We start from the raw sequence: 41,350 nt of genomic DNA on the forward strand, positions 1-41,350 counted from the left end.
GAAGTTGCTTAGCCATAATTTAAACCTCCTTTATCGAAAGAAGGTTTAAATCATAGCGTGTCCAAAAAGTCCACTTTTAAACTTTAAATCATTGAATAATAGTCCATTTTTAATTTTTAGTTGACAATTTGGATGAAGATATTTGACAAAAGTATTAATTGTAATTATATATATAGTGTAACTAAATATAAGGGTTTATGAGATTCTTAAGGGAAATAAAAAGAGGGTCAACAAAGTTTTTGATTCTATCTCTTCTTAAAGAAAAGGAAATGTATGGGTATGAGCTCTTAAAAGAGATCGAGAAAAAATCAGGAGGATATTTTAAATTGGATGAAGGTACTCTTTACCCAGCTCTTCACAGCCTTGAAAAAGATGGATTTATTGTGAGTTCATGGAGGAAAAGCCAAAAAGAAGGCCTTCCTGACAGAAAATATTACTCGATAACAAAAAAGGGAATTAAATTTTTTGAGGAAACATCAAAGGAATGGAATCAGTTCGCTAAAAATCTTTCCCAGTTTTTGTTTACCAGAACCGTTTCAAATAAAATTATAGATCATAAATATATCCATGAAATGAAAACTTTTAAGGTGATGAGTTTGTAACTGGACTTGAAATAAGAAGGATGAACAATGTATGAAAAAATAGATAAATTTCTTAAAGAATTTTTCTCTGATGTAAATCTTGAAAATAATAAGGCTTCTGAGATTCTTTTTGAATTCAAATCCCATCTTTATGAATCTTCAAAAAATCTGGAAGAGGAAGGATGGGGTCATGAGGAATCCCAGATAGAATCAATAAAGAAGCTTGGTAATTTAAAGAAATTGAAAAGGAGATTACTCTGGATTCATGGGTTTGGGAGGCTTTCTGGGAATATTTTCAAGGATGTTTTCCTTGCAATTTTACCTTTTTTCCTATTTTCAGTCTTATTTTTAATCGACTTAATAGGGATTTCAATTTCATTTTTACCACGTAAAACTCTATGGGATTCGTATCATTCTTTTCTATTACTTTTAGTTATATTTGTAAGCTTTTATGCCTATAAAAATGGAGCACCTTTGTGGACGATTCCGTGGCTGGGTTTTTTAAATGTTTTGTGGATATTGATTGGAAGTGTGCTTTTTGTTCTGTTTTTCAAAATCGCGATTTTTTACTGGCTTGTCTTGATAATTTTGTCTTTTATATTTATTTTCTCCATTTATTTTGTTTCTAAAAGAAATTTTTATCTGCTTCCCCTTTATCTTCTTCCACTCGCGTTTCCTTGGATAGCCTCTGCTTCAGATGAAATAGTTCCTCCAGTTAGATTTACCCTCCAACTCTCTGTTTCTTTATTTTGCATTTTTGCAAGCGGAATTTACATAATTTCAAGATTAAAATATTTAAAAACAGTATTAGTTTCAGGGTTTATATTTTACTCTATTTTATATTACTATATTCTATTTGAAGCACCTTTAACTTTCACAACGGGAACAAACTTTATTGGAATCATTCCAGCTGCAATGGGGTATATTTTACCTTGCTTGATTATATCTATCTCTCCCATGTACATATTGATAAAGAAAAAGTTCTCCATCCTTTAACTAATAAACCAGAACTTTTAAGAAGGCACAGACTCTATGGAGGATTAAATCTTCGATTTTAAAATAATTTATTTATTCTTTTATCTTCTTCTATCTCTTTCAATTTAATAGGTTCCTCAGGAAAAGCCTCCAATTTCAGAATAATTCCTTTGCTTTGGAAATAAGGAAATTTTTTTCGATATTTTAAAAAATAATTAGTTCAATATAAAAAAGATTCAATGGAAAATAAAAAAATTTTAAATGAAGAAATAATGTTTAAAGACATGTTTGAAGTAAAAAATATAACCCCCAATATAAATGAATTTATCAGAATTAGAATGAATTTTTGTTTATAAAATTCTATAATAATTTATAAGGAAATATAATTTAAAACTCATTGGACAAAATGGAAGAAGCGATTCTTTATACAAAGCTTTCTGATGGCAAAGTTCAGTGCAATGTTTGCATAAAAAGATGCGTCATCAAGGAAAAAAATACAGGACATTGTGGAACGAGAATTTATAGAGATGGAAAACTTTATTCTTTAATATATGGAGTTGTAGCCTCATGGGCTATATCTCCCATTGAGAAAAAGCCCATGTATCATTTCTATCCTGGAAGTTTATGGCTTTCGCTTGGCTCTTACGGCTGCAATTTCCGATGTCCTGGTTGCCAGAACTGGGACATTTCTCATGTTCAAATCGGAAAAAATAAAAATCCAGAAAAAAAATTATCTTTTGGAGAATATGTTTCACCTGAAGAACTTATCAAAAACGCAATTAAACATAATTGCAAAGGAATTTCCTGGACTTACAATGAACCTTCCATCTGGATAGAATACATCCTTGATGGAGCAAGATTGGCAAAAGAATCTGGCCTGTTAACTAACCTTGTTACAAATGGCTCAATGACAGAGGAAGCTCTTGAGATTATATCGCCTTATTTAGACTCAATGAGAATTGATTTAAAAGGTTTCAGTCAAAATACCTACAAAAAAATTGCTCATATAAAAGAATTTTATCCAATATTAAATCTTATAAAAAAAGCAAAAAATGAGAAAGGAATTTTTGTTGAGATAATAACAAATGTGATTCCAGAATATAATGATAAAGAAAATGAGTTAAGAGAAATTGCAAAATGGATAAAGGAGAATTTAGGCGAAGAAACCCCATGGCATGTAACACGTTTTTTCCCTTATCTAAAGCTTTCTCATTTAACTGAAACCCCTATAATTAACCTTGAAAAAGCAAGAGAAATTGGGAGAGAAGCAGGATTAAAATATGTTTATCTTGGAAATGTACCTGGCCATCCAGGAGAAAATACTTACTGTCCAGAGTGCGGAAGAATGATCATTCAAAGGTTTTCCCTTTCATTATTCGAAATTAATTTGAATGGAAATAAATGTTATTTTTGCGGTAATGAAATCCACGGAAAATTTTAAAATAAGAAGAAAATAAGAATTTATTCTTGATTTCTTGCTTTTTTAATATTAATATTTAACTGGAGGAAGAAATGAAAAGGAAAATAGGCACATTGATAGATGATACAATATTTTCTGCTTTAAAAATCCTTGCGGCAAAGGATAAGAAAAAAATATCAGAAGTTATTGAGGAAGCTATTATTTTATATTTAAAAAAAAGAAAAAAAGGGGTAGTTGAAAAATCAGAAGGAGCAATTAAGCTACCTCTTGATATAGTAAGAGAAGTTCTTGAGGAAGAGAACTTCTATGAAACTTGATGATATCAAATCTGGCGAAAAAATTTTTATCGACTCGAACATTTTTATCTATCATTTCTCTGGTGTCTCAAAAAGCTGTAAAGAGTTTTTAATTCGTTGTGAAACCGGCGAAGTTTATGGTTTTGTTTCTATAAATATTTTACTTGAGGTTATGCACAAACTAATGCTTGCTGAAGCTTTATATAAAAAATTAATTACGCCTGGAAATTTAGTCCATAAATTGAGAGAAAATCCTGATATTGGAAAAAAGCTTTCTGAATATCAAAAAAATACGATGAATATTTTAGAAATGGGAGTAGAAGTCATTCTATTCCATGAGGAGATTTTAGAGATGAGCTTTGAATTTCGCAGGGATTATGGCCTTTTAGTAAATGACTCGATTACTTCTGCCATGATGAAAAACTCAGGGATTTTAAATATCGCTTCTTCTGACAAAGATTTTGAAAGAGTTAAAACTTTCAAAGTTTACCCCCCTTCAGATGTTTAATTAAATTGAAAGCGAACCTATGGAAGATATAATTATAATTATGATAAAGATTTAAAATTTTATTTTTTAATAGAGGGAGGGATAGGTGAAAAAAATCTTTTTTGTTATTTTTTCTATGTTTTATTTATTGTTTGTAAGTTTACTATTTTATGGCCAGGAAAGACCTCTAAATTCAATTCCTCCTGTGAGTACCTATTCAATTGTTGCTTATGACCCAGCCACAGGAGAACTTGGAGTTGCAGTTCAATCACATTGGTTTTCAGTTGGTCCTATTGTTCCATGGGTTGAGGCTGGCGTTGGAGCTGTAGCAACCCAGTCCTTTGCTGAGGTTTCTTATGGTCCCCTTGGTCTTGAATTAATGAAAGCAGGAAAATCACCTGAGGAAGCTCTGAAAGCTCTTGTCTCAGCTGATAAGAGGGAGGATGTGAGGCAGGTTGCGATGGTGGATGCCAAAGGAAGAATAGCAGTTCATACTGGAAAAAATTGCATTCCTGAGGCAGGTCATTACACAGGAAAAGGGTTTTCATGCCAAGCAAATCTAATGTTAAAGAATACAGTGTGGGAGGCAATGGCAAAAGCATTTGAAAATACAAAAGGAGAATTAGTTGATAGGCTTATGACAGCTTTGGAAGCTGCAGAGGCAGAAGGAGGAGATATCAGGGGTAAGCAATCAGCTGCTATAGTGGTTGTAAAAGGAAAACCAAGTGGATTGTGGTATAAAGATAGATTGTATGATTTAAGGGTTGAAGACCATCCTTACCCTTTACCTGAGCTTCGAAGACTTATAAATTTAAGTAAAGCATATTCCCATATGGACAAAGGAGATGTTTTCCTGACTCAAAATAATATAAAATCTGCGATGGAGGAGTATAAAAAAGCAATGGAAATGTATCCTGAAAATTTAGAGATGGCTTTCTGGCCAGCAGTCACAATGGCAAATCTCGGCAAGATACAGGAAGCCCTTCCTCTTTTTAAATATGTATTTGAAAAAGATTCAAACTGGGTTATCCTTGTTAAAAGGCTTCCAGGATGTGGCCAGCTGCCAGATGACCCTGAAATTATGAAAAAAATTCTTTCAGCTGCCCCTAAAAAATAAACAAAGTTATTAGCTTTATTATTGACTTTAATTCATTTAAATTTTTCCCATTGTAATTTGGCAATAGCAGAAGGAACATGGACCAGATGGCATTTATGACAACTCTCCATTCCAATGCCCATAGCTAATTCTTCAACTACTTTTGGGTCAACAGAAGGTGCACTAAGTGCCTGACCAAGTTTATCTATCATATCCTGAACGCTCTCATCAGTATAATATTTTCTCTCTGTATTATGGCAATTCAGACAGGTTTCCTTGAGTGTCTGAAACCTTGCGTTAACTCCTTGAAATTGCTTTCGGGCGTTTTCCTTCTGGTTCTGCTGAATGTCTAAGAGAATTCCTACAAAGCTTGTATCGAGGTATTGCATGAATCTGGTAAAGTTAACTTCTTCATTAGTTAGGGGGTCTTTAACTTTTATCCCAGAGAAATCCTGCCAGTGGTACTTCCATTGAACCTTGGGCATATTAACAATATGACAGTCAGTACATATATTTCCTACCCTTTCATATGCTAGCATTACTTTTCCTTGGTCTCCAGTCTTTAAAGCTGCTCCGAGTTCCTCAACCGGTTCTATGGGAAAGTATTTTTCCCATTCAGGCACCAATTTTGAATTCTCAATGTATTGAGCTTTAAAATTTTCAAAATTGACCATAACATTCTGAAAGTCATTCTCAGTTAAATCTGAAATAATTCCAGAAAAGAAAGTTCCCATCTCTTGCATCTTTAACGTAAATATAGGTTGTTCAGCTTTAGGAGGGAAAAGATTGTCAAGGGAACCTGGTGGTGGAGAAGCGATTGCCAAGAGTTCTTCTTTTTCTTGTTTAGACTTTTCTGTTTTCGTAGCTTTTTCTCCTGTAAATCCCAGAAAAATAGTCAAAAGCAAAACAGCCCCTAAAGCCAATACTAACGATGATTTTTTCATAATTTACCTCCTTTTATTTAGAATCCTTCTCATAACGCCCTTCTCGGCGTTTACATAAAAAACATTATTTCACCCTTTGCTTAACCTCACTTACTTATAATCCCCTTATGATTAATCAGGGAGATTAAATAAGTGCATTCATTATGAGAAGTATGGAAAACTCTATGAAATTAAGGATTAATATGAGGTCTCCTTTTTCTATTTATTTCGATTTGTTATTATTATTAATTTTAGGAAAAGTAAATTCAATAAATCCTAATTTCATTATTGGGGTAATAATAAGATAAAAAATAAAATTTGTCAATAAAAATGTTTAGACACTTTAAAAAATAATTTTCTGGAATTTAAAAGTTTATAAAAACATTTTATAAAAAATACTGTTGAAAAATAGAAATTAGAAGAATAGAATTTTTAAAATGGGCTGTTTGAGCTGGATATTTGTTCTGTTTGCTATTGGAGCAATTTTTATAGGTTTTCTGTTTCACATATTCTGGGTATTGGCTATCATTTTTCTTCTTTTGGCTATTGTGTTTAAGAAGAAATGAAGATTCATTAAATTTATGTTTTTATGAAAATTTGATTAAAAATAATTTTAAAATCTCTAAAAATATTTAAGATTTAAATGAGGGCGATTAAATTAGCTTGAGTTAATTAATATTTTGAAAGGGAGGTTAAAATGAAAAGAGAAAACTTTTTAAGATTCTCACTTATTTTTAATCTTGTGTTATTCTTTTGGTTAAATTTAGCTGTTTTATTTTCACAAAATGAAGAAGAAATTTCCAAAAAACTCATCAAAGAATACACAACAGATCCATCATTTCTAAATTCATGGGTTGACTATATTCCCTTCTCTAAAACAGTTCCCACTCCCTATAAAGTTTTAGGCTACATAAATGGAACTCCAGGAAAGCTCACTTATTATGATGACATTTACAAATATTTTAAAATCCTTGCGGATAAATCAGATAATGTAGAATTTTTTCTCATTGGAAAAACAGATGAGGGAAATGAAATGTTTGTTGTTGCGATTGCAGATAGCAAGACGATAAAAAGTTTAAAAATTTATAGAGATTACTCTTATCAACTTTCAGATCCAAGAAAAACAGATGAAGTAAGAGCCAAGCAGATTATAAAAAAAGCAAAGCCAATATATTACCTGACAGGAGGTCTTCATTCTGCAGAAACAGGTAGCCCTGAGATGCTCACTGAATTAGCATACAGGTTAGCAGTCTCAGATGATGAGAAAATAAAGAAGATAAGAGAGAATATAATTACACTGATTACCCCTGTTCTTGAAATTGATGGATGGCAGAGACAGGTTGACTGGTATTATCGCCATACAAAAAAAATTGAAAAAATTGAGGATATTCCAATGATAACTTCTCCTTTCTGGGGAAAATATGTATTTCATGATAATAACAGGGATGGAATCCAGATATCTCAGAAGTTGACTAAAAATCTTTATAAAGCATTTTTTAACTGGTATCCGCAGGTAACCCATGACCTTCACGAATCCCTTCCTCTCCTCTATGTTTCAACAGGATATGGTCCATACAACCCAAATTTAGACCCAATTTCAACTCAAGAATGGCAGTGGATTGCCCAGTATGAAGTTACTGAGCTTACAAAGCTTGGGATGCCAGGGGTGTGGACATGGGCATTTTTTGATGGATGGTATCCAGGGTATCTGCTATGGCTTGGAAATAATTACAATGCGATTGGAAGGTTCTATGAGACTTTTGGAAATGCAGGTGCCAACACCTATGAAAGAGAGCTTAAAGAAAAATTCATGGGAAAGCCAGTTACAACAAAAGAGTGGTACAGAGCCTATCCTCCTCCAAAAAAGGTTAAGTGGTCTCTCAGAAATAACATTAATTACATGCAGAGTGGAGTTATCGCAGCTTTATATCTGACTGCCCTAAACAAAGAAACAATCCTGTATAATTTCTGGAAAAAAGGGTTTAACTCATATATGAAGGGAAAAACTGAACCCCCTTATGCCTGGGTAATTCCTTCAGGACAGAAAAATATAAATGCAGTGTATGACCTTTTGAATTTATTGCTTGAGCATCGTATCGAAGTTCATAAAGCGAATGAAAAGATTAAATTAAAAGATAAAGAGTTTCCAGAGGGAAGTTTTGTCGTAAGGATGGATCAGCCTTATAGAAACCATGCAAAAAATTTGCTTGAAATTCAAGAGTTTCCAAAAGATGCAGCTACAATTCCCTATGATGATACAGGATGGACTTTGGGATTTCTGTATGGAGTTGCAACAGAAAAAATCGATGATCCAGATATTCAGAAGATCTCAATGTCTCCTGTGGAAGAGCCTCTTATGTATAGAGGAAAATTTATTAAAGTAGATAATCCAAATTTTTACATAGTGAAAAATAATGGGTCAAACACAATGATATCTGCCAGGTATGGATTGAAAAAATACAAAATTTTTGTAGCTGAAAAAGAATTCACGATAAAGAATGAAAATTACCTTGCAGGAACATGGATAATTCCAGTAAAAAATAATCCTCCTGAGTTAGAAAATGAACTTAAAGAAGCTTCAGAAAAATTTGGCCTTGAAGTTTCGAGTTTAGAGAATAAATTAGAAGTTCCTCATCATGAACTGGACTTACCAAGGATAGGGGTTTATCATACCTGGCTCTATCCCCAGGATGCAGGTTGGGTTCATTTTACATTTGATAAAGCAGGTATTCCATATAATTTAATAAATGATGAGAGATTAAGAGAGGGGAATCTAAAAAAGGATTTTGATGTTATCATCCTTCCAAATCAATGGGGAAATTTAACATCATTTCTCAGAGGAATTTCCTCAAAATATTCTCCAATTGCATATAATAAAACGAAAGAGTTTAAACATTTAGGAGAAGTTGATAGTTCAGATGATATAACTGGAGGTATGAAATTAGAGGGTTTTTTAACTTTGGAGAAATTTATAGTTGAAGGAGGTGTTCTTATTGCTTTAGATAATGCCTCAAGGTTGCCCATTGAACTGGGTTTTGTGGATGATATATCTCTTGTTCCTTCACCAAAGCTCCAGTTAAAAGGTGCAATTGTAAAAGGAGAAACTTTTAAGAAGGAACATCCAATTCTTTATGGCTGTCCTGAGGAAATATCTATATTTAAAGGTTCAAATTCAATGTTTAAAGTTAGCAAGAAAGCTCTTAAATACATCGTGCTTCAATATGGGACTAAGGAACCTATTGGATACGAAGAACAGGAAGACTATTACTCTCGATTATATTATGGAGATTTCGGAAGTAATATGGAGGATGGTTTAGATATATCTGAGCCTCAAGAAGAGATTAAAAAGCCAGAGCAAAAGTCTCCTGTCTGGTTGAGCGGTCTTGTTAAAAATGAGCAGGAACTTGATGGAAAAGTAGCCATTATGGATGTTCCTTTTGGAAATGGACATGTAGTTTTATTCAATTTCAATCCCCTTTATCGGTATATGAATCAGTGTAATTTTAATTTTGTTTATAATGCTATATTGAATTACAACGATATGAAAAATTAGATTCCTAAAATTTTAACATTGAGATAATAAAGGAGCCTATTTCAATCTTTTTTCAACTTTTTCCCAGTCGATGTTTTTAAAAAATGAGGAAATGTAATCTGCCCGCTTTAGTCCATAATCAATCATAAAAGCATGTTCAAAGACATCCATCACAAGAATGGGTTGACAGCCAGCCATATGACCTGTTTCATGTTCATTTATCCATTGATTGAATAGCTTTCCTGTTTTATCATCCTGGTATAGAATAACCCAGCCAATCCCCCTCATCGCTCCAGTTGCTTTAAAATCATTTTCCCACAACTCATAGCTTCCAAAATCTTCTTCGAGTTTCTTTGCTAATTTACTGTTTTTTTCAATTAGCTTTTCCCCTCCTAAATTTTCAAAATAATACTCATGGAGTCTCATACCATTGAATTCAAATCCATATCTTCTTTTCAATTCTGCATATTCAGGTATTGCAGTTTTTCCTTCTTTTAACATCTGGGAAAGAATGTCACTGAGTTTATTTGTGTTTATTACATATCCCTGGTAAAGAGTGAAATGATTCTTTAATAAAGTTTCGCTAAAACCTTCCATTCCGATTAAATTTGAATAATCTTTTGCTTCGTATGTCATTCTTCCTCCTTTTATCTTTTTATATACTCGATTAAATTTACTTTTTCCAATAAATTGAAGAAATCTTCAAAATATTTTAAATTCTGCTCTCCGTATTCTGCACTAACTGCATTGTAAATTTCTAAAATAGATCTTTTTCCGTCCATAAAATTTGAGGCTTCGTAAATCGCATGTCCGGATAATTTTATTTTTTCTCTTACGTTAACTTCCTTCAATTTATCCTCTAAAAAACTGATATTTAACGGGCCCTTCCACCATTCTGTTCTTTTTGGAATAATCATAGAAGCCTTTTTCTCTTCAGGCGTTAGTGAAATAATAGGGGGTTTTATGTTTAATTTCTTACAACAAATTTGATATAGATTTTCAATTTCTTTTTTAAAAATTGTTTCATTAGAACTGAGATTCTCGATAAGATTTTTAATTATATTTTTTGATTCAACATTTTTTGTAAATTGAACAGTTGACAGAATTGAACTTTTTTCCCGAAGAAAAGAGTGGTCAAGAATATTATAGAGCTGCTTATAATATAAGAAAAGCTCATCAGAGTTTTTACTTAAATATAATTTTCTAATTCCATCGTTCAAATTTTCTCTTATCCTGAGCAATCCATTTTTGAATATCTGATGACTCATCCATATTGCTTCGTCATCTTCTGCATTTGCAATCGTCCAGATTGAGAGGGCTGTTATAAGGCAGACTCTTTTCAGTTCTGTGGGGTCAGTTACATCAGGAGTATCCTGACTTGTATGATGGAATGGATCAGGCCAGTGTCCAAACATAACAGAAGGAATACTTATTGATCCTTCGGTTAAAATATAATGGTCACTTCCTCCACTATAAGGAAGAATTCTGAAATTAAAAGGGCTGTTATTTCCTCTCAATGATGTTATGTTTAGCTTATCCGTGAGTAAAGTGTAATATTCCACAAGGTCATTTAAAAATGTGGGCATAGAATCAGGGGTTTTTGTAACGTTGAAAGTGGAATCTGTAATTTCTAAATTTTCACCAATCATATCAAGGTTTATAGATGCAATTGTATTCTTTTGGAATTCAGGATGGGCTTTTATGTAAGCAATTGTGCCGCTCATCTCTGGGACCCACATAAAACGGATTGTTCTTTTTGGATAATTAATCTTTTTTTCATCGATAAGTTTCTTTATCGTTCTTGCAATTTCTAAAGTTCCAGCACTTCCAGAAGCATTGTCATTTGCGCTTGGCTTTGGATGGCATAGGTGTGCAATTATTAAAACTTCTTTTTCTGGATAAACATTTCCTGGAATTGTTGCTGTAAGAACTTCAACCTCTCCTCTATAAATTTCAGCGTCAACTTTAGCATGTAAGACTACCTTTTTCCCGCTCTGAAGAAGATTTTTGAGCATTGCTCCCTGACTTTTACTTACATTAAATGCAAACCTGGTTTTGTCTTTTTCACTCAGTCTGACACGCAAAGAAGTATATCTGACAAGTTCAGGATGTTCTTTTCTTACTTCCATTGGATAATAAGTTACTATACCAGTGGCTCCTCTTTTCATTACTGCTTCTCTGTGAACATCTCCTGAGTATCCTGTTGCTAAAACAATTTTTCCTTTTACATCTTTTCCTTCATATTCTTCAGGATTTAGACCTGTTCCCACGTCGATCAATTCAGACTTTACATTAGCGCTTCTGCTCAATGTTGCAAGTACATTTGGATTTTCTTCATAATCACATAATTTTTGTTGAAATGGTTCTACTAACCAGAGTTCTGCACTTTTTGCTTCCCAGCCAGGAGGTGTCTGCAAAGTGAAATAATAAGTATCTCCATCAGATGGCCATCCTTCTAAAGATATATTTTCAATTCCATATCTTTTTAATTCATTCTGAATGTAAATAGCAGCGTCATGCCATCCTCTTGAAGCTTGGATTCTGTGAAACCTTGAAATCATTATAACCTCATCTTTAGCTCTCTCTCCTGAAAGTTCATTGATGAATTCATCGATTATCTTTTTCGAAATGATTTCCTGTGCGGTTAGAAATGGAAATGAAGAAGAAAAAAGAAAAATAATGACAAATAGAAATGAAAATAGATTTTTTCTCATTTTTACTCCTTAAATTTAATTTTTAACTTAATTATTTTCCTCAATATTTAAAAAATCATCAAGGAAAAACTTATTCTATAAAATCAACTCGAGAAATAGTATATTTAAAAAAAATCAAATTTCAATTATATTATTTAGGATTTTAAAAAATATAGCGATTTTGTTGGTATATGGAGTTAGGATTGAAATGAAATTTAGAAATGGAAAAATTCTGATACTCATTTTTCTTATTATTTTTGTCCAAATTCCTGTTAGATCTGTTAATACTAATTTCAAATTTTTTTGCCCTTTATCTCATTCCCATTCATTGATCATAGAGGGGATATTCAATATGTTATTTTTTATTTCTGAAGATCTGAGTAACTCTATCGTATTAGCAGATGAAAGATTAAAGTTGGGAACCACAACCAGTGTGGAAAATTCAGGGCTTCTTGATGTAATTATTCCTCCTTTTGAAAAGAAAAATAAAATAAAGATAAGTGTTATTGCAGGTGGTTCTGGACAGGCTTTAAAACTTGGAGAGAGTGGTGATGTGGATATTATCATTTCCCATGCTCCTGAATTAGAAAAAGAGTTTATCAAGAAAGGCTTCGGAATTAAAAGAAAGATTTTTATGAAAAACGATTTTGTGATTGTCGGTCCTTCAAATGACAGAGCAGATGTTAAAAGAGCAAAGAATGCAGTAGAAGCCTTTAAAAAAATCCTGTTAAATAAATCTAATTTTATTTCGAGAGGAGATAAATCGGGAACTCACATGAAAGAAATTTCCATATGGAAAAAACTCAGGATTTCTAAGCCCTATGGAAGCTGGTATCAAGAAGCAGGGAGGGGAATGGGAGAGACTTTGATAATTTCTAATGAAAAAAATGCCTACACGATTACTGATAGAGGAACTTATCTTGCTTTAAAAAATAAAATTTCATTGCAAATACTTTTTGAAGGTGATGCTTCCCTTGATAATCTATATAGTGTTATCACTGTTAATCCAAAAAAATTTAAGTATGTTAAATATGAGATTTCATGTAAATTCATTGATTGGCTGATATCCAATGAATGCCAGAAGACCATTGCTAATTTTAAAGATAAAAATGGGAATCAACTTTTTGTTCCATTATTTTTTAAAAAATAAGAATGAAAAGATACTTGTCAAATATTTTGATTTATGTTGGAACAAGTAATTTAATACAAACGCATTATATATTTTGTAGGGCAACCCTTCAGGGTTGCTTAAGGCAAGGCTAAAGCTTTGCCCTACGTGTCAATTTATCTATTGTGTTTGTATTAATTTTTATGATTTATCAGGAGGAAAAATGGAATTTATATGGGAAGGAATTTCAACTGCATTCAGACTTATAATTTCATTGGATAGAGAAGTATTTGAAATAGTAATTTTTACATTATATATAGGCTTAATCGGAATTCTAATTTCTTCATTGATGGGAATACCCATCGGTTTATTTTTGTTTCAGAAAAAATTTCCTGGAAGACAGTTTTTCTTAGTGATATTGAATACATTAATGGCATTGCCAACAGTCGTTGTGGGTTTAACTCTTTTTTCAATTTTGTCAAAAAAAGGTCCTTTAGGTAATCTTGGATTGTTGTTTAGTCCCGGGGCTATTATTTTAGGCCAGGTATTGTTAGTGACGCCATTAATTACAGGTATTTCATTCAATGCTTTTCAATCAATAGATAAAAGGGCAATATGGACTGCCAAGAGTTTAGGAGCGAATGGTTTCCAAGTTTCTTTAATTATATTGAAAGAGGCAAAGAGCATGTTACTTTTATCTGTAGTAGCTGGATTTGGAAGGGTAATCTCTGAGGTGGGAGCAGCGATGATGCTTGGCGGTAACATAAAGGGATACACAAGAACGATAACAACAGCAATAGCCCTTGAAACAGGAAAGGGAAATTTTTCTCTGGGCATTGCCCTTGGAATAATTTTAATGTTTCTTGCATTTTTAGTTAATTCTTTTCTTACAAATCTTCAAAAGCAGAGATATTAATGGGTAGGATATTTCTTCAAATCAAAAATCTGATTAAAGTTTTTAACGATAAAAAAGTTCTTGAGATTGAAGAGATATATTTTGAGAAGGGAAAGATTCATATTATAACGGGACCCAATGGAGCAGGGAAGACAACCCTTATGAACATTCTTAGTTTTTTAAATGAACCTGATTCTGGTGAAATAATTTTTGAGGGGGGATCTTTTAATTATTTAAGATTAAAAAAAAGAGAAATTATGCAGAGAATGGCATTTGTTTCCCAGAATCCATATATTTTTAAAACCTCTGTTAAAAAAAACATTGAATATGGATTGCGTTGGAGAAATTTTCCTGAAGAAGAGATAGAAAAGAAAGTTAAATCTATAATGGATAAATTAGAAATTACCCATCTTGAAAAAAGAAAACCTAAGGAACTTTCAGGTGGAGAAATACAGATGATTGCCCTGGCAAGGGCACTGGTTTTAGAGCCTGACATTTTATTTCTCGATGAACCAACCGCAAACATGGACAAGAAAAATGAAAGATTGGTGGAATCCATAGTAAAAGAAACAAATTTGGAGAGAAATATCACTGTATTCTTTGCAACCAACAATCTACACCAGGCTTATCGAATTGGAGACACGGTCATTACGCTTATCAATGGAAGAGTTATCTCTAAGCTGTTAGAAAATCTTTATAAAGGAATACTCATAAAAGAAAATGAAAATTACTTCTTTAAAACAAAAAAATTAAAAATTTCAGTCCCTCCCCGAGTTGAAGAATCTCAATTCACAAAGCACATCTCAATTGCACCAGAGGATATATTAGTCTCGCGCACACCAATAGAGTCAAGCGCGAGGAATTCTTTTAAAGGTAGAATAGTAAAAATTGAAGAAGAAAAGGATGCTTCAGTAAAGCTTTTAATAGATGGAGGAGAAGAATTCATAGTTAAAATAACAAGACTATCTTTTAATGAAATGAGATTAAACTTAGGAGAGGAAGTTTATTTAACTTTTAAAACCTCTTCAGTAAGATTTATTTGAATCTTAATTACCTAAATTTTTACTTATTTTTACACACTACATAAAATAAAGGATAAAATAGTTAAATAAAAAATAGTAGTAGGGCAAGCCTTTAGGCTTGCATATTTTTTGAATTAAGCAAAGCTAAAGCTTTGCCCTACAAGGGGTGTTATCATCAATACTATGTGTTTATTATCGTTAACTCTAAGTTGTTGTATGTATTTTATACAATAAAATCAAAAATATACTATAAACACTACAACTGAGAGCTGAAGAATTCTTGTGGAGTGTATAAAAATTAATAAAAATTTGGGTAATTAGAAAAATAATTTATTTAATAAACCCCGAGATATGCTTACAAAATGTTTTTCTCTATTTTAAATCCAATATATTTCTATAAGCTTCCATATCCATAAAGCCATGACCTGAAATATTTACTCCTATTACTTTTTTTTCTCCGGATTCTTTGCATTTCAAGGCTTCATCTATTGCGCACGTAATTCCATAGGAGGATTCAGGGGCTGGAAGAAATCCCTCAGATTCAATGAAAATTTTAGCTCTTTCAAATACATATCTCTCATCCTGAGGATAAGCTATACTTTCTATAAGTCCTAAATGTCTAAGTAAACTTATTATTGGAGCAGAGCCATGGTATCTCAACCCATCAGCTCTTATGGGCTGCATTTCTGCCCTATGGCCAAGGGTATACATTTTAAGAAGAGGAGTAAGCTCTCCATGGTCAGCAAAATCATATTTATACTCTCCCTGAAGATTCGGTGCAGCCTGGCTCTGGGCTGCGATGAATCTAATCTTTTTTCCTTTTTTGAAGACATCTTTGAAAAATGGTAAAACAAAACCTCCAAAATTAGACCCTCCACCAAGGCACGAAGTTAAAATATCCGGGTAATCTTCAAATTTCTCAAACTGTTTTTTTGTCTCCAATCCTATAATTGTTTGATGTAATAGAACATGGTTAAGGACTGAACCCAGACAGTAAATTGTGTCAGGATTTTTCTGAGCATCTTCAACTCCCTCAGAAATTGCTATCCCTAAGGAACCAGGGTGATTTTGATTTTTTTCATAAAGTTCTCTTCCTATATCTGTCTTTGGGCTCGGTGATGCATAAACCTCTGCTCCCAATAATCTCATGAATGTTCTTCTGTCCTGTTTCCAGTTGTATACAGCTCTTACCCAGTAGATTGTGCATTTCAATCCAACAACGCTTGCAGCATATGCAAGGGCTGTTCCCCATTGCCCTGCACCTGTTTCAGTTGTTACTCTTTTGTACCCTTCTTTTTTTGCATAATAGCATTGGGCTAAGGCTGTGTTTACTTTATGGCTTCCTGTAGGACTGTAGAATTCAGCCTTGTAATAAATTCGTGCTGGCGTATCAAGTCTCTTTTCAAGATTTTTCGCCCTGAACAGCGGCCTTGGTCTTCCTGCTTGCTGATAGAGTTGTAATAATTCTTCAGGGATGTCTATACCTCCTTCCTGGGCAAATTCCTGGTTTAAACATTCTGAAAGTAAGATATTTGGAAGATTCTTTATCCTTGATTCTCCTTCATCAGGATCTTTTGGGGGTGGAAGAGATTCTGGTAGATCAGGGAGTACGTTATACCATTGCTTTGGCATTTCATCTACAGCTAAATTAACCTGTCTTAATTCTTTCATCAATCCCTCCAGCCCTGCATTATAATGGCATATATTTTTGTTTTCAAGGAATATTATATTTTGGAAATGTAAGGTTTTATAGTGGTCAAAAATTTTTAGATGCTTAAATGTTAAACAGATATGTAAATTTCAACATAAGGGCACGATTGTTAGTTTTAAATGCCTTCCCATTCTTGCTCAATTCTTCATTATACACAAGAAAGAAGTCACTTCCTGGTGTATGGATAAAACTCAAAAGAAAGTTCCCGATAATAGCATTCTTGTCACTATTCCACTGGATGAATGCTTTAGCAAAGAGTTTAGGAGAGAATGTGTAAAGAATCCTCGTTCCGATAATTTCTGTCTTAAAATTGCCTGATTTAAGTTTCACATCATTATGATCGTAGAGAAGATTAATTGTAAGATGAGCTCCCAATTTTAAATTAGTACCAAATCCATATCCAGTAATATTTCCATCATAAAAATTGCCCTTGGTGAACTTTATCTTCCCTGAAATTGCTTTACTTTTATCAGATTCAAACTCACTGTAAAAATTGTTAAAACGGTAACTTCCAGATTGAATGAATATACCCTCATGGATTTCGAACCTTTCCTTCAGGAATTCATAGTTCTGGACAAAAATCCCTAAAAAGGTGGCGCCATTTTGGAACAAAGAGTAAAAGCCTGTGAAATTGGTTCTGGTTTCCAATTTACCTTGTTAATTGGCAAAATAGTTGAAATCGTTAAAAAAAGAAACCTGTCTAATATTTAATATTTTAGGACGGGGTGAAATGCCAAAGTTAATCTGGGTTTTACGAATGCCTGTTCTCGGCATAAATCCCATCTCAGGGTTGAAATTATCCTGGATTGTATTTTGTGATAGAAAGATTGTCCATAAATCATCGTTATAGAAAAAATCTCCGTAAGCTGCAAAATCGTTTCTGTTTTTTTCTAAAGAAAATGTTTTTGCCAAAAATCCACTTATTTGTGCATTTCTACTCAGAAAAATATTTGCATCAATACCCACACCACGATTGAAGTCTTTGCCATCCAAGGAGTCTTTATTTAAACCAATGAATCCCATAAATGAATTAGTCAGAATATCCTTTTTAACCCTGAGCACGCTAAAATTTGTTCTGGGGATAGCTATGTACTCATCATTGTCATTCGTATAACTTGTACGTTTTGCAGTAATATTCAGAAAACCGAGATTAAAGCCTCCTGTTTTTCCTGTCATCTTTAAACCGCCGAGAAGCGGAATAGGTCTGTTATCCTCTGAGAGGCCAATCCGTCGGCTAAAAAAAAGAACGCTTGCCGGTATAACAGGTGAAAAGGTTCTCTCACCAAAGCGAAAAATGCTTGCTCCCTCAAGAAAAAAATCTCTTTTCTCAGGAAAAAAGAGTTCAAATCGGGTGAGGTTGACTTGTTCCTGATCAGCCTCCACCTGAGCAAAATCAGTGTTCCAAGAAATGTCCATTGTAAGGTTGGAAGTGAGATGATACTTAAGGTCAATTCCAAAATTGAGTCTTCTATCATAATTATGACTTTCAATAAAATCACTCTGGACACCAGTAAGAGTATATGGCTTAAGTTCCAATTTTTTCGGCTGTCGGAGATCTCGAATACCCGTTAAATGACCGTAAGCAGAAACACGATACTTACCCCAGTAACCATAGTCCCTTAAAATTGGAGAGAAGAAGGCCTCCTCACGTTTGCGTGGTATGTAGCGACTGAGGTTAATTCCCCAGATTATATCTTCGCTCTTGTGAAATCTCAGGGTTTTGAAAGGAATGGAAATTTCTGCTGTCCATCCTGCGTTGTCGATACTTGAGGCATTTTCCCAGACTCCGTTCCAATCCCAATTTTGACCCTCATCTGGAACATCAGCCATTATAATTCCATCCCTTTGTGCACCTAAAGGATTTGTACAAAAGTAGAAAGCACTGCGATGGTCATGATAAGTGTCAAGGTATATCTCAATGCAATCATTATTCAACAGATCTATATCTCGGCGCATTTCATTGGCAACAATCTTACTCACCTCTCTATCCAAACACCGAAATCCAATGTAAAGATTATCATCGTCATACATAATGCAAACTTCTGTTCTCTCAGAAACTGGTTCTCCTTCTCTTGGCTCTCGCTGAATGAAGCGATCAACTACCACAGCTTTTTCCCACTCTTTTTCATCGAGTCGTCCGTCAATATGAATTGCGCTCTCAATCTTAATTGACATGGTGGATAAAGGTACAATTGTAGGAGTGTTTTTTTTATTCTGTGCATAACCCATTTTCACTGGCATAGAAAAACCTATCAACACCAGGGGAATAAAGAAAATAAGCCTTATCCTTATTCCTTGCATTCTATCATTTCTTGATTTCGTTCTCACCCATCTCCAAAATAAAACAAATATGATAAGGTTTAAAAACGACCCCAGAATCCCTCTTTCTGGATCAAAGAGGTGAGGAGAAGCAATATCAAGTGCTCCAGTTTTCTCACCATAACCATAAAATGTATACGAAAGAGAGTTCCATAATGCATGGGAAACTGAGGGAGGAAGTAATGATCCAGAGATATAACGAAGCAACCCAAAGATCAAACCAATAAGAAACATGTTTCCAAGATATACTGGAACAACAGCTTTTGGAAGAGAAAACACCATGATGGTCGTAGCATAATGCCACAAAGAAAAAACTACACTCGTCCATACCAATCTAACCCAGAGTTTAGGACTGTTTTTTTCTAAAATTCCCCATAGCCAGCCACGAAAGAATCCCTCCTCTGTTAGCAATGCACCAACAACGGTAATCGGATTAAACAAAACCAAAATACGTGTGACAATAGTAGTAACTGAAATATTATTTGCCTGAATGCTTCCAGTTAGCCAAACGATTAAACCAGTCACTCCCATTACCGCAATAGGATAGAAGAAAGACAATATATAAGCATGAAGATTTCCCAATCTAGTGCCTATGTCCTGAGCCGATAACCGCGTTATAACCCATAACAACAAAGTTAACGGGAGCAAAGCTAATGCATAAAAAATTTGTTTTCTGGTAAGAATAGTGATAATAGGGGATATGGCTAAAGCTGCGATACTACCTACTATTGGCCATACCCAGCTGCTTCGTTTCTCACTCATTATGTGTTACCTCCGTTTAAAATGGCTATTAATGTCTCCAGACTTTAAAGAACAGTTGAAAGGAGAGAGAGCCGCAAAGCTTGGGTTATTTCCTATACAATTCACTATGAGACCTTATTGGATTTTAGGGATCAAGGCTAATGAATTCAGTAGGGCATGTAACAAGATACTGGTATAAACACTCCCTGTCCACAGAACCACTCCTGCAAAGATGAATCCCATGAGAGTTCCATAGAGAATCATCCAGGGTTCCCAGTGGAAAACACCCGTAAGGATGGCAGAAACAATCAGGGCTGGTAGTGGACCAAAGCGTTCTAAGAAGCTCCGAAAGACAAAACCCCTAAATAGGAGTTCATCGGCAACAGGGGCCGTGGCCACTGAAAGTAAGACCACCAAAATGAACTCAGAAACATTCTCGAACCGCACAAGATCAGCCATCTCAGCTAATAGATCAGGTGGCAGCGGAACAACTCGCTGTAAAACCATAGCACTCACCAGAGCAACACCAAAGCCGAGAGCAACAACAGGCAATGCTTTTTTCCAAGAGGGGCGATAGAATCCAAGGGTAGATTGAGGGGATAATCTGAGAATTCGAAGAGTAACCCAGAGGGGAAGGAGGATCGACACCAAAAGTGTAAGAATCTTAGCAATCTTCAGAGTGACACCTGTAAGATAAAAAGCCTTGATGCTCAGGTCCAACCCTTTATGTAAGACCAATGCGATAAGTACTATGATTATCGCTATCAACGGTAATACTCTTTCATATTTTAAACTCATGTTAACCTTTCCAAGTTATGTTAAAGCCCATTAAAAAATTATAAGTTGAGACACTTTCGAAAATCCTCCAATGGGTAAAGGCGTGGGTCAAGGCCAAGAGTTGCCAAACTGATGATTTTTCCTTTTAACCTTAAACTCTTTGGCCTCTCGGGAGAATAACGTAAAAAAGTTTCATACAGTTTCTTGGCTTCGGAAGATGATGCTTTTTCCCAGGAAATAACACTTTGTTTTTTTGGGTTATAGGCAACTTCCTTATGCCGTTTTTGGACGATATTGTAAGAGCCTGGCTTGCTCTGGAGATACCCCTGGGCTTGCAATTTGGCATAAGTCTGGTATACCGTTGAGCGATTGACTCCAAGTTTTTGGGCAAGACTTCGGGATGAAGGTAAGGATTTTCCCGCATCGAGGGTTCCCTGGTTGATGAGGTTTTTTATTTCTTCAATAATTTGCTTGTACAGGGGAGTGGAGCTGAATTTATCAATTCTTAAGATCATTGTAGTCTCGTTAATTTCTGTTCCACGCTGAATATACGCCTTGAATTGGTGGTCATCAACAGCCAATTTTATAAAAAAATAAACCGGCCAATCTCAACTTTTTAAATCAAGATCAATGGATTACTTGCAAAAATATTGATTAATCTATAAGGAAGGGGATTCTGAGCTTAACCATTTAGTTAAAAGATAGGGTTTATTTTTTTCAAAAATTTCTGCATCCTGATGGACAATTTCCTCCGCTTCAATATCATTCATATCTTTTGTCCTGTTTACAAAAGATGCTACCTTTGCATAGTAAAGAGGGCTCATTATCTCAACAAGTTTATATCTGTCTTTTTTCCACGTATGAAATGTTACTAAGAAATCGTACAATATTTTTGCCCAGATTTCTGTTTCTATATAGAAAGTAGAATTCTGAGTGTTATGTAATTTTTTAAGATATTTAAAACTTTCAGGGTTAACAATTTTTTCCCATAAGACTCCGAAATGGTCAAACCCTTCTTTGTAATTATCTATCAATTTTTCTAAATTAATCGAAAAAGGAGAAGGTTCTATCTGCTCCATCTCTCCAAATACAGGAACTGATTCACTTTTTTCAATCTTTGACCAGTAATTATAATATTGCTCGATTAGATTGAAAAGAGTGTGAACAACCTGCCTAAACATAGCAGCCAATGTATCACTCGGATCTTTTACATCATGGATTTTAACTCCAAGGTATGACTGACAAATTGAAAAATTGTTTACGATGGCATTGATTGTAAGCCATATATCAATTCCATATCTTGCAACATCAGTTGTCCATACATCCTGTTGTTCCAGATATTTAACAAGAGGTAAAGAGAATCCAAATTCTCCTCCGATAGGCTGTCTTATCTGTTTTCCGAATAAAGCTCTTGTTAGGACATATACGATGTTATTTGTAATCGTTCCATCATATTTATACCTGCTGTATAAAGGGGCGACAAAATGAAATCCATCTTTTAAAATAGGATCCAGAAGATTCTTTATCCATTCTGGTTTGATACTTCTTAAATCAGCATCGAAGATAGCAACAGCCTGAGCCTTTAAGTTTCTTGCAGCCTCGAAAATAAGTCTTACAGCACTTCCTTTTCCTGGAATTCCCCGATAAATGGTTATCAGCCTTTCCACATAAGGTCTTATACTTTTTTCTAAAGCGACTTCTCTCGTATCATCAGTCGAACCTCCGTCTGCGATAATGATGAGAGCTTTTTTCTCAGGAAGATATTTGGCAACCCCATCACTTATAGTGTCTTCTACAAAACTGATTGTTTCATCATTGTTAAAGGAAGGAATGCCAACTACAACATCAACATGTTCAATTCTTTCTATTCTCCGATTTGACCATCTACGGAGAGCGGTGTTAAATTTCATTTTAACTAAAAATTATATTCTAAATTTTTGTTGATTTCAATGAAAATGATGAGTAAGCCAAATTATATATACATTATCTTCTTTTCAAAAAATAAAATTGGCTGATTACAGAGACTATTAAGGATTTAAGGAGTTTCTATCAACGAGCTAAGTGAATTCTGAAAGTAAATCCTATCTTTTTTATTTATAATAATTAAACATGCCTTGAAATTTGAAAAAGTTCAAGAAATTTTGGTTGAAGATGGATGTTTTTATCTGTTATATTTTTTAAGTAAAGGGTTTTCTTTTGTTGGATTAAATTATTTTTAAAAAAATGATTAAACCAAAGTTATTGATTTTTATTTTTTTAATTATATTAGCTATTTATTTTTGCAGTGATAATAAAATCGAAAATCAGAGTGATAAAAAAGTGAGGCTTGTTTTTAAGCATGGGAAAATTGTGGGAAATATTTTTTATTTTTCAGAGATTATTAAAAAATTTGAAAAGGAGAACCCACAGATAAAAATCCTTGATGAAATTCTTCCCTCTGCAACTGATAGTCAGCATCAATTTTACATCATAAATCTTGAAGGAAAGACATCAAACTTAGATGTAATTGCTCTTGATGTAATCTGGGTTCCTGAATTCAGCCATGCTGGATGGATACGAGACCTCAGTCATTTGATTCCTGAGGAGGAAAGAGAGATATTTTTTCCATGCACGGTTGAGGCTAATACTTATAAAGGAAGATTATATGCAATTCCATGGTATATAGACACAGGAGTTCTTTATTACAGGAAAGATTTATTGGATAGGTATGGATATTTACCGCCAAAGACTTGGGAAGAACTTATTCAGATATCTCAGTATATCTTGAAAAAAGAGAAAGATGAGAATCTGAAAGGTTTCATCTGGCAGGGAAAACAATACGAAGGGCTGATTTGCAATGCTTTAGAGTATATTTGGGGAAACAACGGAGAGATAATAAAAGAGAATAATGCATTGATAAACAGTAAAGAAAATATAAAAGCGCTGAAGTTTATGAGGGATTTAATCTATAAATACAAAGTAAGTCCTTCCCTTGTTACCAACTGCGATGAGGAAGCAACAAGGCATATTTTCGGGAATGGAAATGCTATATTTATGAGAAACTGGCCTTATGCCTGGAACCTTTTTCAGGAAGAAGGGTCAAAAGTTAGAGGAAAAATTGGAATATCTCCCCTTCCATCTTTTAAGAATGGAAAAAGCAGTTCAACGCTCGGAGGATGGCAATTAGCGATTAATAAATATTCCAGGTATCCTGAGGAAAGCGAGAGATTTATTAAATATATGATCTCTCCTGAAACCCAGAAGTTTATGGCAATTAACGTTGGATATAAGCCTACAAGAATGATTTTATACCAGGATGAAGAATTGAAAAGAAAACAGCCTTTTATCGCAGGTTTATTTGACATATTAAAAAATTCAAAGCCAAGACCTGTGACTCCTTATTATATGATGATTTCTCAGGTTCTTCAATCTGAGATCAGTTCTGTTATTTCTGGAATTAAATCTCCAGAAGAAGCTTTAAATTATTGTGAAAAACAGATAAATTTTATCCTCGGAAAAGTATAAGAAATAAATGAAAAAATTTTTTGATGATCAAAAATTAGGTTATTTTTTGATAGTTCCTTCTCTTATAGTAATCTCCATTGTGGCTTTGTTTCCGATAATTTATGTTGTTTGGCTCAGTTTCCATAAAAAAATGCTTATTTTCAACATATCTGAATTTGTTGGATTGAAAAATTATGCATTTCTTATAAATGATGAAAGATTCTGGAACAGCTTATTCAACACTGTTTATTTTACTGTCATTTCTGTATCCCTTGAATTCATTTTTGGCTTGGCGATAGCTCTTTTAATTAACAGAAAATTTCCCGGAAGAGGAATAGTTAGAGCGATAATTTTAATTCCATGGGCAATTCCAACAGTAGTCTCAGCAAAGATATGGGATTGGATATACAACGGCGATTTTGGAGTGCTTAATTTTGTGTTGAAGTATTTTCACATAATTTCATCCAGCGTTAACTGGCTTGGGGATAGATATTTTGCAATTCATGCTGCAATATTCATGGATGTCTGGAAAACCACTCCTTTTGTTGCTCTTATTTTTATAGCCGGACTGCAGATTATTCCCGAAGATTTGATTAAAGCAGCTCGGGTTGATGGTGCAAATTATTTTTATATATTTAAAAAAATAATTTTGCCTATATTAAAACCTGTTATAATGGTCATTCTCGTATTTAGAACTCTTGATGCTTTTAGAGTGTTCGATGCAATTTATGTCCTGACAGGAGGAGGTCCAGGAAACACAACAGAAACTCTTTCTATTTATGCCTATAAGGTTCTTTTTCAAACTCTTCAATTCGGGTATGGGTCAACCATTTCTGTGGTTATATTTTTTTCAATCATGAGCATAAGTTTTCTCTACATCAGAATTATTGGCAAAGGATTGAGAGAATTTAAATAGGTATAATAAATGAAAATAAAAATTATCGTGTTTTATTTCCTGTTGATTCTCTCTCTTCTCTACTGCCTTGGTCCCTATTTATGGCAATTTTTTACTTCTTTTAAGCCCGATCATGAATTGACTTCGATTCCTCCCATTTTCCCCAAGACTCCTACTTTTTCTCATTATAGAGCAGTATTCAAAGAGCATCCATTTTTTAGGATTATTTTAAATAGTTTTATCGTTGCTACTGCTACAACTCTCCTCTGCTTAATCATAGGTTCACTGGCATCTTATTCGATAGCAAAATTAAAAATCAGAGGAAAAATTATAATACTGAGTATTTTTCTTTCGATTTCAATGTTTCCACCGATAGCAACTGTTAGTCCTCTTTACATAATAATCAGATTTCTTGGATTGAGAGATACCTGGTGGGCATTGATTTTAACATACACTACTTTTGCAATGCCTTTAACGATCTGGATTTTATCTAATTTTTTCAAAGAAATTCCCGATGACCTTTTAAAGGCAGCTAAAGTCGATGGATGTACCTCATTCACTACTTTTATAAAAATTATTCTACCCCTCTCAGGGCCGGGAATTTTTACAACTGCTATCCTTGTTTTTATTTTTTCATGGAATGAGTTTCTTTATGCTTTAACTTTTACAAATACTGAATCGTCAAGAACAATTCCTGTGGGAATTGCTCTATTTCCAGGTCTCCATGAGATTCCATGGGGAGATATTGCTGCTGCATCGATTACAGTAACAATTCCTCTAATAATGCTGACATTACTTTTTCAGAAGAGGATAGTTGAAGGCTTAACCGCAGGAGCAATTAAAGGATAAGAAATGGCAGAAGTAAGATTTGAAAACATAAGTAAAAGGTTTAACAATGTTGAAGTTATAAAAGGAATCAACATAGTGATAAAAGATAGAGAATTTTTCACTTTTGTTGGGCCGAGTGGATGTGGAAAATCCACTATATTAAACATGATTGCAGGTTTAGAATCTGTATCAGAGGGATATATATATTTTGATGGAAAAATAGTTAATGATACATCTCCAAAAGAGAGAGATGTGGCTATGGTTTTTCAGAGTTATGCTCTATATCCCCATCTAAATGTTTTTGAAAACATTGCATTTCCGTTGAGGATTAAAAAATTGTCAGCTGAATACATCGAAAGAGAAGTAAATAAAGTTTCAGAAATGCTTGGAATTGAAAGCTTATTAAAGAGATTGCCAAAAGAATTAAGTGGTGGAGAAAAACAGAGGGTTGCATTGGGGAGAGCTATAATAAGAAAACCGAAGGTTTTTCTTCTGGATGAACCTCTTTCAAACCTTGATGCAAAGTTGAGAATGGAAATGAGAGCCGAGTTGAAAAAATTGCACAATGAGTTGAAGGTCACTATGATTTATGTTACGCATGATCAGGCTGAAGCAATGACTCTTTCTGATAGGATTGGAGTTCTTTTTAAAGGAGAAATTTTACAGGTTGGTTCTCCAATGGAAGTATATGAATTTCCTGAGAATGTATTTGTTGGTGAATTTGTCGGGAGCCCTTCAATGAATTTCATAGAAGGAACGATAAAAAGAGAAGATGGTTATTTTTTCTATTCCGATGGATTAAGAGTCAATATCCAGGAAAATATATTGAAAAAAATATTAAATAAAATATCAAATGAAAGATTAATTGTTGGCATAAGACCGGAGTATATAAAAATCTCAAAACAAAAAACACTTAAAGGAATTGAATCATACATCTATGCAGTTGAACCTATGGGGTCAGAATCATTTGTAACTGTTAAATTATATGATAAAAAATTAACATGCAAGGCAGAGCCTGAGTTTAAAGCTGAATTTGGAGAAAAAGTATTTATCGAATTCAATGAATTAAAATTTCATTTTTTTGAAAGAGATAAGGGAGGGAGGATAAAAATTTAATGGCAGAAAAAGCAAAGAAAAAAATTATTATTTTTACTGACCTGGATGGAACACTTCTCGATATGGATACCTACTCTTTTGATGAAGCAAAGGATGCTCTTAGAATTATTGAATTGGTGAAAATCCCATTGATTATCTGTTCAAGTAAAACTCGAAAAGAAATTGAAGTTTATAGAGAAAGGCTTAAAAATTTCCATCCATTCATTTCTGAAAATGGAGGAGCTGTTTTTATACCACCGAATTATTTTAAAAGGAAGTATTTTTTTGATAGAATTGAAAAAGATTATAAAATAATTGAAATCGGTGTTGAATATAAAAAATTAATAGGAATTTTTTCTGAGCTGAAGAAAAATACGGGATTAAAATTAAGAGGTTTTTCTGAAATGAAAGTAGAGGAAATCATTAAATTGACAGGATTGCCTGAAGAAGAAGCGAAGCTTGCAAAACAGAGGGAGTACTCTGAGTCATTTTTGCTTGTGAATAAGAACGAAGAAACAGTAAAGATATTGGATGAAACTGCAAAAAGGATGGGGGTAACTGTAACCGAAGGAGGAAGATTTTTCAATCTTTCAATTGGCAATGATAAAGGAAAGGCAATAAAAAAATTGATGAACATTTTCAGAAGAGAAATAGGAAAAGATACCTTAACACTTGGGCTGGGAGACAGCATGAATGATTTACCCCTTCTAAAAGCAGTTGATTTTCCGGTTTTAATAAGGAAAAAAGATAGAAGTGTTGAATGGGGAATTAAATTGAAATTGGAAAATGTTAAAATTTCTCGAGTTCCAGGCCCAGCTGGATGGGATGAAGAAGTAGAAGAATTTTTGTTTAAATATTATTAGGGAGGAAAAAATGAGCGATTTTTTTCAAAATGGGACGATTACAACCCTTCATAGATTGGGTGCTTCTAATGTAGAGAAGCTGGAAGAAGAGCTGTTTGAGATTTCTAAAAAGAGAAAAATTTCCCTTGTCCTTCCAGCTCTTTTTTCTGAACTGAAAGGAAGGGCGCTTCCAAGAATAATAAAAGAACTCCAAAAAGTTAAGTATTTATACCAGATTGTTATTACTCTTGGAAGAACTGAGAAGAAAGAGTTTAAAATAGCAAAGGATTTTTTTTCAGCTCTTCTACAAAAAGTTTCAATAATCTGGAATGATGGAGAGAGGATTCAGAAACTATATAAATTACTCGAAAAGAATGAGCTTTCAGCAGGACCTGATGGAAAGGGAAGGTCAACATGGATGGCGTATGGATATGTTTTAGCTGACGGAGAAAGTGATGTAATCGCATTGCATGATTGCGATATTTTAACTTACAATCGAGAGCTATTGGCAAGACTGATTTATCCAGTAGCAAACCCGAATCTGAACTATGAATTCAGTAAAGGATATTACAGCAGAATTACAGATAGACTACATGGTAGAGTAACAAGATTATTCTTCACCCCGTTCATCAGAGCATTACGGAAAATAATCGGGCCAAATCAATTTTTAGAGTATCTTGACAGTTTCAGGTATCCTCTTGCTGGAGAATTTTCTATGATCGCTGACTTAATAAGAAACATAAGAATACCAGGAGATTGGGGACTTGAAGCAGGTGTCTTAGCTGAGGTATACGCGAATTGTTCGATTCATAGAATATGTCAGTCTGATTTAACCGATAACTATGAACATAAGCATCAGCCACTTTTACCTAAAGATCCTCAAAAAGGCCTTTTAAAAATGGTAATTGATATCTCAAAATCTCTCTTTAGAACCCTTGCAAGAGATGGAATTGTATTTTCTGATGGATTTTTTAAAACACTCGGTGCAACATATTCGAATATTGCAATGGAAACTATTTTAAGATATGAGAATGATGCTGCGATAAACAGCCTGGTTTTTGACAGACATTATGAAGCCCTGGCAGTAGAAACATTTATAGAGGGGCTCAGAATCGCAGGAGAGGAATTTATTAAATATCCATATAGTTTTCCTTATATTCCTCGATGGAGAAGAATTTCATCTGCGATACCAAATTTCTTTGAAATGATTCTTAACGCAGTAAAAGAGGATAATAAATAAAAAAACATAATTTTCCCTTCTGATGAAATTACTAAAAAGAAAAGAATTTTTATACTTTTTTGTATTTTTTATAATCTTTATTTCTCTCACTCTGATTTATTTTCTTAAAGTAAAAAAAGAGATGGTGGATTTTTCTGTTTATTACAAAGCAGGCGAAAGAATTATAAATGGAGAATCGTTATATCGAATTGAAGATGGGCACTATCAATTCAAATACCCTCCTTTTTTTGCTTTCTTATTTTCATTTATATCCTTTTTTCCTCTTAATATTGCTAAATTAATCTGGTTCTATTTAGAAATTATAGCATCCATTTTAATTTTTTATTTCTCGATTAAATTGATAAATAGAGATGATGCCAGAAATTTAATGGTTATTTTTCTCTCTTTTTTAATTCTCGCAAAATTTTATGGCCATGAGATCAACCTTGGACAGGTAAATTCTGTGATGAATTTCTTTCTGATTTTAATGGTATATTTTTTTGTGTTGAAAAAAGATTTTCTATCAGGATTGTTTCTTTCGATTTCAGTAATCATCAAGCCCTATTATTCGATTTTTCTTATCTATTTCTTCTTTAAGAGGAAAATTAAACTTGTATTGAGTTCATTAATTTTTACAACAATCTTTTTCTTCATCCCAACAATTTTTTATGGACTTAAGGGAAACTTTCTTGAGGTAGAAAAATGGATTAAGAATCTTTCAGTATCTACTCCTTCTCTTATTTCTTCTCAAGATAATGTTTCCTTGATGGCATTTTTCACAAAGAATGTGACTAAAGGAAAGGATGTTTTAATTTTTTATTTTATTTTTTTAATCTTATTTTTTTTTCTTTTGATTTATCTTCATTCAATTGGAGAAATAAATGTCTTAAAGAATCAGGAGATTCTTGAGTCTTCAATGATTTTGATTATGATACCACTGATTTCCCCCCTTGGATGGGATTACACTTTGATTTCATCAACGCTTGGAGTTGTAATTTTAGTTAAGTACTTTAACAGGTTTGAAACAGCGCATAAGTTTATATTAGTATTGAATTTCGCTCTTATTGGTGGAACTCTTTACGATCTCATGGGAAGGAAATTATATTCAGAGTTTATGAATTATTCAGTTTTGACGATAAATTTTTTAATAATCATTTTTTATTTATCACTTCTCCGCTTGAAAAAGATACTATAGGGTGAGGTCTCATGAATATCTTCAAAAAAAATATTTTTCATAAAGTCCATTGAACAAAACCTAGTTTGATGAAAGCTCTTATAATAATTCCCACATATAATGAGGCAGAAAATATCGAAAATCTGATAAAGGAAATTTTTAATCTCAAAATCCAGGATGTAGAGCTCAGCGTTCTTGTGGTGGATGATAATTCTCAGGATGGAACTTCTGAAATAGTTGAAAAATTGATGAAAGAGAATAAAAATATTTTTTTAATAAAGAGAGAAAGAAAATCAGGTTTAGGCTCAGCATACATAAGAGGCTTTAAATACGCCTTAGAAAAAAACTTTGATTTTGCTTTTGAGATGGATGCTGATTTTTCCCATAAGCCTTCATACATTCCAGATTTTTTAAATGAAATTAAAAACAATGATTTAGTTCTTGGTTCAAGATACATTGAAGAAGGAGGCATATCCAACTGGGGTATCATAAGAAGATTTATAAGCAGAGTCGGAAACATTTATGCAAAGCTTATTCTTGGGATACCGGTTAATGATCTAACAGGAGGGTTCAAGTGTTTTAGAAGCTCAGTTTTAAGAAATTTAGAGCTCGATAGAATCTCCTCTGATGGCTATTGTTTTCAGATAGAGGTTAACTATTTGTGTTATAGAAAAGGATTTAAGATAAAAGAAATTCCGATTATGTTTCAGGAGAGAGAAAAAGGAAAATCTAAAATATCTAAAAGAATAATCTGGGAAGCTATCTGGAAAGTGTGGAGCATAAAAATTGCTTCTTTTTTTAACTAATATAAACGCATTTAATTCTGATGCATTCCTGTCCCCTCACCCCCCTCCCTGAACTTGTTTCATGGGTTGATTCGGAGTTGCGCAATGCAAGGCTGAAGCTTTGCCCTACATGTCAAATTATTTGGGTCGTTTGTATTAATTTAACGGACATCATATTTTAAAAAAGCAATGAAAGCTAAGTAAAGTAGCAATAAATTAGAAAAGATTAATAAGCTGAAATCGATAAATATATTTTTAACCTGTTCACTCCCTTTAGGAATTTCATCCTTGAACTTTGGAATAATTTCATAGTTAACTGGTTTGTTCGTGAAAAATAACTCTGACTCCGGGTTGATCCAATGGGGGCTATTAGGGTCATTAGCATCCTCTCTTTTAACAAATTCTAAAAGAATCTGGCGATAGATCTCCAATTTTCTTTTTAAATGCTCAAATCTAATTATTCCTCCGAGTATTATAGTCTCGTTTGCATATCTAAATTGTGCTGCTGGTGAGATCCTCGATAAATTTCTTGCCAATTTAAGTTGGTTCAGCTGCTTTTGATAATAATCATTTCGAATTGACATTTCTGCCTGTAACATCTTGTTTGTAGTTTCAGCCCTCACCTTATGAGATGGCCTGAAAGGATTTGAGGGCTCCATTGCCCATGTTCCTTCAGGTGCGTTCTCAAACATTTCTTTTTTTACCAAGCTAATTTTTTCAATAATCTCTCCTCGCTCTGGCACAGAGTGTATCTGGGAGATTATAATCGCTCCCATATTAGGAATTAACAATACCAAGATTGCCCAGCATAAAAGTAAAGAAACCAAACTTGTGGATGAATGTTTTGTAAGGGAGCTCATCAGCAAGCCAAGAAAAGTAAAGCTGGAAATATACAAAAAAGATAGCGCCAATGATGAAAGAACTTTAACTAATACATCGGTTCCAAGGGGAATGGATTTAAAATTTGTGATAATCAAAAGATTTAAAATTACTCCCACCAATAATGGTATGAAAATGGTAATCAATACTCCAAAATATTTTCCGAGGATAATTTTCCACCTGTTTATATTCATAGATATTGAAAGCCTTAATGAGCCCCTTTCTTTCTCTCCAGAAATTCCGTCATAGGTTAACACTATAATTCCAAAACTTAAGATTATGCTGATGATAAAAATCCAGTCGACATCCTGAAATTTCTGAAGGAAAGGATTTCCACCTCCTTTACGGGGTTGATATTCAAATATGCGGAACGCATTGAAAATAAATAGATTGGGAAGATGTTTTTCGAAAGCTTCATTGATAAAAGCAGTTGGCCTGGGAGACAAATAAAACTTCTGGTCATGAAGGGAAAGCTTTCCCAAGTTGCTACTCAAGGAACGTAATTTTTCCTCTTCTTCGATAATGTTGTCGCTATATTCTTTAATCTCAATTTTATAACGAGAGGTGTAAGAAATACCGTTAACAATAAAAAGAGAAATTGTAAGAATGGAAATCAGCAAAAAGCGAAGGCTATACAAATGATCTAAAAGCTCCCGTTTAATAATTAGCCACATATTTTTTTATTGGTAACGTGGATCATATCTTATAGTGGCAACATAACTGAGAGAAAATAAAATAACAACGATAATGATAAGAACGATGAGATCAATGGAAATTCTCTGGAGTGTATCGATATAATTCTCATTCTTTAAAGAAAAGCGGAGAATATCATTAACATCAAGGTAAGATTTCAAATGTTTCAAGATATCGATCGGACCATATTTAAACTCTGCAAACATTCTAAAGAAATTACCCTTTGTCACGCTTTCTAATTCTCTATAAGTTTTATACTTTCCCTCTGTATAATAGGCTATCCATTCATCTGCTGTTCTCATCTCAGATTCTTTCATCTGGGTAAAATAGGCAAAAGAGGAAAACAGGTTTTTACTCATGTAATAATTTATAATTTGTTCTCGATACCTTTTGCATTTTTCTATAAATTGAAGATGACTCTCCAAATCTGTCCTGGTTAAGCCAGAAGCTATGTGTCTGAATATAGTTAGAGGCGAAATTATTGAAAGATATTTAGTTAAATTACTTTGTCGAATAAGGTCATTTAGATAATTTTGCTGGATCGCATATTTTCTCTGGGCATATTCTATTCTAAGTGGTTCAGAAAATGAGTTTAATTGCCTTCTATTTTCCATTACATCTTTTGGGCTGATCATGCGAGTTTGTCCATCTATACCACCTATATAAAGCCAGTTTATTCCCATTACGGGTTTAGGAAGTTTTTCTTCAAAATTTTTTACCTTTTTTCCAAATTCTTCATTCAGATTTTTTGTAGCTTTATCTATTGCTTCTTTAGGTATGATACTGGTCAAACTTTGAGATAAAAAAAGCGAGGCATTTGGCACAATTATCACCAGAAAAACCCAGATAAACAATGCAATCATCAAACTAGTGGAAGAGCGAGAAGTAAGAGTAGAAATAAACATACCTAAAAGTAAAAAAATAAGAACATAAAGCAATGAAGAAAGAGAAATGCTCAATATTCGAAGCCAGTCTTCAATTTTAAATTCAATAGAGCGATGCACAAGGATTACTAAAAAGCTTACAATAAAACTCAATAATATGATTGGAAGTAATGTGAGAACATGACCTAATAGTTTTCCAACAATCAACCTATCACGGGAGATATTATTAGCTAAAGTAGTTGCCAATGTTCCACTTTCTTTCTCTTTAGAGAAAGAATCATAAGTGAAAAGAAGGGCAAAAAGAGAAAGTAAGACCGAGCAGATAAAAGTAAAATCAATGTTAAGAAATGAAGCAAGAAATGGGTTTTCCCTTTCAGTAGCTGAGCCCTCAGCCAGGAAAGGAACTTGCCCGAGGAGGATTTTTACTTTATTTCCAAGGACTTCTTCTGAATCTGAAATGAATATACTTAGAGGCTCAGGCTTTTTTAATACTGTTGGACGAATTTGGGAGTAAACATAAATTTCCTTGAATTCCTTTTCATACTTTTGGCTCTCCTGCTGGTAAATTTTCAATCTTTCAAGATAGTGGACAAGAGATAAATTAATACTTATAGGTATCAATAAAACACAGAGCAATAGGCCAATAAGGAATTTGAAAGTGAGAAGGCTACTCAAAAATTCTTTTTTAGAGATATTCCATATCATCTCTTCTCATCTCACATCATATTTTATGAAGGAAATGTAGCTTGAAATGAAAAATATCAGGAGGAAAATGATAAGTATTGAAAAAAATGGAAGACACCATAGAAGTCTTCCTTTTAATTCTTCCTGGTTATAAGAGAATTTAGGCCTATCTGACATATCAATAAATGTGTTCCAGGGATCTTCAGCAGGGTGATTTTTCTGAAATTCTGAAACTTTTTTCATGGCATATTCTCTGAATCTTTCAGCCCAATTTTTTCCAATTCTGGCAAAATGAATCATATTTCTTATCCCTGTTGAAGAAAGATCAGAAGCTAAATATGTGAAGTTGGAAAGAGGGGAAAGAAGGGAAATAATTCCTGAGATAATAATTTGAGAGTCCTGCTTTTTACCAAACTGTCTCCAGATTTTATCTGCCTTTTCATTTTGAATTCTATTAGCCTCCTCCCAGGCCTTCTGCCATTCATTTGTATATTCTTCCATAGCTTTCCTGAACGCAAGGTCAGTCTTAGCTCTTTCCTTCCGGTCTTTTTCTAAAGGAGTTTCTTTCAAGAAGGGATATTTTTTATAAAGCTGAGCTTCCTTCTTTCTCCACAACTTTCTTCCAAGTTCATCCCTTTCCACATCAGTAATCCTTGAGGTTTCTCTTTGAACTTTTATGTATGAAGGCATTTTCATGATGAACGAAGTAATGTATGGAGAAATATTTGGGATGATGAAAACAAATAAAACCCAGAAAAAAAGGGAAGTCAATATGGAAGAGGAAGAAAATCGATGTTTTGAGGATATAAAAATACCTATACAATAAAAAATTGATATGTATATTATGGCTCCTATAATTATTATTAGAAAAGAAATCCAGTCAGATACATTAAAATTAAATTTTGAGTTGAAACTTATGATTAAAAGCCCAATTAACAAGGAGACAAAGAATGGGATAAGAAGGGTAATTATTCCGCCTGCAATTTTACCCAGGATTAATCTTGACCTTGAGATGCTGTTTGATAAAGCTGAGCTTAAAGTTAAATCCTCTCTTTCTCCTGAAATAGAATCATAAGAGAGAATCAATGCAGCAAGGCTCAAGAAAATCGAGACTATGAAAGTGAAGTCTATAAGGGGGAATACTATAGGAATGGGGTCGTTATCAAAGAATTCTAAATTTATATCTTCAGAAATACCTCTTATCATGGAATGAAAAGGAATAGGAGGTTGAAAAGGGTTTAAAATAGCTCCTATCCTGTTGAAATGGGCATAATTTTTCAAGAAATTTTCAATTTCTATCTGCCTCTGGGAATATTCATCTGCTTTTTTAGAATAATCTATGCTTAAAAAGAAAAATGTCAAAGGAATAAGTATTATTAAAAATAAAAAGATTACAAAGAATTTGAATGAAGAAATATTATTTTGAACCTCTTTTTTCACAATTGTTTTAAACATTTTTCATCTCGCATCATATTTAGCAAAGAAATAATAAGCTAAGGTAAAGAACATAATATTCCAGAAAATAATTAGAAATAAATCTAAAAAAGCACCTTCAAGAAGTATTTCTGAGATTGACCTTTGATTGTATTTAAATGCATGGGAAATAGATGGTTTTTCTGTTTGATAGAGAAACGGAAGAATTCTATTTTTGTAAGTGATTAATTCTCTTTTTAAATTCCTTTCCTCACCAATTCCGGTCCCAGAAATATCCATCATGGAAAAAATGTAGCTTGAAACAGGAGAAATCCTATTTATTGATTTGACGAAATCGATAAACTTATCGAATTTGATTCTGTAAGATTCATCGAGTTTATCATTTTCAGAGCTTATTTTTTCCACCCTTGAAGCCCAATCTTTCAAAGTTTCACCTTTACCAATCTTTCTTTCCTGAATTCTTTCAAATACCTCACCTATCCATATGTGCTGCCTTTTCTGATTTATAGATTTAACTGATGGAAGATCTTTAGCTCCTCGAGCTATAAGACTTCCCGAATTGGGAATTACAAAAACTAAAATAGCCCATAAAAAAAGAAGAACTACCAGGGAGGTTGATGATTTTCTTGTGATGGATGAAATAAGAAATCCGAGAGTAAAAAATACGGATATATAAAAAATTGAAATGCTCAAAAGAATCAAAAATCTTGATGCATGATCAGAAGAAAATTTTATTTGAGGATCAATGTTTATAATTAGAAAGGTAAGAAGGGATATAATTAGAAAAGGCAAAACGAGACATAAAAAATTTCCTATCCACTTTCCGAAAACAATGTTTGCCCTTGAGATATTGTTGCAAAGTAAAACTCTTAATGTTCCTGATTCTTTCTCTCCACATATTCTGTCAAATCCAAAAAGAAGAGCAACTAAAGATAGAATCACTTTAATCACATAAAGAAAATCTACTGTTGGATAGAAAGAAAATATTGGGTTTGATGCTTTTTGTCCTGCTCCTACTCGAATTCTTGTAACAGAGATTTCAAAAGACCTGGTCATAGCTTCATCAACACCTTTTACAAAAATTGAAAGGGGATTGGGAGGAAGAACCACTATAGGCTCTTCTGGCTTTGGTTTTATTATATGATAGTCTGAAAGCCTTTCTTTATAGTCCTTATACATTATAAAAATGGAAAGGCTTAACAAAAGGGAAGTTAAAAGAATGGCAATAAAAAATTTATAGCTCAGAAGGTTGCTTCTTATTTCATTTTTAACAATTTCTTTGATCATTAGCTTCTGTGTAGCCCTTTAGTCATTTAGCCCGTTAGCTCTAAAGCCAAAAGGCTAAATGGCTATCTTCATTGTTTATCTTGTCTCCATGTATTGAAGGTAGAGTTTCTCTAAATTCTCATGCTCTATCTCTTTTGAGGTCATCTCTGCAACTAAGTATCCTTCTTTCATTATTCCAACTCTATCTGCAATCTCCTTTGCACGGAATATGTCATGGGTTGACATGAGGACTGCTTTTCCCTCATCCCTTATCTCAAATAGAATCTCGAGGAACTCATGGGCAGCCTGAGGGTCTAAACCTGCTGTTGGTTCATCAAGTAACATATTCTCTGCATCCTTTGTAATTGCAATTGCCAGAGCTAACTTCTGTCTCATCCCTTTTGAGAAGTGTTTCACCCTTTTCTCAAACGCCTCCTCCTCCAGTCCTACTCTTCTCATAATGTTGAAATAATCCTTCTTGGTTAAATTCTTTTTTCCTCCTAATTTTGCAAAAAAATCGAGGTTCTGTGTTGCACGAAGGTTTCCGTAGAGCATGACATTCTCTGGAACGTAGGAGACATATCTTTTTGCTTCAAGGGGGTCTTTTGTGACGTCTATTCCGTTTATAAAGGCAGTTCCAGAGGTTGGAGGAATAAAATTCAGGAATAGATTTATCGTTGTTGTTTTTCCAGCTCCATTTGCACCTAAAAGGCAGTATATCTCCCCTTTTTTTACCTCCATGTTTAAATTATTCAAAGCCCTTGTTCTATCCTCATATACTTTTGTGAGATTTTCAGTTTTAAGCATATTCACCTCCTTGTTAGTTTTATCCCAAATACCACAATGCCCACTAAAAGACCTATGAGTAATGTTATCAGCACTGTTATACCCAGGATATTTGTTTTTGATGAGATGTGAATCCTTACGATCTTATCCTCTGATTCAATCCTTCTTCCAAAAGATGTGCATTCGGTCTTAATCTTTGGTTCATAATCTCCAACTGATACATCTACTGGGGGAAGAAACCTTATCTTAACGATTCTCTCTTTATCCTGTTCCAATGATTGAATTAAATCTGGCTCTACATCAGCTCTCCAGTTTAAAGGTAAATCCGTATATATTCTTATGTTATCCAATCTTCTTGTTCCTGTGTTTTTCACATTTACATCCATCTCCACATCCTCTCCCACTTTTATCTCATGGTATAGGTTTAAAGCTCCTACCTCAATCCTTCCTATTCCTCTGGGTATTATCTCAAGCCTTACTTTTCCTCCCTTTATGTCTTTTAGAATAGCCATTTTGCCCTCTGGTCCTTTAGCCGTTTGGCTAATAGATCTTTCAAGCTTATTAGATTCTTCTTCATCCAGACAGAGTGTATAAAACTCAATAGATTTATCTATTTTTACTTCCTCTGAAGGATTTTTTGGTAGGTAGAGTTTTAACTGGAGCTTTAAAGAGGTTATTCCCTCAGAGAATTTTATCTGGGAGAGTCTTGCAGAAGTCTGGGGATCGATGAAATCGTAGGCTATCTGATGGGGAAGACCAAAGAGGTGAAGTCTAAATACAGAACCTTCCCTTGTGAACCTCTCCAAAGAGAGGTCAAATGAGGCTTCTCCTCCTAAATCAGCCTCCTGGGAGAATTGAGATGAATTCACTGTCACAATGTTTGCGGAGGCTTCTTTTAGAAGATATACCTTTGTTCTCTCTTCTCTTCCTGCGTAGAAAACCGAAACCTCTAAGGATTCAACATCTTTAAGTAAAATAAAATCTGCCTCTTTCGCCTCTCCTAAAGAAAGCGATGAGATTTTTTCCTGATACGGCTCTGAGATTATAAACCCATCTGAAAGAAGTGATACATATATATCTTTTATCTCTTTCAGGAAATCCTGAGGAAATAGCTCTTCCTTTATTCCTAAAGAAAACAATGCTTCTAATTCCTTTGCTGAATAAAGAAGGGATACTTTTACATGGATTTTTCCCCTTTGATCCATCCATTTTGTGGCTGAATCAACTACAACTTTTGCCTCAGAACCAGTAAATGAGATAAGTGCTTGCTGATATTCAACCTGTGCCCTTAGATAGGAGGTTTCTTTCTTTGCAAACTCCTCCTCAGAGATTAAACCAGCTTCTTTTAGTTTCAGCGCTCTTTCATAATCTCCTCTCATCTCCTGAAGGTGAAGCTGTGCTTTTTTGAGGTTTAAAAGTTTTTGGGTCTGAGATTCCTGGGGAAAGAGGAATAGAGATATAGAAATTAGAATCAAAATAAAAAAAATCTTTTTAATCATGTCTTAATCTCTCCATATCATCTGAAAATTCAAGCTTCCCTTCCATATTTATGATCTCCTCTATCCTCTTTTTTTTGATGTATTCTTTAAGTGATAATATAATGGCCTCTGTTCTTGTCCTTGCTTTAGACAATCTTTTCACTTCCTCCAGTATATCATCAGGTAAAATGATTGATATTTTCATAATTTCCCAATAGATTAAGCAAACTCCATGCCAAATTATATAAAATTAGAAAGAAGTCAACAATTATATATATTTCCTTCCCCTGGGTTGAACCAGGTTTATTGACAAAAGCGGGTAAATAATTACTCAATTTGATCCATATTTCATTAAAATTCTTTTTTTCTCTTTGATATTATTAGCTTCTTTCTATATGGGTAAAAATTTACACAAAAATTTAAGATTTTTACGCAAATTTTTAAGTTTCTCTTGATATTATTAGCTTTCCTCAGAAGCTTTTCATGGGTATTCATTTTCTCACCTCTTAATCCCTTTTCACCAATTAGTGTTGTGTCACTTAAATACCTTTCCTTATTCTTATGTGACACAACACTTTCCCTATGGGAGAAAGATCTCCTTAGACGCTTCGCTGAGCACCCCCAGACATGGGGAAGCCTTCTTCCCCATACCCCTTCAGTGTGCTGTAAGAGAGACCGTCTGCCTGCGAAGAGATTTAAGGAACAGCACACTAATATTCTCCACTCTTCCCTTCAAAGCTAATGGATAGGGAGTAATAGCAATATTTATCGAACATCATATTTAATAAAGGAATAATAAGTGACAACGAAAAAAATGGCAGTATATATGATCAATATTGCTAAATCCACTGCTCTTTTTTTAATGGCATCTCCAATTGTGATAGATGAATAAGAAAAAAGAGGTAGCTCATAGATTCTTGGAATATCCTCATCAGAACCTCCAAAGCCAAAATTCATAGACTCTTTTCCTCTCTTAACTGTCATCTGGTCTTGCCATGTTTTACTCCAGAATTTCTGCTCGATAAGATTCTGGTAAGTTCTTACGGATTGGAAGAATTTTTCCCTTTCTCCAGGACCTGTTCCAGCTAAATCAGATAGAAGATAAGCAAAACAAGAGGCTGGAGATATTCTTGAGATGATAACTGCTAAGATTTGCTGGTTAGTCATACGACGATCATAATCAGATTGAAGTTTTAAGAGCGAATTGGCAATTTTTTCTTCAAAAATCTTTACAATAGGTTTTCTCAATTTCCTGTATTTATTCCACCAATCTCTCCCCCCGCCAATCATTCCTTCTTTACCAATCATATTTTCCCTTTCTAATGCTTCTACAAGCTTTGCTCCTTTTTCTTTTTCAATTTCCCTTCTGACACTTTCTTTCTCCCGTTTAAAAACTATCTCATCTTTTACAGGATAAATAACCTTGGAGATGATACCTGAAAGCCTCGGTATTCCAAGAAAAAGAATCACCCATATAAAAAGAAGAAAGGTAAAAGCACTTAAAGAGCTATGAGTTCTTGAAGATATGAACATTCCAAGATGAAGGATTAAAGTTATCTGGATAAAGGAGGAAATTATTATCCCAATAAATGGAAAAAGAATTCCTCTATCGAACAAAGGATAGCCGAAAATTAGAAGGATGAGGATACCAATGAGGACTGATAAAATATAAGGAATCAGGATAGTTATGTAGCCTCCTAAAAGTTTTCCCAGAATGATAGTGCTTCTACTGGAGGAATTGGAAAGGGTTAACCTAAGGGTTCCCTTTTCCTTTTCTCCAACTATTGAATCAAAACTCATCAATAGTGCCATAAGAGTGATGACTATGTTAATAATAAAAAGCAAATCAAGATGACCGAATAGAGGCGCTATAATTTCATTCCTGTTTTCACCTCCACGCCATTCAATTTCTTCCTTAGAAATGCTGAAAGAATTGGGCAAAGAATCTTCATAGCCTGAGATTAACGCATTTAAAGGAGGAGTTTTTCTAAATCCTTGGACTCCAGCAATGTATCTTCCTCCCTTTTTTGATTCTTCTAAGGCTGAAAGATAATCCCTTTCGAGAGAGGATAATGATTGGGCTTTGGTTGAGTAATTTTTAAAATTTACATAGAAGCCAAGGGGAATGAGAACAATGCAGAGAAGAACAAGAATAAAAAATCTAAGACTCACGACATGCTCAAGGATTTCTTTTCTTATGATTGTGACTAACATTTTCTTCCTTGTATATTCCGATCCAAAGTGGCCATCGATTCCGATTCAAACCGGCCACTGATTCTGATTGAAAGTGGCCACCCATTCCGATTTATTCCGGCCACTTTTTCGATGAAATCAGAATTTGAAAAAGTT

The 41,350-nt window shown here is 33.8% G+C and carries 35 protein-coding genes; 18 read left to right on the forward strand and 17 right to left on the reverse strand.

The window, feature by feature from the left end; translation table 11 throughout:
- Positions 1–197 precede the first annotated feature (197 nt).
- From AB1410_02755 to AB1410_02780, 6 genes are all read left to right on the forward strand, one after another.
- Positions 198–602, forward strand: coding sequence for a PadR family transcriptional regulator (locus AB1410_02755; GenBank protein MEW6455623.1), 405 nt, complete (start codon positions 198–200; stop codon positions 600–602).
- 27 nt (positions 603–629) lie between these two features.
- A complete protein-coding gene (locus AB1410_02760; GenBank protein MEW6455624.1) occupies positions 630–1,577 on the forward strand; it encodes a hypothetical protein in 948 nt (315 codons plus the stop codon).
- 385 nt (positions 1,578–1,962) lie between these two features.
- Positions 1,963–2,997, forward strand: a complete 1,035-nt coding sequence (gene amrS, locus AB1410_02765; GenBank protein ID MEW6455625.1) for an AmmeMemoRadiSam system radical SAM enzyme — start codon at positions 1,963–1,965, stop codon at positions 2,995–2,997.
- 71 nt (positions 2,998–3,068) lie between these two features.
- A complete protein-coding gene (locus AB1410_02770) occupies positions 3,069–3,293 on the forward strand; it encodes a ribbon-helix-helix domain-containing protein (GenBank protein ID MEW6455626.1) in 225 nt (74 codons plus the stop codon).
- A complete protein-coding gene (locus AB1410_02775; protein MEW6455627.1) occupies positions 3,283–3,780 on the forward strand; it encodes a PIN domain-containing protein in 498 nt (165 codons plus the stop codon). Before AB1410_02770 ends, AB1410_02775 begins: the two co-directional genes overlap by 11 nt.
- Before the next feature lie 85 nt (positions 3,781–3,865).
- Positions 3,866–4,876, forward strand: coding sequence for a DUF1028 domain-containing protein (locus AB1410_02780; protein ID MEW6455628.1), 1,011 nt, complete (start codon positions 3,866–3,868; stop codon positions 4,874–4,876).
- Positions 4,877–4,908: 32 nt separating this feature from the next.
- Here the strand turns inward: AB1410_02780 and AB1410_02785 are convergent, their stop codons facing one another.
- A complete protein-coding gene (locus AB1410_02785; GenBank protein MEW6455629.1) occupies positions 4,909–5,799 on the reverse strand; it encodes a hypothetical protein in 891 nt (296 codons plus the stop codon).
- A 676-nt stretch (positions 5,800–6,475) separates the two neighbouring features.
- Here AB1410_02785 and AB1410_02790 point away from each other — a divergent pair.
- Entirely contained in the window at positions 6,476–9,331 is a 2,856-nt protein-coding gene (locus AB1410_02790) for a M14 family zinc carboxypeptidase (GenBank protein ID MEW6455630.1), read from the forward strand.
- 36 nt (positions 9,332–9,367) lie between these two features.
- Here the strand turns inward: AB1410_02790 and AB1410_02795 are convergent, their stop codons facing one another.
- Positions 9,368–9,946 (reverse strand): Fe-Mn family superoxide dismutase, encoded by a 579-nt coding sequence (locus tag AB1410_02795; GenBank protein ID MEW6455631.1) that lies wholly within the window; start codon positions 9,944–9,946, stop codon positions 9,368–9,370.
- 11 nt (positions 9,947–9,957) lie between these two features.
- Entirely contained in the window at positions 9,958–12,024 is a 2,067-nt protein-coding gene (locus tag AB1410_02800; protein MEW6455632.1) for a DUF4910 domain-containing protein, read from the reverse strand.
- A gap of 331 nt (positions 12,025–12,355) precedes the next feature.
- Between AB1410_02800 and AB1410_02805 the strand changes: the two genes are divergently transcribed.
- The 3 genes from AB1410_02805 to AB1410_02815 all read left to right on the forward strand — a co-directional run bounded on the left by AB1410_02805 (position 12,356) and on the right by AB1410_02815 (position 15,049).
- Positions 12,356–13,153, forward strand: coding sequence for a substrate-binding domain-containing protein (locus AB1410_02805; protein ID MEW6455633.1), 798 nt, complete (start codon positions 12,356–12,358; stop codon positions 13,151–13,153).
- A 181-nt stretch (positions 13,154–13,334) separates the two neighbouring features.
- Positions 13,335–14,027, forward strand: coding sequence for an ABC transporter permease (locus AB1410_02810; GenBank protein ID MEW6455634.1), 693 nt, complete (start codon positions 13,335–13,337; stop codon positions 14,025–14,027).
- Positions 14,027–15,049 carry an ABC transporter ATP-binding protein gene (locus AB1410_02815; GenBank protein MEW6455635.1) on the forward strand — a complete coding sequence of 341 codons (1,023 nt, stop codon included), beginning with the start codon at positions 14,027–14,029 and terminating at the stop codon, positions 15,047–15,049. The genes AB1410_02810 and AB1410_02815 overlap by 1 nt, the downstream gene beginning before the upstream one ends.
- A 351-nt stretch (positions 15,050–15,400) precedes the next feature.
- Here the strand turns inward: AB1410_02815 and AB1410_02820 are convergent, their stop codons facing one another.
- The 6 genes from AB1410_02820 to AB1410_02845 all read right to left on the reverse strand — a co-directional run bounded on the left by AB1410_02820 (position 15,401) and on the right by AB1410_02845 (position 22,486).
- Positions 15,401–16,699 (reverse strand): TrpB-like pyridoxal phosphate-dependent enzyme, encoded by a 1,299-nt coding sequence (locus AB1410_02820; GenBank protein MEW6455636.1) that lies wholly within the window; start codon positions 16,697–16,699, stop codon positions 15,401–15,403.
- Between the two features lie 103 nt (positions 16,700–16,802).
- Complete coding sequence (locus AB1410_02825; protein ID MEW6455637.1) at positions 16,803–17,387, reverse strand: hypothetical protein; 585 nt, start codon at positions 17,385–17,387, stop codon at positions 16,803–16,805.
- A gap of 9 nt (positions 17,388–17,396) precedes the next feature.
- Positions 17,397–19,820: a DUF5916 domain-containing protein gene (locus AB1410_02830; protein MEW6455638.1), complete on the reverse strand. Its 2,424-nt coding sequence runs from the start codon at positions 19,818–19,820 to the stop codon at positions 17,397–17,399.
- Positions 19,821–19,934: 114 nt separating this feature from the next.
- Positions 19,935–20,597 carry a CPBP family intramembrane glutamic endopeptidase gene (locus tag AB1410_02835; GenBank protein ID MEW6455639.1) on the reverse strand — a complete coding sequence of 221 codons (663 nt, stop codon included), beginning with the start codon at positions 20,595–20,597 and terminating at the stop codon, positions 19,935–19,937.
- Between the two features lie 38 nt (positions 20,598–20,635).
- Positions 20,636–21,091 carry a GntR family transcriptional regulator gene (locus tag AB1410_02840; GenBank protein MEW6455640.1) on the reverse strand — a complete coding sequence of 152 codons (456 nt, stop codon included), beginning with the start codon at positions 21,089–21,091 and terminating at the stop codon, positions 20,636–20,638.
- Between the two features lie 144 nt (positions 21,092–21,235).
- The gene (locus AB1410_02845) at positions 21,236–22,486 is read right to left on the reverse strand and encodes a glycosyltransferase family 2 protein (protein ID MEW6455641.1); all 1,251 of its coding nucleotides are present in this window, start codon (positions 22,484–22,486) and stop codon (positions 21,236–21,238) included.
- 409 nt (positions 22,487–22,895) lie between these two features.
- Between AB1410_02845 and AB1410_02850 the strand changes: the two genes are divergently transcribed.
- From AB1410_02850 to AB1410_02885, 8 genes are all read left to right on the forward strand, one after another.
- A complete protein-coding gene (locus tag AB1410_02850; protein MEW6455642.1) occupies positions 22,896–24,080 on the forward strand; it encodes an ABC transporter substrate-binding protein in 1,185 nt (394 codons plus the stop codon).
- A gap of 7 nt (positions 24,081–24,087) precedes the next feature.
- Entirely contained in the window at positions 24,088–24,975 is an 888-nt protein-coding gene (locus AB1410_02855; protein ID MEW6455643.1) for a sugar ABC transporter permease, read from the forward strand.
- A gap of 9 nt (positions 24,976–24,984) precedes the next feature.
- Positions 24,985–25,803 carry a carbohydrate ABC transporter permease gene (locus AB1410_02860; protein MEW6455644.1) on the forward strand — a complete coding sequence of 273 codons (819 nt, stop codon included), beginning with the start codon at positions 24,985–24,987 and terminating at the stop codon, positions 25,801–25,803.
- A gap of 3 nt (positions 25,804–25,806) precedes the next feature.
- The gene (locus AB1410_02865; protein MEW6455645.1) at positions 25,807–26,898 is read left to right on the forward strand and encodes an ABC transporter ATP-binding protein; all 1,092 of its coding nucleotides are present in this window, start codon (positions 25,807–25,809) and stop codon (positions 26,896–26,898) included.
- Complete coding sequence (locus tag AB1410_02870; GenBank protein ID MEW6455646.1) at positions 26,898–27,740, forward strand: HAD-IIB family hydrolase; 843 nt, start codon at positions 26,898–26,900, stop codon at positions 27,738–27,740. Before AB1410_02865 ends, AB1410_02870 begins: the two co-directional genes overlap by 1 nt.
- 10 nt (positions 27,741–27,750) lie before the next feature.
- Positions 27,751–28,959 (forward strand): glycosyl transferase, encoded by a 1,209-nt coding sequence (locus AB1410_02875; protein MEW6455647.1) that lies wholly within the window; start codon positions 27,751–27,753, stop codon positions 28,957–28,959.
- Positions 28,960–28,981: 22 nt separating this feature from the next.
- Positions 28,982–30,133, forward strand: coding sequence for a glycosyltransferase family 87 protein (locus AB1410_02880; protein MEW6455648.1), 1,152 nt, complete (start codon positions 28,982–28,984; stop codon positions 30,131–30,133).
- Positions 30,134–30,201: 68 nt separating this feature from the next.
- Positions 30,202–30,918: a polyprenol monophosphomannose synthase gene (locus AB1410_02885; GenBank protein ID MEW6455649.1), complete on the forward strand. Its 717-nt coding sequence runs from the start codon at positions 30,202–30,204 to the stop codon at positions 30,916–30,918.
- 140 nt (positions 30,919–31,058) lie between these two features.
- On the opposite strand, the gene AB1410_02890 is transcribed toward AB1410_02885, so the two are convergent.
- The 8 genes from AB1410_02890 to AB1410_02925 all read right to left on the reverse strand — a co-directional run bounded on the left by AB1410_02890 (position 31,059) and on the right by AB1410_02925 (position 41,215).
- Complete coding sequence (locus tag AB1410_02890; protein ID MEW6455650.1) at positions 31,059–32,414, reverse strand: ABC transporter permease subunit; 1,356 nt, start codon at positions 32,412–32,414, stop codon at positions 31,059–31,061.
- A gap of 42 nt (positions 32,415–32,456) precedes the next feature.
- The gene (locus AB1410_02895; protein ID MEW6455651.1) at positions 32,457–34,058 is read right to left on the reverse strand and encodes an ABC transporter permease subunit; all 1,602 of its coding nucleotides are present in this window, start codon (positions 34,056–34,058) and stop codon (positions 32,457–32,459) included.
- Positions 34,059–34,064: 6 nt separating this feature from the next.
- On the reverse strand, positions 34,065–35,492 hold the full coding sequence (locus AB1410_02900) for an ABC transporter permease (protein MEW6455652.1): 1,428 nt from the start codon (positions 35,490–35,492) through the stop codon (positions 34,065–34,067).
- A gap of 3 nt (positions 35,493–35,495) precedes the next feature.
- Positions 35,496–36,758 carry an ABC transporter permease subunit gene (locus AB1410_02905; protein MEW6455653.1) on the reverse strand — a complete coding sequence of 421 codons (1,263 nt, stop codon included), beginning with the start codon at positions 36,756–36,758 and terminating at the stop codon, positions 35,496–35,498.
- A gap of 75 nt (positions 36,759–36,833) precedes the next feature.
- Positions 36,834–37,544: an ABC transporter ATP-binding protein gene (locus tag AB1410_02910; GenBank protein MEW6455654.1), complete on the reverse strand. Its 711-nt coding sequence runs from the start codon at positions 37,542–37,544 to the stop codon at positions 36,834–36,836.
- A 2-nt stretch (positions 37,545–37,546) separates the two neighbouring features.
- Complete coding sequence (locus AB1410_02915; GenBank protein ID MEW6455655.1) at positions 37,547–39,022, reverse strand: NEW3 domain-containing protein; 1,476 nt, start codon at positions 39,020–39,022, stop codon at positions 37,547–37,549.
- Positions 39,015–39,206, reverse strand: coding sequence for a type II toxin-antitoxin system VapB family antitoxin (locus tag AB1410_02920; protein MEW6455656.1), 192 nt, complete (start codon positions 39,204–39,206; stop codon positions 39,015–39,017). Before AB1410_02920 ends, AB1410_02915 begins: the two co-directional genes overlap by 8 nt.
- A gap of 560 nt (positions 39,207–39,766) precedes the next feature.
- On the reverse strand, positions 39,767–41,215 hold the full coding sequence (locus AB1410_02925) for an ABC transporter permease subunit (GenBank protein ID MEW6455657.1): 1,449 nt from the start codon (positions 41,213–41,215) through the stop codon (positions 39,767–39,769).
- Positions 41,216–41,350 lie beyond the last annotated feature (135 nt).

This window comes from Acidobacteriota bacterium (genome assembly GCA_040756905.1).
Lineage (GTDB): Bacteria > Acidobacteriota > Aminicenantia > JBFLYD01 > JBFLYD01 > JBFLYD01.

What these genes read in the sequence shown, in the direction of transcription:
- AB1410_02755 (MEW6455623.1), top strand. Translation starts at nt 198, where the DNA reads ATGAGATTCTTAAGGGAAATAAAAAGAGGGTCAACAAAGTTTTTGATT.
- AB1410_02760 (MEW6455624.1), top strand. Translation starts at nt 630, where the DNA reads ATGTATGAAAAAATAGATAAATTTCTTAAAGAATTTTTCTCTGATGTA.
- amrS (MEW6455625.1), top strand. Translation starts at nt 1,963, where the DNA reads ATGGAAGAAGCGATTCTTTATACAAAGCTTTCTGATGGCAAAGTTCAG.
- AB1410_02770 (MEW6455626.1), top strand. Translation starts at nt 3,069, where the DNA reads ATGAAAAGGAAAATAGGCACATTGATAGATGATACAATATTTTCTGCT.
- AB1410_02775 (MEW6455627.1), top strand. Translation starts at nt 3,283, where the DNA reads ATGAAACTTGATGATATCAAATCTGGCGAAAAAATTTTTATCGACTCG.
- AB1410_02785 (MEW6455629.1), bottom strand. Translation starts at nt 5,799, where the DNA reads ATGAAAAAATCATCGTTAGTATTGGCTTTAGGGGCTGTTTTGCTTTTG.
- AB1410_02790 (MEW6455630.1), top strand. Translation starts at nt 6,476, where the DNA reads ATGAAAAGAGAAAACTTTTTAAGATTCTCACTTATTTTTAATCTTGTG.
- AB1410_02795 (MEW6455631.1), bottom strand. Translation starts at nt 9,946, where the DNA reads ATGACATACGAAGCAAAAGATTATTCAAATTTAATCGGAATGGAAGGT.
- AB1410_02800 (MEW6455632.1), bottom strand. Translation starts at nt 12,024, where the DNA reads ATGAGAAAAAATCTATTTTCATTTCTATTTGTCATTATTTTTCTTTTT.
- AB1410_02805 (MEW6455633.1), top strand. Translation starts at nt 12,356, where the DNA reads ATGTTATTTTTTATTTCTGAAGATCTGAGTAACTCTATCGTATTAGCA.
- AB1410_02810 (MEW6455634.1), top strand. Translation starts at nt 13,335, where the DNA reads ATGGAATTTATATGGGAAGGAATTTCAACTGCATTCAGACTTATAATT.
- AB1410_02815 (MEW6455635.1), top strand. Translation starts at nt 14,027, where the DNA reads ATGGGTAGGATATTTCTTCAAATCAAAAATCTGATTAAAGTTTTTAAC.
- AB1410_02820 (MEW6455636.1), bottom strand. Translation starts at nt 16,699, where the DNA reads ATGAAAGAATTAAGACAGGTTAATTTAGCTGTAGATGAAATGCCAAAG.
- AB1410_02830 (MEW6455638.1), bottom strand. Translation starts at nt 19,820, where the DNA reads ATGAGTGAGAAACGAAGCAGCTGGGTATGGCCAATAGTAGGTAGTATC.
- AB1410_02835 (MEW6455639.1), bottom strand. Translation starts at nt 20,597, where the DNA reads ATGAGTTTAAAATATGAAAGAGTATTACCGTTGATAGCGATAATCATA.
- AB1410_02840 (MEW6455640.1), bottom strand. Translation starts at nt 21,091, where the DNA reads ATGATCTTAAGAATTGATAAATTCAGCTCCACTCCCCTGTACAAGCAA.
- AB1410_02845 (MEW6455641.1), bottom strand. Translation starts at nt 22,486, where the DNA reads ATGAAATTTAACACCGCTCTCCGTAGATGGTCAAATCGGAGAATAGAA.
- AB1410_02855 (MEW6455643.1), top strand. Translation starts at nt 24,088, where the DNA reads ATGAAAAAATTTTTTGATGATCAAAAATTAGGTTATTTTTTGATAGTT.
- AB1410_02860 (MEW6455644.1), top strand. Translation starts at nt 24,985, where the DNA reads ATGAAAATAAAAATTATCGTGTTTTATTTCCTGTTGATTCTCTCTCTT.
- AB1410_02865 (MEW6455645.1), top strand. Translation starts at nt 25,807, where the DNA reads ATGGCAGAAGTAAGATTTGAAAACATAAGTAAAAGGTTTAACAATGTT.
- AB1410_02870 (MEW6455646.1), top strand. Translation starts at nt 26,898, where the DNA reads ATGGCAGAAAAAGCAAAGAAAAAAATTATTATTTTTACTGACCTGGAT.
- AB1410_02875 (MEW6455647.1), top strand. Translation starts at nt 27,751, where the DNA reads ATGAGCGATTTTTTTCAAAATGGGACGATTACAACCCTTCATAGATTG.
- AB1410_02880 (MEW6455648.1), top strand. Translation starts at nt 28,982, where the DNA reads ATGAAATTACTAAAAAGAAAAGAATTTTTATACTTTTTTGTATTTTTT.
- AB1410_02885 (MEW6455649.1), top strand. Translation starts at nt 30,202, where the DNA reads ATGAAAGCTCTTATAATAATTCCCACATATAATGAGGCAGAAAATATC.
- AB1410_02895 (MEW6455651.1), bottom strand. Translation starts at nt 34,058, where the DNA reads ATGATATGGAATATCTCTAAAAAAGAATTTTTGAGTAGCCTTCTCACT.
- AB1410_02900 (MEW6455652.1), bottom strand. Translation starts at nt 35,492, where the DNA reads ATGTTTAAAACAATTGTGAAAAAAGAGGTTCAAAATAATATTTCTTCA.
- AB1410_02905 (MEW6455653.1), bottom strand. Translation starts at nt 36,758, where the DNA reads ATGATCAAAGAAATTGTTAAAAATGAAATAAGAAGCAACCTTCTGAGC.
- AB1410_02910 (MEW6455654.1), bottom strand. Translation starts at nt 37,544, where the DNA reads ATGCTTAAAACTGAAAATCTCACAAAAGTATATGAGGATAGAACAAGG.
- AB1410_02915 (MEW6455655.1), bottom strand. Translation starts at nt 39,022, where the DNA reads ATGATTAAAAAGATTTTTTTTATTTTGATTCTAATTTCTATATCTCTA.
- AB1410_02920 (MEW6455656.1), bottom strand. Translation starts at nt 39,206, where the DNA reads ATGAAAATATCAATCATTTTACCTGATGATATACTGGAGGAAGTGAAA.
- AB1410_02925 (MEW6455657.1), bottom strand. Translation starts at nt 41,215, where the DNA reads ATGTTAGTCACAATCATAAGAAAAGAAATCCTTGAGCATGTCGTGAGT.